Source organism: Sphingobium sp. L-44 (assembly GCF_056859495.1).
In genome coordinates this window covers 1-54,500 of record NZ_JBSXOQ010000119.1, presented here as the reverse complement: position 1 = coordinate 54,500, position 54,500 = coordinate 1, and the positions used below count along the sequence as shown (strand labels likewise).

60 protein-coding genes and 1 pseudogene (1 of these 61 running past the window's edge) are annotated in these 54,500 nt (G+C 66.1%); 23 read left to right on the top strand and 38 right to left on the bottom strand.

Going from position 1 to position 54,500, the window contains the following annotated elements:
* From AC13EK_RS22380 to pgeF, 7 genes are all read right to left on the bottom strand, one after another.
* Positions 1-335, bottom strand: the beginning of a protein-coding gene (locus tag AC13EK_RS22380) for a xanthine dehydrogenase family protein molybdopterin-binding subunit (RefSeq protein ID WP_277788455.1). The gene continues 2,383 nt to the left of window position 1, outside the view; 335 of the gene's 2,718 nt are visible here — the first part of the coding sequence; the start codon lies at positions 333-335; its stop codon lies off the left edge, out of view.
* Positions 332-811: a (2Fe-2S)-binding protein gene (locus tag AC13EK_RS22375; RefSeq protein ID WP_069336451.1), complete on the bottom strand. Its 480-nt coding sequence runs from the start codon at positions 809-811 to the stop codon at positions 332-334. The genes AC13EK_RS22380 and AC13EK_RS22375 overlap by 4 nt, the downstream gene beginning before the upstream one ends.
* Entirely contained in the window at positions 808-1,677 is an 870-nt protein-coding gene (locus AC13EK_RS22370) for an FAD binding domain-containing protein (protein WP_069336450.1), read from the bottom strand. The genes AC13EK_RS22375 and AC13EK_RS22370 overlap by 4 nt, the downstream gene beginning before the upstream one ends.
* Positions 1,674-2,345, bottom strand: a complete 672-nt coding sequence (locus tag AC13EK_RS22365) for an SRPBCC family protein (RefSeq protein WP_069336449.1) — start codon at positions 2,343-2,345, stop codon at positions 1,674-1,676. The genes AC13EK_RS22370 and AC13EK_RS22365 overlap by 4 nt, the downstream gene beginning before the upstream one ends.
* Positions 2,345-4,432, bottom strand: coding sequence for a PQQ-dependent dehydrogenase, methanol/ethanol family (locus tag AC13EK_RS22360; protein ID WP_483022389.1), 2,088 nt, complete (start codon positions 4,430-4,432; stop codon positions 2,345-2,347). The genes AC13EK_RS22365 and AC13EK_RS22360 overlap by 1 nt, the downstream gene beginning before the upstream one ends.
* 154 nt (positions 4,433-4,586) lie before the next feature.
* Positions 4,587-5,372 carry a FadR/GntR family transcriptional regulator gene (locus tag AC13EK_RS22355; protein ID WP_069336447.1) on the bottom strand — a complete coding sequence of 262 codons (786 nt, stop codon included), beginning with the start codon at positions 5,370-5,372 and terminating at the stop codon, positions 4,587-4,589.
* A 54-nt stretch (positions 5,373-5,426) separates the two neighbouring features.
* The gene (gene pgeF / locus AC13EK_RS22350) at positions 5,427-6,188 is read right to left on the bottom strand and encodes a peptidoglycan editing factor PgeF (protein ID WP_069336446.1); all 762 of its coding nucleotides are present in this window, start codon (positions 6,186-6,188) and stop codon (positions 5,427-5,429) included.
* A 152-nt stretch (positions 6,189-6,340) separates the two neighbouring features.
* Here pgeF and AC13EK_RS22345 point away from each other — a divergent pair, with 152 nt between their 5' ends.
* The 3 genes from AC13EK_RS22345 (at position 6,341) to AC13EK_RS22335 (ending at position 10,685) form a co-directional block, all read left to right on the top strand.
* Positions 6,341-7,903 carry an amino acid permease gene (locus AC13EK_RS22345; RefSeq protein ID WP_069336445.1) on the top strand — a complete coding sequence of 521 codons (1,563 nt, stop codon included), beginning with the start codon at positions 6,341-6,343 and terminating at the stop codon, positions 7,901-7,903.
* 128 nt (positions 7,904-8,031) lie between these two features.
* Positions 8,032-8,430 (top strand): DUF2946 family protein, encoded by a 399-nt coding sequence (locus tag AC13EK_RS22340; RefSeq protein WP_069336444.1) that lies wholly within the window; start codon positions 8,032-8,034, stop codon positions 8,428-8,430.
* An 86-nt stretch (positions 8,431-8,516) separates the two neighbouring features.
* Positions 8,517-10,685, top strand: coding sequence for a TonB-dependent receptor (locus AC13EK_RS22335; protein WP_277788454.1), 2,169 nt, complete (start codon positions 8,517-8,519; stop codon positions 10,683-10,685).
* 98 nt (positions 10,686-10,783) lie between these two features.
* Here AC13EK_RS22335 and AC13EK_RS22330 read toward each other — a convergent pair whose 3' ends face one another.
* Positions 10,784-12,055: a multidrug effflux MFS transporter gene (locus AC13EK_RS22330; protein ID WP_069336441.1), complete on the bottom strand. Its 1,272-nt coding sequence runs from the start codon at positions 12,053-12,055 to the stop codon at positions 10,784-10,786.
* Between the two features lie 237 nt (positions 12,056-12,292).
* On the opposite strand from AC13EK_RS22330, the gene AC13EK_RS22325 reads away from it, so the two are divergent.
* Positions 12,293-12,589, top strand: a complete 297-nt coding sequence (locus tag AC13EK_RS22325) for an SEL1-like repeat protein (RefSeq protein ID WP_029547874.1) — start codon at positions 12,293-12,295, stop codon at positions 12,587-12,589.
* Here the strand turns inward: AC13EK_RS22325 and AC13EK_RS22320 are convergent, their stop codons facing one another.
* The 5 genes from AC13EK_RS22320 to AC13EK_RS22300 are packed head-to-tail and all read right to left on the bottom strand — an operon-like array spanning position 12,590 to position 15,824.
* On the bottom strand, positions 12,590-13,723 hold the full coding sequence (locus tag AC13EK_RS22320) for a GNAT family N-acetyltransferase (protein WP_069336440.1): 1,134 nt from the start codon (positions 13,721-13,723) through the stop codon (positions 12,590-12,592).
* On the bottom strand, positions 13,720-14,376 hold the full coding sequence (locus AC13EK_RS22315) for a glycerophosphodiester phosphodiesterase family protein (RefSeq protein ID WP_268801832.1): 657 nt from the start codon (positions 14,374-14,376) through the stop codon (positions 13,720-13,722). The genes AC13EK_RS22320 and AC13EK_RS22315 overlap by 4 nt, the downstream gene beginning before the upstream one ends.
* A 43-nt stretch (positions 14,377-14,419) precedes the next feature.
* Positions 14,420-14,887, bottom strand: coding sequence for a RidA family protein (locus tag AC13EK_RS22310; RefSeq protein WP_007715324.1), 468 nt, complete (start codon positions 14,885-14,887; stop codon positions 14,420-14,422).
* Positions 14,884-15,540, bottom strand: a complete 657-nt coding sequence (locus AC13EK_RS22305) for a hypothetical protein (protein WP_069336438.1) — start codon at positions 15,538-15,540, stop codon at positions 14,884-14,886. Before AC13EK_RS22305 ends, AC13EK_RS22310 begins: the two co-directional genes overlap by 4 nt.
* Positions 15,537-15,824: a DUF3572 domain-containing protein gene (locus AC13EK_RS22300; protein ID WP_037509952.1), complete on the bottom strand. Its 288-nt coding sequence runs from the start codon at positions 15,822-15,824 to the stop codon at positions 15,537-15,539. The genes AC13EK_RS22305 and AC13EK_RS22300 overlap by 4 nt, the downstream gene beginning before the upstream one ends.
* 68 nt (positions 15,825-15,892) lie before the next feature.
* On the opposite strand from AC13EK_RS22300, the gene AC13EK_RS22295 reads away from it, so the two are divergent.
* Entirely contained in the window at positions 15,893-16,255 is a 363-nt protein-coding gene (locus AC13EK_RS22295) for a response regulator (RefSeq protein WP_004208955.1), read from the top strand.
* Between the two features lie 149 nt (positions 16,256-16,404).
* A complete protein-coding gene (locus AC13EK_RS22290; RefSeq protein WP_069336437.1) occupies positions 16,405-18,291 on the top strand; it encodes a PhoX family protein in 1,887 nt (628 codons plus the stop codon).
* Positions 18,292-18,426: 135 nt separating this feature from the next.
* Here the strand turns inward: AC13EK_RS22290 and rpmG are convergent, their stop codons facing one another.
* Positions 18,427-18,594, bottom strand: coding sequence for a 50S ribosomal protein L33 (gene rpmG / locus AC13EK_RS22285; RefSeq protein ID WP_004208953.1), 168 nt, complete (start codon positions 18,592-18,594; stop codon positions 18,427-18,429).
* 201 nt (positions 18,595-18,795) lie between these two features.
* On the opposite strand from rpmG, the gene AC13EK_RS22280 reads away from it, so the two are divergent.
* The 3 genes from AC13EK_RS22280 to AC13EK_RS22270 all read left to right on the top strand — a co-directional run bounded on the left by AC13EK_RS22280 (position 18,796) and on the right by AC13EK_RS22270 (position 20,311).
* A complete protein-coding gene (locus AC13EK_RS22280; RefSeq protein ID WP_069336436.1) occupies positions 18,796-19,119 on the top strand; it encodes a hypothetical protein in 324 nt (107 codons plus the stop codon).
* An 11-nt stretch (positions 19,120-19,130) separates the two neighbouring features.
* Entirely contained in the window at positions 19,131-19,697 is a 567-nt protein-coding gene (locus tag AC13EK_RS22275; protein WP_069336435.1) for a TMEM165/GDT1 family protein, read from the top strand.
* A 122-nt stretch (positions 19,698-19,819) separates the two neighbouring features.
* Positions 19,820-20,311, top strand: coding sequence for a Dps family protein (locus AC13EK_RS22270; protein ID WP_069336434.1), 492 nt, complete (start codon positions 19,820-19,822; stop codon positions 20,309-20,311).
* A gap of 88 nt (positions 20,312-20,399) precedes the next feature.
* Here the strand turns inward: AC13EK_RS22270 and AC13EK_RS22265 are convergent, their stop codons facing one another.
* From AC13EK_RS22265 to AC13EK_RS22230, 8 genes are all read right to left on the bottom strand, one after another.
* A complete protein-coding gene (locus AC13EK_RS22265) occupies positions 20,400-20,870 on the bottom strand; it encodes a GreA/GreB family elongation factor (RefSeq protein WP_069336433.1) in 471 nt (156 codons plus the stop codon).
* A 51-nt stretch (positions 20,871-20,921) separates the two neighbouring features.
* Positions 20,922-22,748, bottom strand: coding sequence for a cobaltochelatase subunit CobT (cobT, locus tag AC13EK_RS22260; protein WP_069336432.1), 1,827 nt, complete (start codon positions 22,746-22,748; stop codon positions 20,922-20,924).
* The gene (locus tag AC13EK_RS22255; protein ID WP_026109340.1) at positions 22,745-23,092 is read right to left on the bottom strand and encodes a HepT-like ribonuclease domain-containing protein; all 348 of its coding nucleotides are present in this window, start codon (positions 23,090-23,092) and stop codon (positions 22,745-22,747) included. The genes cobT and AC13EK_RS22255 overlap by 4 nt, the downstream gene beginning before the upstream one ends.
* Positions 23,082-23,378 (bottom strand): nucleotidyltransferase family protein, encoded by a 297-nt coding sequence (locus AC13EK_RS22250; protein WP_004208946.1) that lies wholly within the window; start codon positions 23,376-23,378, stop codon positions 23,082-23,084. Before AC13EK_RS22250 ends, AC13EK_RS22255 begins: the two co-directional genes overlap by 11 nt.
* Positions 23,379-23,417: 39 nt before the next feature.
* Complete coding sequence (locus AC13EK_RS22245; RefSeq protein WP_483022388.1) at positions 23,418-23,840, bottom strand: OsmC family protein; 423 nt, start codon at positions 23,838-23,840, stop codon at positions 23,418-23,420.
* A 36-nt stretch (positions 23,841-23,876) separates the two neighbouring features.
* A complete protein-coding gene (gene cobS / locus AC13EK_RS22240; protein WP_048938551.1) occupies positions 23,877-24,884 on the bottom strand; it encodes a cobaltochelatase subunit CobS in 1,008 nt (335 codons plus the stop codon).
* 86 nt (positions 24,885-24,970) lie between these two features.
* A complete protein-coding gene (locus tag AC13EK_RS22235; RefSeq protein WP_069336430.1) occupies positions 24,971-26,263 on the bottom strand; it encodes an Hsp70 family protein in 1,293 nt (430 codons plus the stop codon).
* A 121-nt stretch (positions 26,264-26,384) separates the two neighbouring features.
* Positions 26,385-27,002, bottom strand: a complete 618-nt coding sequence (locus tag AC13EK_RS22230; RefSeq protein ID WP_010338638.1) for a J domain-containing protein — start codon at positions 27,000-27,002, stop codon at positions 26,385-26,387.
* 45 nt (positions 27,003-27,047) lie between these two features.
* Between AC13EK_RS22230 and AC13EK_RS22225 the strand changes: the two genes are divergently transcribed.
* Together AC13EK_RS22225 and AC13EK_RS22220 are read left to right on the top strand one after the other, a co-directional pair.
* Entirely contained in the window at positions 27,048-27,335 is a 288-nt protein-coding gene (locus AC13EK_RS22225) for a BolA family protein (RefSeq protein ID WP_004208941.1), read from the top strand.
* Positions 27,336-27,357: 22 nt separating this feature from the next.
* The gene (locus tag AC13EK_RS22220; protein WP_277788453.1) at positions 27,358-28,263 is read left to right on the top strand and encodes a pirin family protein; all 906 of its coding nucleotides are present in this window, start codon (positions 27,358-27,360) and stop codon (positions 28,261-28,263) included.
* Between the two features lie 9 nt (positions 28,264-28,272).
* On the opposite strand, the gene AC13EK_RS22215 is transcribed toward AC13EK_RS22220, so the two are convergent.
* Complete coding sequence (locus tag AC13EK_RS22215; protein ID WP_277788452.1) at positions 28,273-29,127, bottom strand: MJ0042-type zinc finger domain-containing protein; 855 nt, start codon at positions 29,125-29,127, stop codon at positions 28,273-28,275.
* A 180-nt stretch (positions 29,128-29,307) separates the two neighbouring features.
* Between AC13EK_RS22215 and ftsE the strand changes: the two genes are divergently transcribed.
* The 4 genes from ftsE to AC13EK_RS22195 are packed head-to-tail and all read left to right on the top strand — an operon-like array spanning position 29,308 to position 32,143.
* On the top strand, positions 29,308-30,018 hold the full coding sequence (gene ftsE / locus AC13EK_RS22210) for a cell division ATP-binding protein FtsE (RefSeq protein ID WP_004208937.1): 711 nt from the start codon (positions 29,308-29,310) through the stop codon (positions 30,016-30,018).
* Positions 30,018-30,920 carry a cell division protein FtsX gene (locus AC13EK_RS22205; protein WP_017502748.1) on the top strand — a complete coding sequence of 301 codons (903 nt, stop codon included), beginning with the start codon at positions 30,018-30,020 and terminating at the stop codon, positions 30,918-30,920. Before ftsE ends, AC13EK_RS22205 begins: the two co-directional genes overlap by 1 nt.
* Positions 30,917-31,447 carry a YdcF family protein gene (locus AC13EK_RS22200; RefSeq protein WP_010338644.1) on the top strand — a complete coding sequence of 177 codons (531 nt, stop codon included), beginning with the start codon at positions 30,917-30,919 and terminating at the stop codon, positions 31,445-31,447. The genes AC13EK_RS22205 and AC13EK_RS22200 overlap by 4 nt, the downstream gene beginning before the upstream one ends.
* Before the next feature lie 3 nt (positions 31,448-31,450).
* The gene (locus AC13EK_RS22195; RefSeq protein ID WP_170828656.1) at positions 31,451-32,143 is read left to right on the top strand and encodes a lysophospholipid acyltransferase family protein; all 693 of its coding nucleotides are present in this window, start codon (positions 31,451-31,453) and stop codon (positions 32,141-32,143) included.
* Between the two features lie 94 nt (positions 32,144-32,237).
* On the opposite strand, the gene AC13EK_RS22190 is transcribed toward AC13EK_RS22195, so the two are convergent.
* The 4 genes from AC13EK_RS22190 to AC13EK_RS22175 form a co-directional block, all read right to left on the bottom strand.
* Positions 32,238-33,143, bottom strand: coding sequence for a prephenate/arogenate dehydrogenase family protein (locus tag AC13EK_RS22190; RefSeq protein WP_069336486.1), 906 nt, complete (start codon positions 33,141-33,143; stop codon positions 32,238-32,240).
* Between the two features lie 4 nt (positions 33,144-33,147).
* Positions 33,148-34,257: a histidinol-phosphate transaminase gene (gene hisC / locus AC13EK_RS22185; RefSeq protein ID WP_069336485.1), complete on the bottom strand. Its 1,110-nt coding sequence runs from the start codon at positions 34,255-34,257 to the stop codon at positions 33,148-33,150.
* Positions 34,258-34,303: 46 nt separating this feature from the next.
* A complete protein-coding gene (locus tag AC13EK_RS22180; RefSeq protein WP_136185738.1) occupies positions 34,304-35,095 on the bottom strand; it encodes an acid phosphatase in 792 nt (263 codons plus the stop codon).
* Positions 35,096-35,197: 102 nt separating this feature from the next.
* Positions 35,198-35,824: a TetR/AcrR family transcriptional regulator gene (locus AC13EK_RS22175; RefSeq protein ID WP_483022387.1), complete on the bottom strand. Its 627-nt coding sequence runs from the start codon at positions 35,822-35,824 to the stop codon at positions 35,198-35,200.
* A 174-nt stretch (positions 35,825-35,998) separates the two neighbouring features.
* On the opposite strand from AC13EK_RS22175, the gene AC13EK_RS22170 reads away from it, so the two are divergent.
* Together AC13EK_RS22170 and AC13EK_RS22165 are read left to right on the top strand one after the other, a co-directional pair.
* Positions 35,999-38,356, top strand: coding sequence for a TonB-dependent receptor (locus AC13EK_RS22170; RefSeq protein WP_069336096.1), 2,358 nt, complete (start codon positions 35,999-36,001; stop codon positions 38,354-38,356).
* 102 nt (positions 38,357-38,458) lie between these two features.
* The gene (locus AC13EK_RS22165; RefSeq protein WP_069336097.1) at positions 38,459-39,709 is read left to right on the top strand and encodes a spinster family MFS transporter; all 1,251 of its coding nucleotides are present in this window, start codon (positions 38,459-38,461) and stop codon (positions 39,707-39,709) included.
* 44 nt (positions 39,710-39,753) lie between these two features.
* On the opposite strand, the gene AC13EK_RS22160 is transcribed toward AC13EK_RS22165, so the two are convergent.
* Together AC13EK_RS22160 and AC13EK_RS22155 are read right to left on the bottom strand one after the other, a co-directional pair.
* Positions 39,754-41,331, bottom strand: coding sequence for a peptide chain release factor 3 (locus tag AC13EK_RS22160; RefSeq protein WP_017502740.1), 1,578 nt, complete (start codon positions 41,329-41,331; stop codon positions 39,754-39,756).
* Between the two features lie 145 nt (positions 41,332-41,476).
* On the bottom strand, positions 41,477-42,358 hold the full coding sequence (locus AC13EK_RS22155) for an aldose 1-epimerase family protein (protein WP_069336098.1): 882 nt from the start codon (positions 42,356-42,358) through the stop codon (positions 41,477-41,479).
* Positions 42,359-42,555: 197 nt separating this feature from the next.
* On the opposite strand from AC13EK_RS22155, the gene AC13EK_RS22150 reads away from it, so the two are divergent.
* A complete protein-coding gene (locus AC13EK_RS22150) occupies positions 42,556-43,050 on the top strand; it encodes a hypothetical protein (RefSeq protein ID WP_277788451.1) in 495 nt (164 codons plus the stop codon).
* Here the strand turns inward: AC13EK_RS22150 and AC13EK_RS22145 are convergent.
* The 7 genes from AC13EK_RS22145 to rpmI all read right to left on the bottom strand — a co-directional run bounded on the left by AC13EK_RS22145 (position 43,040) and on the right by rpmI (position 49,088).
* Positions 43,040-43,744: a DUF4386 domain-containing protein gene (locus AC13EK_RS22145; protein ID WP_010338653.1), complete on the bottom strand. Its 705-nt coding sequence runs from the start codon at positions 43,742-43,744 to the stop codon at positions 43,040-43,042. The genes AC13EK_RS22150 and AC13EK_RS22145 overlap by 11 nt on opposite strands.
* A 17-nt stretch (positions 43,745-43,761) precedes the next feature.
* Entirely contained in the window at positions 43,762-46,179 is a 2,418-nt protein-coding gene (pheT, locus tag AC13EK_RS22140) for a phenylalanine--tRNA ligase subunit beta (protein ID WP_069336100.1), read from the bottom strand.
* Positions 46,176-47,267 carry a phenylalanine--tRNA ligase subunit alpha gene (pheS, locus tag AC13EK_RS22135; RefSeq protein WP_069336106.1) on the bottom strand — a complete coding sequence of 364 codons (1,092 nt, stop codon included), beginning with the start codon at positions 47,265-47,267 and terminating at the stop codon, positions 46,176-46,178. Before pheS ends, pheT begins: the two co-directional genes overlap by 4 nt.
* A gap of 62 nt (positions 47,268-47,329) precedes the next feature.
* Complete coding sequence (locus tag AC13EK_RS22130) at positions 47,330-47,656, bottom strand: GIY-YIG nuclease family protein (RefSeq protein ID WP_069336101.1); 327 nt, start codon at positions 47,654-47,656, stop codon at positions 47,330-47,332.
* A gap of 52 nt (positions 47,657-47,708) precedes the next feature.
* Entirely contained in the window at positions 47,709-48,329 is a 621-nt protein-coding gene (locus AC13EK_RS22125) for a LysE family translocator (RefSeq protein ID WP_069336102.1), read from the bottom strand.
* 179 nt (positions 48,330-48,508) lie between these two features.
* Positions 48,509-48,871, bottom strand: a complete 363-nt coding sequence (rplT, locus tag AC13EK_RS22120) for a 50S ribosomal protein L20 (protein WP_004208917.1) — start codon at positions 48,869-48,871, stop codon at positions 48,509-48,511.
* A 13-nt stretch (positions 48,872-48,884) separates the two neighbouring features.
* Positions 48,885-49,088 carry a 50S ribosomal protein L35 gene (rpmI, locus tag AC13EK_RS22115; protein ID WP_004208916.1) on the bottom strand — a complete coding sequence of 68 codons (204 nt, stop codon included), beginning with the start codon at positions 49,086-49,088 and terminating at the stop codon, positions 48,885-48,887.
* Positions 49,089-49,247: 159 nt separating this feature from the next.
* Between rpmI and AC13EK_RS22110 the strand changes: the two genes are divergently transcribed.
* The 3 genes from AC13EK_RS22110 to AC13EK_RS22100 all read left to right on the top strand — a co-directional run bounded on the left by AC13EK_RS22110 (position 49,248) and on the right by AC13EK_RS22100 (position 52,433).
* Positions 49,248-51,410, top strand: coding sequence for an AsmA family protein (locus tag AC13EK_RS22110; protein WP_069336103.1), 2,163 nt, complete (start codon positions 49,248-49,250; stop codon positions 51,408-51,410).
* 68 nt (positions 51,411-51,478) lie between these two features.
* A complete protein-coding gene (locus tag AC13EK_RS22105; RefSeq protein WP_069336104.1) occupies positions 51,479-51,892 on the top strand; it encodes a VOC family protein in 414 nt (137 codons plus the stop codon).
* 4 nt (positions 51,893-51,896) lie between these two features.
* Positions 51,897-52,433, top strand: coding sequence for an O-acetyl-ADP-ribose deacetylase (locus AC13EK_RS22100; protein ID WP_069336105.1), 537 nt, complete (start codon positions 51,897-51,899; stop codon positions 52,431-52,433).
* A gap of 300 nt (positions 52,434-52,733) precedes the next feature.
* On the opposite strand, the gene AC13EK_RS22095 is transcribed toward AC13EK_RS22100, so the two are convergent.
* Positions 52,734-53,561 carry an inositol monophosphatase family protein gene (locus AC13EK_RS22095; protein ID WP_069336014.1) on the bottom strand — a complete coding sequence of 276 codons (828 nt, stop codon included), beginning with the start codon at positions 53,559-53,561 and terminating at the stop codon, positions 52,734-52,736.
* A 74-nt stretch (positions 53,562-53,635) separates the two neighbouring features.
* Between AC13EK_RS22095 and AC13EK_RS22090 the strand changes: the two genes are divergently transcribed.
* Positions 53,636-54,076, top strand: coding sequence for a VOC family protein (locus AC13EK_RS22090; RefSeq protein WP_069336013.1), 441 nt, complete (start codon positions 53,636-53,638; stop codon positions 54,074-54,076).
* Between the two features lie 49 nt (positions 54,077-54,125).
* A complete protein-coding gene (locus AC13EK_RS22085; protein WP_048938149.1) occupies positions 54,126-54,362 on the top strand; it encodes a hypothetical protein in 237 nt (78 codons plus the stop codon).
* A gap of 13 nt (positions 54,363-54,375) precedes the next feature.
* Here AC13EK_RS22085 and AC13EK_RS22080 read toward each other — a convergent pair.
* Positions 54,376-54,500 (bottom strand): annotated as a pseudogene (locus AC13EK_RS22080) (IS5/IS1182 family transposase); the annotation flags it as partial.

Genomic DNA, 54,500 nt, shown 5'->3' with positions numbered 1-54,500 from the left:
ACCGGCTGGCCGACATAGGCGACCCGCCCGTCCGCCAGCGGCGTCATCGCCACCTCCACCGGGCCAAGGAAGAAGCTCAGCATGGTGACGCCGAATGGCGCGAGATCCGCCTGGGTTAGCACCGCATGGATGCCGGGCTGGGCACGCGCGACATCGGTATCGATCGACCGGATCGTGCCGCGCGCGATCGGGCTGCGGACGAAGGCGGCGTGCAGCATGCCGGGCAGGATGATATCGTCGACGAAGCTGCCGCGCCCGGTCAGCAGCCGGCCATCCTCCTTGCGCGGCACGCGCTGGCCGATGAAGCGCTGCGCGGAAATCGGCGGCGCATTCATGGCGTGCCATCCTTCGCCGCCAGTTGCCGGATCGCGCGGCGTATCCCCTGATAGCCGGTGCAGCGGCACAGATGACCGGACATGGCCTCGGTCATCGCCGCTTCGTCGGGCCGGGCGCCGTCTGCCCGCAATGCGGCCAGGGTCATGACGATGCCGGGTGTGCAGAAACCGCATTGCAGGCCGTGGTTATCCTTGAGCGCCTGCTGCACCGGGTGGAGCGTGCCGTCGACCGCCGCCAGCCCCTCGACCGTGGTCAGGCTGCATCCATCGGCCTGCACCGCCAGCATCAGGCAGGATCGCACCGCGCGCCCGTCAACGATGATGGTGCAGGCGCCGCACACCCCCTGTTCGCAGCCGACATGCACGCCGGTATAGCCCGCCGCCTCGCGCAGCCAGTCGCTCAGCATCCGCCGCCCGTCCACCAGCCCGCTATGCTGCTGGCCGTTCACCGTCATCGAAATGCGGTGCTCGCTCATGCCGCCAGCCTCCGGTCGAGCGCCTGCGCCAGGCTGCTGGCGAAGATGCGCCGGCCGACGCTGCGCCGATAGGCGGCGCTGGCATGGCTGTCGTCAAACGGCGCGCTGTCGGCGATCGCCAGATCGGCAATGGCCTGCACATCGATCCGGTCGATCGCCTGGCCGATCAGCGCCTGCTCTGCCTGCCGCGCGCGCATCGGTGTCGGTCCCATGCCGAACCAGGCGATGCCCGCCCGCTCAATCCGTCCCTCCACGATCGCCAGCGCGCCGACTAGCCCGACCAGCGCGAAATCGCCGGGCCGCCGCGCCACTTCACGGAACAGCGGCACCGCATCCGCCGGCCAGGCGGGATAATCGATCGCCACCAGCATCTTGTCCGGCGCGATCGCGGTCGCATAGGGACCAAGATAGAGGTCGGCGGCGGCCATGGTCCGCGCGCCGCGCACCGACCGCAGGGTCATGGAGGCACCCAGCGCCACCGCCGTCGCCGGCATTTCCGCTGCCGGTTCACCCAGCGCGATCGACCCGCCGATCGTCCCGCGATTGCGGGTCTGGTGATGGCCGACATGGGCGAGCGCCGTGACGAAGACGGGCAAGGCCCGCGCCAGCAGCGGATTGGCCAGCGCGTCGGCCTGCCGCGTCGCCGCGCCGATCCGCAGGCCGCCGACATGGGGGGCGACGCCCTGCAATTCGGGCAGATGGCCGATGTCGATCAGGATGAAGGGCTGGCTCATGCGCAGCGCCAGCAACGGCATCAGCGTCTGGCCGCCCGCCAGCAATTGCGCGCCGCCGCCCGCTTCCGCCAGCAGCGCGCAGCCATGGTCGATGCTGGTGGCGCGGACATAGTCGAACGGCGCGGGCTTCATCGCCGCCCCCTGCGCCCGGCCTCGAACCCGGCCAGCGCCGTCACCGCCAGCAACAGGCCGATCGCTACCATGCCGGTGCCCGCCACGCCGCTGCGCTCCAGCAGCACCCCGGTCGCCAGCGCCAGCAATAGCGCGATGATCCAGCCCCAGGGATGGCCGCCCGTCGATGGCGGAGCCTGCACCGGCGCCGTCACCACCGCGACCGGACCATCCTCCGCCGGCACGGTGCCGCTGCTGACTACCGCATTGAAGTTGCGGAAAAATTGCCCCGCCAACTGCTTCGCCGTCGCGTCGATGATCGGCCCACCCAGTTGCGCCAGCCGGCCGCCGACCTCGGCCTCGACCGCATAGGACAGGCGCGTGGCCAGGCCATCGGCGGCCAGCGTCACCTTCGCGCCGCCCCTGGCATGCCCCACCGTGCCGCCCTGGCCTTCGCCGCTGATGCGATAACCATTGGGGGCGTCGATCTCCGACAGGGTGACGGTGCCGGCAAAGCGCGCGCCGATCGGCCCGATCTTCACCGCGATTTCGGCCCGCAGCCGGTCTTCGCCGTCGCGTTCCAGCGACTGGCAGCCGGGAATGCACTGGCGCAGCACCGCCGGATCATTGAGCGCCTGCCATACCGCGTCGCGCGGCGCGGCGATCCGCTCCTCGCCGGTCATCCGCATCAGAAGCGCGCCGCCGTCGGTGTGTCGGTGTCGGGCTTGCGCGTGCCCAGCGCCTCGCGCGCGGTGGCGCGCAGATAGGACCAGATATTGTGGATCTGCGCCTTGCCCAGCGGGAAGCGCGGCATGCCCCGTTCGGCCAGCGCGCCTTCCTGCACCACCTGGTAGAAATTCTCCTCCGACAGCGACAGGGCGGATTCGCGCAGGTCCGGCCCCGGTGCGCCGGCGCCCTTGAACGCCATGCCGTGGCAGGCGCCGCAGATGAAACCCATCTCCTTGCCCGCGGCCACCGCCTTTTCGTCCAGCACGATGCCGGGATCGTCGAGCGCATGGACCGCCATGTCGCGCGGGGGCGATGGCGCCAGCCGCGCCTTGCCGCCGATCGCGAAGCTCAGCAGCCGGCGGGGCTGGGCGCCATATTTCCAGCCGACATTCAATATCTCGCTCGCCGCCGCCGTGGTGCCGCCCCAGCCGGCCAGCAGCGACACATATTGGGTGTCGCCGATGGCATAGCTCATCGGCGCGCCGATGATCCCCAGCCCCGCGTTGAAGCGCCACATTTCCTTGCCGCTCGCTGCGTCATGGGCGCGGACATAGCCGTCGGCGGTCCCCTGGAACACCAGCCCGCCGGCCGTCGCCAGCGTCCCGCCATTCCACAGATGGGGTCGCGCCATGCGCCAGCGCGCCTTCTGCGCCACCGGATCCCACGCCAGCAACGCACCGGTCAGGTCATCCTTGTCGCGCTTTTGCGTGATGAAGCTGGCGCTGGCCCCGGTGATGCTGGCCAGGAATCCCTTGTCCGCCTTTGCGTAGCGGGCGCCGGCCTGCATATAGGGGATATAGGCCAGCCCCGTCTGCGGGCTGTAGCTCATCGCCTGCCAGTTATGGCTGCCCAATGTGCTGGGATAGATGTCGACCGGCCCTTCCTGATAATGGGCGTTGGCGGTTTCCACCGGGCGTCCCGTGGTCATGTCGATATGGCTGGCCCAGCTCACCTTGCCGACCTTCTCGGCGGAGATGAGTTTTCCGGTCTCGCGGTCCAGCACATAGAAGAAGCCGTTGGTCGGCTGCTGCATCAGCACTTTGCGCGGCCGGCCGTCGATCGTCACCGTCGCGGCGATCATGTTGGCCGTCGCCTTGTAATCCCAGCTTTCGCGGGGGTTCTGCTGATAATGCCAGATATATTGGCCGCTATCGGCGTCCAGCGCGACGATCGAGGCGACGAACAGATTGTCGCCGCCGCCCGGACTGCGCTTTTCCGGATCATAGGGGCCGGCATTGCCGACGCCCAGATAGATGCGGTTGAGATCCGGGTCGAAGGTCATGCCGTTCCACACCGTACCGCCGGTGCCGGTCTTCCAATAGGAACCGTTCCAGCTCCTGGCTGCCTTTTCCATCACCGGGTCGCCGGCATTCTGCTCCGGGCTGCCCGGCACCGTCCAGAAGCGCCAGACCTGCGCCCCCGTTTTCTGGTCATAGGCGGTGACGAAGCCGCGCTGGCCGATGTCGGCGCCGCCATTGCCGATGATGACCTTGCCGTTGAAGGTGCGCGGCGCGCCGGTCAGGCTGTGCATGGTGCCGGGCGGCAGCGTGTTGACGCTCCAGGCGACCGCGCCGGTCCTGGCATCCAGCGCGATCAGCCGGCCGTCGAGCACGCCGATGAAGATGCGGCCATTGTCGTAAGCGACACCGCGATTGACGCCCATGCCCATCGCCTGTCGGGTCGGATTGACCTTCCAGATTTCCGGATCATATTTCCAGATCAGCCTGCCGCTCGCCCCGTCGACGGCATAGACCGCGCCATAGCTGCCACTGAAATAGAGGATGCCGTTCACCGCCAGCGGGGTCGCCTCCAGCGATACCTCGCCCTCCAGGTCGAGCGACCAGGCCAGGCCCAGCTTGCGGATATTGGCGGTGTTGATCGCGCTCAGCTGGCTATAGCCGCTCTCGTCGGCGCTGCCGCCGACGCCCGGCCAGTCGGCCCCCGTGCCGGTCTGCATCGCCTGCTGCGCCACCAGCCCCGCGGCAGACGCCGCCAGCGCCAGTCCCGCCACCGTCCGCACCAGAAACAGCCCGCGCGTCCCCCGCATCCGCTCTCTCCCGTCCTGCCCGCTTGCCGCGAAGCCTGTTTGACTGAACAGGTGTTTAGTTTTTGTCGATCAGCCGGTCAAGCAGGCGCAAGTCATCGCCCGCGGGCATCGCCCCGGTGCTGTCATCATCGCTGTCAATTTTGCCCTGTCGGGATCAATCCGCGCTGGGGGCAAAGCGGGCGCGGGTCGATTGCGCCGCCTTGCGCGCTTCCTCGACCGCGGCCTCCTCGGTCGCGAACAGCAGATGGTCGATCACCGCCGCCAGATGGCCGCGCATCGCCGCCCGCGCCGCCGCCGGATCGCGCGCCCGGATCGCCTGGGCGATGACGCGATGCTCCTCGACCACCGGCGTCACCTTGGCGGCACGGGCCTTGGCGAGCAGCAGCCGCGATTCCGGCGCGCTCGCCCGCATTTCCCACAGCCGCGCGACACTGTCGACCAGCGCCGCGTTGCGCGTCGCCTGCGCGATCAGCATGTGAAACTGCTGGTCGACGGCATAGGCATCGCCATCGCGCAGATTCTCGCTGGCGATCTGTTCGACCAGCCGGTCCAGCTCGTCCAGCTCGTCCGGCCGGGCATGGAGCGCCGCCAGCGCTGCCGCCTCGCCTTCGATCGCCAGTCGCGCCTCCATCAGTTCGAAGGCGGTGATGCTGAACCGGGGCGCCTCGGCCGCCTGGCGATCGGCGCCGGGAATCCGCACCACATAGGCGCCCGATCCGACCCGCACCTCGACCAGTCCCTGCACCTCCAGCGCGATGATCGCTTCGCGCACGGTCGGGCGGCTGACGTCATGCTCGATCGCCAGCTCGCGCTCGGGCGGCAGCCGGTCGCCCACGGCATAGCGGCCACCCGCCAGGTCCGCGAGCAACCGCCGGGCGAGTTGCTGATAAAGGCGGCTGCCATCGCCGACGTCCGGCAGGGTCTGGGAAGAACTGGTCATGTCAGCCCCTCTCATGCGCTACTCCGTCACGCTTTTGAAGCCCCTCAGCCGGGTTCAGCTGGGTAAGGCGATCATCGATATCTGCCGGCCATAATCACCTTCCTGCGCATGGCAGGACCGGCGATAGCTGAAGAAGCGAGAGGCCTGGCTATAGGTGTCCTCGTCCAGCAGGCTGATCCGCCCGATCCCCGCCGCCTGCAGCCGCGACGCGACATAGGCGGCGATGTCGAACTGGCAGTGGCCCGCCCGCCCGGCGCTGAAGAATCGCGCATTGTCCGCGTCGTCCCGCTCGAACCGCTCGGCAAAGTCCAGCGTCACCTCGTAGGAAGCGCGCCCGATGCAGGGGCCGATGGCGCAGGCAATGCCCGCACGCGTCGCGCCCAGCATCTCCATCGCCGCGATCGTCCGGTCGGTGACGCCGCTGATCGCGCCCTTCCAGCCGGCATGGGCCGCTCCGATCACGCCGGCTTCCCGGTCGGCGAACAGCACCGGCACGCAGTCGGCGGTCAATATGCCCAGAATCAGCCCTGGCGTGCGGGTGACCATAGCATCCGCCTCGGGCCGTTCATCCTCGGCGATCGGCGCGGTCACGGTCACCACATCGGGCGAATGGACCTGTCGCACCGTCACCAGCGTCGCGCCGGGCAGCAGCGCGTCACGCGCCAGATCGCGGTTGCGCAGGATCGCCAGCCGGTCATCCTCAGACCCCAGCCCGACATTCAAACCGGCGCACACCCCGGTCGATACGCCCCCCTGTCGTCCGGCAAAGCCATGCGGGACATCGCCCAGCGCGGGCGCCCGCAGCAACTCGATCATAAAATTTCCTTCGCGCGTTCAGTGAAGAAGCATGTCTCAGAAGCGCAACATACTTGCGCATGGCGGATTAGGCGATAGTCTCCCGTCCCACAGAAAAGGGGGGGCGGCTTGCGCGTCGCCCGGGCAGAAGACTCCAATAAAGGGTTTCATTGATGATTTTCGGGCGCGTTAAGCCTCTCGACGCCATATTGGCGACGGCAGAGAAAAAATCACTGCATCGCTCACTGGGCGCATTCCAACTCACCATGCTGGGCATCGGCGCCGTCATCGGCACCGGCATTTTCGTGCTGACGGCCGAAGCCGCGCAAAAGGCGGGGCCGGGCATGATGCTCTCCTTCGTCATTGCCGGCTTCGTCTGCGCGGTCGCCGCGCTCTGCTATGCCGAAATGGCCGCCATGGTCCCGGTCTCGGGTTCGGCCTATACCTACAGCTATGCGGTGATGGGCGAACTCATCGCCTGGATGGTCGGCTGGGCTCTGATCCTCGAATATGCGGTCGCTGCCGGCGCCGTGTCGGTGGGCTGGTCCGGCTATGTGGTCGGCCTCATTGAACATACCTTCCATCTCGACATACCCGATCTGCTGACGCGCGGGCCGTTCGATGGCGGCATGGTCAACCTGCCGGCGATGCTGATCGCGTCGCTCGTCACCTGGCTGCTGGTCATCGGCACCAAGGAAAGCGCCACCGTCAACGCGGTGCTGGTCGCGATCAAGGTGTCGGCGCTGACCCTGTTCATCGTCCTGTCGGTGCCGGTCATGAACATGAAGGGCTTCACCCCGTTCATGCCGCTCGGCTTCTCGGGCGTGTCGGCCGCTGCCGCCTCGATCTTCTTTGCCTATGTCGGCTTCGACGCGGTTTCGACCGCAGCGGAGGAAACCAAGAATCCGCAGCGCAACATGCCGATCGGTCTGATTGGCTCGCTCGCCATCTGCACCATCTTCTACATGCTGGTGGCCGCCGGCGTGATCGGCACCGTCGGCGCACAGCCGGTCTATGGCCCGGCCGGCGAAGTCCTCGCCCCCGGTTCGACCGCCCTGTCGCAGCAGTGCGCCGCGCTGGCCGCTGCCGGCACCGAAGCCGTCACCTGCTCGAAGGAAGCGCTGGCCTGGACCCTGCGTGAAATCGGCTGGCCGCAGATCGGCAACCTGCTCGGCCTCGCCGCCGGCCTGGCCCTGCCTTCGGTCATCCTGATGATGATGTTCGGCCAGACCCGCATCTTCTTCGTCATGAGCCGCGACGGTCTGCTGCCGGAACTCTTCTCGAAGGTGCATCCGACCTACAAGACGCCACACGTCATCACCATCCTGACCGGCATCTTCGTGGCGCTGTTCGCCGCCTTCTTCCCGGTCGGCATTCTGGCGGACATCTCCAACTCGGGTACGCTCTTCGCCTTCGCCGCCGTGTCGATCGCGGTGATGCGCTTGCGCAAGACCGATGCGGACCGCAAGCGTCCGTTCCGCACCCCGGCCATCTATATCACCGCGCCGATCGCCATCGCTGGCTGCGCCTATCTCTTCTGGAGCCTGGGCGTCGAAACCAAGCTGATGTTCGTCGGCTGGGCGACGCTCGGCCTGATCGTCTATTTCGCCTATAGCCGCAGCCGCAGCCATGTCGGCCGCGGGATTGTCGATGTGGCGGAGGCTGGCGCGGGCATCCCGCCCCAGCCGGTGCCGCCGCTGCCGGGCGCGCACACGCCGGGCGGTCAGGACGCCTGATCGGCCTGACGATCGATGGAAGGAAGGGGCGGGCGACCGCCCCTTTTTTCTTGGGTGCCGCTGCCGGCTCGACCCCTGCGACCTTTTGTCTTGGTGACAGGGGCCAGGGGCCGGGCTAGGCCGTCCCCATGGGGAGCCTGCGCGCCTATCTTCAGCAGCATCGGGGGCAAGCGCTGGCGCTTGTCCTGCTGGCGCTGTGCATGAAGGCCTTGCTGCCCGGCGGCTTCATGCTGGCGCAGCAGCAGCGCCATTTGGTGATCCAGTTCTGCCATGACGCCGCGATCGGCAGCACCGCCTCGCAGCTGATCGTGCCCTTGCAGGCCGATCCCGATCATCAGCCGGCCGATGCCGCCAAGCGCACATGCCCCTATGGCGCGCTGTCGATGGCCTCGCTCGGCGGCGCCGATCCGCTGATAGTGGCGCTGGCGATCGCCTTCGCCCTGCTGCTCGGCTTCGCGCCGGTGCGGCCGCCTGCGCTCGTGCGCATCGGCCATCTGCGCCCCCCTTTGCGCGGACCACCCGCCTGATCTGACCATGGCCGTGCAGCCGCGCGGCCTTTTCTCAGATCAAGCGCCCCTGCCGCGAAGGCAGGCGCGCGCAAACAGGGTTTCCGATGAAGACATCTCTCGTCGCAATCGCCGCATCGCTGGCATTGCTCCCCACCCATGTCGCCGCGCAGGACAGCCTGCCGGCCGATACCCCCACCACCGATGACGCGGCCCCGCCGCTCCAGACCCGCTTCGACGGGGCGGCGCTCGATATCGGCAGCGCGCCGCTCAACGGCGCCCGGCTCGGCAGCGGCACATTGCGCCGCCGCGCCCTGTCGAGCAGCGACACCGCCGCCATCCTCGCCAGCCTGCCCGGCGTCGCGGCCAATGGCGGAGGCGGCTTTTCCTCCATGCCGGCGCTGCGTGGCCTGACCGAACAGCGGATCCGCATCACGCTTGACGGCATCCCGGTCGACATTGCCTGTCCCAACGACATGAACACGCCGCTTTCCTATACCGATCCGCAGACGGTCGGCAGCATCGCGGTGGTGCCGGGCGTCTCGCCGGTCAGCATGGGCGGTGACAATATTGCCGGTATCATCGCCGTCGAAAGCGCGATGCCGCGCTTCGCCGTCGATGGCGGCACCCTGGTTACGGGGGAAGCATCCAGCTTCTATCGCAGCAATGGCGACGCCTTTGGCGGCGGCGTCACGCTGACGGTCGCGGGCAAGCGGATCAGCGCTACCTATAGCGGCTCCTACACCCAGTCCGACAATTATGACGGCGGCGGCAATCGGGGCGTGGTGCGCTCGACCGAATATGCCAAGACCGACCATCAACTGGCGCTCGCCGCCCAGACCCGCCTTGGCCTGTTCGAACTGAAGGGCGGCTATCATTTCTCGCCCTATGAGGGCTTCCCGAACCAATATATGGACATGACCTCGAACAAGTCCTGGTTCCTCAACGGCCGCTATCGCGGCACCTTCGCCTGGGGCGACGTCGATGCCAGCGTCGGCTATCGCGACACCGCCCATCGGATGGACTTCCTCGCCGACAAGCAGCCCGGCTCCATGCCGATGAACACGCAAATCCACAGCTTCACCTCGGCGGTGAAGCTGAGCCTGCCGGTCGGTCCGCACGATACGCTGCGTGTGGGCGGCGATTATCAGCATCAGGGCATGGACGACTGGTGGCCGCCGGTCGCCGGGTCGATGATGATGGGGCCCAATCCCTATATCAACATCAACAATGGCCGGCGCGACCGGCTGGGCCTGTTCGGCGAATGGGAATCGCACTGGACCGATCGGCTCTCCACCTCGATCGGCGCGCGCTTCGATCGGGTGCGGATGAATACGGGCGACGTCCAGCCCTATGGCACCGGCATGATGAACATGGCCGACGCCATGGCGGCCGAAGCCTTCAATGCGCGCAGCCATCGCCGCACCGACAACAACTGGAGCGCGACCGCGCTGGCCAGCTGGCAGGCGTCCGACCTACTCGCCTTTGAACTGGGCTATGCGCACAAGAGCCGAGCCCCCAATCTCTACGAACGCTATGCCTGGGGCCGGGGTGCGATGGCCAGCCAGATGATCGGCTGGTATGGCGACGGCAATGGCTATGTCGGCAATCTCGACCTCAAGTCGGAACAGGCCGACACCGTCAGCGCGGCGCTGCGCCTGACCGCGAAGGGCGGGGCGACGCTGAAGATCTCGCCCTATTATACCCGCGTGAACGAATATATCGACGCGGTCCATCTCCAGGATCTGACCGACATGATGGGCATGCCCAGCGGCTTCGCGCAGCTGCAATTCGCCAATCAGGATGCCGAATTTTACGGCGTCGATGTCAGCGCCAGCGTGCCGCTCCAGCGCAGCGCCCATGTCGAAACCAGCTTCACCGCCAGCGCTGCTTACGTCCATGGCCGCAATCTGTCGGATGGCGGCCCGCTCTATCGCCAGATGCCGCTGGACCTGAAGATGGGCCTCGCCCATCGCATCGACGCGCTCGAACTGGGCGCCGATGTCGAATTTGTCGCCGACAAGAACCGCGTCGACGCCACCCGCAACGAACCGCGCACGCGCGGCTATGCGCTGGTCGACTTGCGCGCCGGCTATACGCTGCCGCTCTGGGCCAAGGGAGTGAAGCTGACGGTCGAGGCGAAGAATCTTTTCGACGCCGGCTATGACCTGCCGCTCGGCGGCATGTCGCTGGGCGATTATGGCGCGACCGGCGTGCTGCGTCCGGTGCCGGGCATGGGCCGCTCGATCAATCTGGGCCTCAGCACGCGCTTCTGACGAACCGGCCCACACCCCCACCCGACCTCCCAATCAGGATACACTTTGTGGGCGGTCGGGTGGGGGCGTGGGCTGGTGCGGACTTTCCAACCAGAAAATCAGTGCATCGCCTCATATTCCTCGCGCAGCGCGTTGAGGTGCGGCCGGGTGAACAGCTTGCCGCGCTCCGCCCAGAAGACGATCAGCAGCGATCCCGATCCGAACACCAGCAGCCCCAGTGTGAAGGGCAGGGTGGTCCCGTCGAAGGCGCGGCCGACCAGGCTGCCCAGCGCGCTCGACACCGCGGTCGTCAGGAACGCCTGGAAGGAGGAGGCGACGCCCGCTCCCTTGGAGAAGGGCTCCATCGAGATCGCGCTGAAATTGGACGCGGTGAACGCCACCGTCATCATCGTCATCGCCTGCAGGACCATGAAGGTGACGATCGTTTCCTGCCCGGCCAGGATCACCGCCAGATGCACCGCCGCGATCAGGATGAAGGCGATCAGCGCGCTCTGGCTCAGCCGCCGCGCGCCGAAGCGCGAGACCAGCCGGCTGTTGACCAGGCTGCCGATCCCCATGCTGCCGGCGATCGTCGCAAAGGCGAGCGGGAAGATCTTCTGCGCATGGAACACATCGAAGAAGATCTGCTGCACCGACAGGATGAAGCCGATCAGGCCGCTCATCACCACGCCGCTCGCCAGCATGTAACCGATCGAGCTGCGCGTGCGAAAGATCGTGCCGACCGTCTGGAGGATAGTGCGCGGGTTGATGCGAATGCGATTGTCGGGATGCAGCGTCTCGGGCAGGCGGATCGCCATCCAGCCCAGGATTCCGGTCGCCAGGATCGCCAGCACCCAGAAGATCCAGCGCCACGGCGCGATCCACAATATCGCCTGGCCGAAACTGGGCGCCATCACCGGGATCAGCATGAACACCGCGAAGATCAGCGACATGACCCGTGCCATCGCGTCGCCCTTGAACCGGTCGCGGATGATGCCGACGGTGATGACGCGGCTCGCCCCGGCAAAGAAGCCGGCGCTGGTGCGCGCGATCAGCAACATGGTGAAGCTGTGCGCCCCGGCACAGGCGATCGAGGACAGGATGAACAATATCATCGCCCCACCCAGCACCTTCTTGCGCCCGAACTGGTCGGACAGCACGCCGAACAGCAAGGAACCCACGCCCAGCCCCATGAAATAGAAGCTGATGATCAACTGCCGGTCATTGGGGTTGGCGATATGCAGGTCGCGGCCGATATCGGGCAGGGCCGGCAGCATCGGGTCGATCGACAGCGCATTCATCGCCATCAGGCACGCACACAGCAGCACGAACTCGCGGAAATGAATATCCTTTGCGGCAGGCTGCGCGCCCATGGGGGAATTTTCGGCCATCACTGGCCTATGCGGACAATCGCCCGGCGGCGCCAGCCCCAACGCGCTTATTTCCGCCCCTCATCGCCCACCTGTCATCGCCCGCCGGGCATTAACCCTGCCGTATCCAGCAGCTTCGGGCAAACTGCGCAAATATGCCGATTTTGCCGTTAACCATTTTTTACGGCCTGCCGGGCATTCTGCCCCCAATCGCAAACCAAAGGTTGGAACATTGGGTTAGGGATACAGGGGAAGATCATGGCAAATAGTCTCAAAAGTGCGCAGTTCTTGATGGATAGTCGTATGGCCGGTGCGGCCCACGGCTCGGCAGAGGCCTGTTTCGAACTGGGCGTCGCCTATAGCTGCGGCACCGGGGGCATGCCGATCGACCTGGTCGAGGCGCATAAATGGTTCAACCTTGCGGCCCGTGGCGGCAGCGAAGCCGGCCAGAGCATGCGCGCCGAGATCGCCGAGGAAATGACTGCGCGCGAGATTGCCGAGGCTCAGCGCCAGGCCCGCGCCTGGATCGTCGCGACCGAAGTTCGCGCCGCCTGATCAGCCTTCCTTGCGGAAGGGCGTTCTTTCATTGAGCCAGACACGGTCGCGCTGCACTTCCTCCCGTTCGGCGTCGAGGAAGCCCGCCACCGCCCGGCGAAAGCTCGCATTGGGAATATGATGCGCCGAATAGGTGGGCTGCGGCGCATAGCCGCGCGCCAGCTTGTGGCCGCCCTGCGCGCCCGCCTCGACCCGGTCGAGCCCGCGCGCGATCGCCGCATCGATCGCCTGATAATAGCATAGCTCGAAATGCAGGTTGGGCACGTCCTCGCGGCATCCCCAATAGCGGCCATAGAGCGTGTCTTCGCCGATCAGGTTCAGCGCCCCGGCAATCGCCTGGCCCTCGCGCAGAGCCAGCATCAACAATATCTTGTCCGCCATCGTCTCGCCCAGGATCGAGAAGAAGGACCGGGTCAGATAGGGCCTGCCCCATTTGCGCGCGCCGGTATCCTGATAGAAATCCCAGAATATGTCCCAATGCGCCTCGGTCAGGTCGCGTCCGGAAAGGTGGACGATCTCCAACCCCTCGACCGCACGCCGCCTTTCCTTGCGGATATTCTTGCGCTTCTCGCTCGACAGCTCGGCCAGGAAATCCTCGAACCCGGCATAGCCCTTGTTATGCCAGTGAAACTGGCTGTCCTCGCGAATCAGCCAGCCTGCCGCCTCGAACAGGGCGATCTGGTCGGGATCGACGAAGGTCGCATGCGCCGATGACAGGTCGTTGCGCTCGACCAAAGTCTCGATTCCCGCGATCAGCGCCGGCCCCAGCGTCGAATCGCGCAGTAGCAATCGGGGGCCGGGCACGGGCGAGAAGGGCGCGGCGATCTGTATTTTCGGATAATATTGGCCGCCCGCCCGTTCCCAGGCATCGGCCCAGCCATGGTCGAACACATATTCGCCCTGGCTGTGGGTCTTGGCATAGAGCGGCGCAGCGGCCGCAATCGTCCCGTCCGGTCCATCGATGACGATCGGCAAGGGCTGCCAGCCGGTGCCCGGCCCGACGCTTTCGGACCGCTCCAGCGCGGTCAGGAAATCCCAGCTGACGAACGGATTGGCGCTGCCGGCACAGGCATCCCACTGCGCCCTGGGCAGGTCGGCGACGCCACCGGCGATGCGCGCGACAAATTCGCTCATGCCATCTCCTCGAAGATGATCTGGTCGACATGGGCAGCGGCGATCGCCCGCTGCGCCGCGCCGCGTACCGTCCAGCTCAACACCGGCAGCCCCCGGCGACGGGCGGCATCGGCGAAGCGGAAGGGCAAGTCACGGATATCACAGGCCAGAAAATCGGGATTGGCCAGCCAAAGTGCAAGGGTGCGGTCGAAAAGCGCGCGCAGCCGCCCCTTGTTCTGGCTGCTGCTCACCAGTCCGCGAATAATGTCCGGCCGGTGCCGCGCAAACCAGCGCATCGCCAGCGGGTTGAACGACATCACCGCCACCGGCTGGTCGCGGCCGTCGAGCGCCCTTGCCACCGCGGCGCAGGTCGGTGCGACATCGCGTCCCTCGACCTTTATCTCGATCAGCAGCGGCGTCGCGATACAGGCATCCAGCAGTACGGCGAGGCGCGGGATCGCGCCGCCATCGGGCAGGCGCAGCGCGTCCAGTTCTGTCGCATCGCGATCCGCCACGGCACCTGGCTGCCCGGTCATCCGCATCAGGCTGGCGTCATGAAAGACGAAGGGCAGGCCGTCGCGGCTCAGCCGGACATCACATTCGATGCCCAGCCCCTTGGCAATGGCGGCATCGAACGCCGCCATGCCATTTTCGCTGATGCCCGCCCGATGCAGCCCGCGATGGGCGAAGGGGCGGGCGGTCAGCCAGTCGGGGCGCTTATGCAGCGGGGCGAACCTGCACGATCGCGTCGATCTCGACGGCCGCGCCCAGCGGCAGCACCGGCACGCCGACGGCGCTGCGGGCATGCTTGCCGGCTTCGCCGAACACCGCGACCATCAGTTCCGACGCGCCATTGGCGACCTTGGGCTGGTCGGTGAAGCCGGGCGCGCTGGCGATGAAGGCGCCCAGCTTGACGATCCGCTCGACCCGGTCGAGATCGCCGCCCAGCGCCGCCTTCATCTGGGCGATGAGGTTCAGGCCACAGGCACGCGCCGCCTCGACGCCATAATCGAGGTCGCGGTCCTCGCCCAGGCGGCCGGTCATCAGCTGTCCGTCCTTCAGTGCGATCTGGCCGGAAATATGCAGCAGGCCATTGACCTCGACCGCCGGCACATAGGCGGCGACCGGCGCGGCGGCGGCGGGCAGGGTGATGCCGAGTTCGGCAAGGCGGGCGTCGATGCTCATGCAATGGCTCCATTCAGGGGCGTTGAAAGTGCGGGTGCCGGCCCTTCGGCCAGGCGGGCGATGATCCATTTTTCGGCGTTGGCCCAATCGTCGATCCGGGCATGGGCCTTGTCCGCGACCGGGATGTCGCCGGCGATCTCGGGCTCGCCGACCATGTGCAGCCGCCATACGCCGGGCGCATGACGCGCGACCGACGCATGATGCTCGCCCAGATCGTCGATGAACAGGGCGCAGCTTGGCTGGCGTTCGGCCAGGATATTGGCCAGCTTGCGCCCCTTGCCGCCATGGTTCCAGTGGACCGGCAGGTGCAGGCCATGGCTCGCTAGTTGCTCGATGCGCAGCTGGTGGTGGCGCTCGCCGATATTGGTCAGCACTTCGATGTCGGCGATCTGTGCCAGCCGATGCAGCGCCTCGACCGCGCCGCTGATCGGGGTCTGGCGCGCCATTTCGGTATCGAAAAAGGCGATCAGCAACTCCCACACCAGTTCGCGTTCCAGCGGGACGCCACTGTCCTTGTGGCGCAGTGCCTCGGCAAACCCCTGTTCGCGCATGTCGAAATGCACATCATGCGTCTCGTCCAGCCAGTGGCGGAACGGCACGACCATGTGCAGCAATACCTCGTCGCAGTCGGTGATGATCAGCGGGCGGCTCATCGGCTCAGATTCTCCTTCGCGGCGATCAGGGCCGCCGGGCTGCTGTCGATCGCCTCGGCACAGGCAACCAGATCGGGTTCATGGTCGGCCAGGAAGGCCAGCACGGCGCCCAGGATCGCACGATTGCCGACGCCTGCGCGCAGCGCATCGGCATCCAGACCGGTCAGCGCCAGCAGTCGATCGGCCCGGCGACCATCGCTCAGCGTCCATCCCATTGCCATCAATGCCAAAATTTCGGCATCGGCGGCGCTATCCGGCTTGCCATTCTGGGTCTCGGGTCGCATGATTGGCTCTCGCGGAATGGGCGGCTATAGGCGCGCACCAAGGGGCTTCTCTGGAACGCGGGTGACTCGTGGCAAAGCGCGTGCTCGTTGTCGAGGACAACGAACTCAATCTGAAACTTTTTTGCGACCTGCTGCGCGCGCACGGGCATGACGTGCTGCCGCTGCGCGATGGCCGCGACGTGCTGGCGCAGGCGCGCGAATTCGCGCCGGACCTGGTGATCACCGACATCCATCTGCCCCATGTCAGCGGCTATGACCTGATCGTGTCGCTCAAGGGCGATGACAGCCTGTCGGCGGTGCCGATCATGGCGGTCACCGCCTATGCCGGGAAGGGCGATGAGGATCGTATCCGCGCGGCTGGGGCCGACGCCTATGTGTCCAAGCCGATCTCGGTGCTGCGATTCGTCGAGCAGGTGAACGCACTGCTGTAACCGGTCGGCAACAGCGTCACTTATGCGTCATCATTCGGTCGCTGCTCTGACATCATAGCGCAGTTTGCGCGTCATCCTCCTCTGTCACGTCATGCGCGCCAAGGGCGCGGCGGTCATGCCGACGCTCGGATGCACAGGGGTATTTTATCATGTCTCATCTGACCGACGAGGCGCGCGCGGCCTTCCGCGATGCGCAGCCCAAGATTGTTTCGGGCGAAGATAGCCTGGAAGCCATCGTCGCGGCCAATCCTGGCCGCCGCTCCGTCCTGAAGAACGGCCTGCTGGGCCTGTCCGTGCTGCCGATGCTGGGCGCGCTCGCCGCCTGCGACGATGATGACGACGACAGCACGCCGGCACCCACGCCGACGCCGACCCCCACCCCCACGCCGACTCCCACGCCCAGCTATGGCATCAACTTCACCTCGGTCGCGATCAACACCAACGACACCGTGACCGTGCCGTCGGGCTATACCGTCGATGTGCTGCTGAAGGCCGGCGATCTGGTCGAAGCCGGCACCGCCTTTGCCAACGGCACCTTCCCGACCAGCGTCAGCCAGACCGCGGCCTGGGCCGGCGGCAATCATGACGGCATGGAATATTTCGAACTGACCGGCACCGACGCCAACAGCGGCGGCCTGCTTGCGATCAACTTCGAACTGCCCGACTATAATATCCTCTTCTCCAGCGGCAGCTACAACGCGTCGACCGCCACCGCCGATCAGAAGGCGATCGCACTCTCGGCCGTCGGCATCGCCGTGGTCGAAGTGACCAAGGGCACGGACGGCAAGTTCGCGGTCAAGGCCGGCTCGAAATATAACAAGCGCTACAGCGGCAACACCGACTATCGCGTCGGCGGCCCTGCTGCGGGCGTCCTGCCCGGCACGATCCGCGGCATGCTCAACAACTGCTCGTCGGGTCGCACCCCCTGGGGCACCTACCTCACCTGCGAGGAAACGACGAACAACTATCTCGACCCGACCCAGCCCAACACCAGCTATGGCTGGGTGGTCGAGATTGATCCGTTCCAGGAACTGGCGCCCGCGACCAAGCGCACCGCGCTCGGCCGTTTCAGCCATGAAAATGTCGCCCACATGACCGACGCCAACAACCGCGTCGCCTTCTATATGGGGGACGATTCGACGCCGGGCTGCGTCTACAAGTTCGTGCCGGACCGAGCCTTCAGCAGCAGCAACCGCGCCGCCAACACCGACCTGCTCGATTATGGCACCCTCTATGTCGCGCGCTTCAATGCCGACGGCACGGGCGAATGGCGTCCGCTGGTCCAGGGCCAGAATGGTCTGGTCGCGGGTGCCCAGGATCCGGGCAATGTCAGCCAGTCGACCACGCCGCCGACCCCGACGACGGTCAATTTCACCAACCAGGCCGATGTGCTGGTCAACACCCAGTCGGCCGCCCGCGTCGCTGGCGGCACCATCATGGACCGTCCGGAATGGATCACGGTTGCGCCCAACAAGCAGGCGATCTTCGTCACGCTGACCAACAATAGTGGCCGCCGCGTCACCGACGCTGCCGATCCGCGCGTGACCAACCTGCATGGCCATATCCTCAAGTTCCGCGAAAATGGCGACTCGCCGCTGGCGACCGCCTTCACCTGGGAAATCTTCCTGCTGGCGGGCAATCCCTCGCTTGCGGAGGATAATCTCAAGGGCAATATCAGCGGCGACTATTTCTCCAGCCCCGATGGCATCCGCATCGATCCCCAGGGCCGCCTGTGGGTCCAGACCGACCATAATCTGACCGGCAATGCCGGCACGCTGAACGGCGCTGCCACCAACATGACCGGCGCCTTCGGCAATAATTCGATGTATTATATCGACCAGACCAGCAAGCAGTCGAAGCGCTTCCTGGTCGGCCCTGCGGGCTGCGAGATCACCGGCATTGCCTATACGCCGGACCTCAAGAACTTCTTCATCAACATCCAGCATCCGACCGGCAACTGGCCGGTGGCGGGGCAGCAGCCGCGCTCCTCGACCATCGTGGTGCGTCGTACCGACGGCCAGCCGGTCGGCAACTGACGACATCGGGCTCCCGATCTTCGGATCGGGGGCCTAGCCGGCTCGAATGCCAACAGGAAAAGGCCCGCTCCCAACAGGGACGGGCCTTTTTCGGTGCCGAAAGATCAGGCGCGCGGGCGCGAAGCCCGCGGCGGCTTACTTGATCTTGGCTTCCTTGAACTCGACATGCTTGCGCACGACCGGGTCATACTTGCTGAAGCTCAGCTTTTCGGTCGTGGTGCGCGGGTTCTTCTTGGTGACGTAGAAGAAGCCAGTGTCAGCCGTGCTGACGAGGCGGATCTTGACAGTTGCCGGCTTGGCCATGGCTTGGTCCCTGGTCTTGAAATAGCGTAAAAAGAAAAGCGGCCCTGTCGGACCGCCCCGTTTCAGCGGTGCCCCTTGGGGCAGATTCGCCCCGATGTCAAGGCTCGCGCGGCCAATGGAGGCTGCGCAACAGGCTTTACGGCCCTTTAACCCTATGCGCGCATGCTGCCAGGCGGGGCACGGATGAAGGGAGATGGCTCCATGCGACATGATCCGAAACTGGCGATTCTGGCGGACCTGCTGCGGCGGGTCGACGGACTCGCCGCCCAGCGCGGCCATGTGTCGGTGCCGCGCCTGCATGACGAGGTCGACCAGATCCGCCATATCGCACGCGCCTTCCGCGTCGACAGCGTCGGCGACCTGGCCGCCAAGCTCAAGTCGGTCCTCTCGCTCGACGGGCTCGATTCGGTCGTCCTCTCCTATCTCGACCGGATGCGGGACGCGATGGCCGACGAACTGCCGCCGCTCGACAATATTTTGCCGCCGGCCGCTGCGCCCGCTACGGTGCATCGCCTGCACGCCTGACGGGATTTGGAATGGACGCCTTGTTGATCGCCCTGCTGGGCTGCCTGTTCGGGGAAATTGGCGACAAGGGGCAGTTGCTTGTGCTCGCGCTCGCCCATCGTTACCAGCGCGACGGGGCGATCATTGCCGGCGTCGCCGTTGCCGCCATCGCCAATGCCGCGCTTTCCGCGGCAGCGGGCGCCTGGATCGGGCCGATGCTCGGCCATGACGCACGGCTGCTGTTCATGGCGCTGTCGCTGCTGTTCCTGGGCGTCGGCCTGTTCTGGCCGGTGAAGATGCCCGACACGCTCGACGACTGGCGCATCGGGCCGTTCCTCACCACGGCGCTCGGCGTTTTCATCCTGGGCTTTGGCGACGGCCCGCAATTCCTGATCCTGGGCATCGCCACCCGCACGGCCGACCCGGCGCTGGCCGCGATCGGCGGCGCGATCGGCGTGATCGCCGCCAGCGTGCCGGTGATACTGATGCGCGACCGGTTCCTCTCCGTGCTGCCGGTGCGCGCGATTCGCCTGGTCGGCGGCGGCATCGCCATATTGGCGGGCGCAGGCATGGCGATGAGCGCGATCGGCCGGCTCTGATCGATTCCCTTCATCAGCCTGACCGATAAATTGCCCAAAGATTTCCGACTTGCGGGGGCACCTTATTGACGGACAATCATTATATGTCCGAAATCAATTCCGCCCCAACAGGAGGACAGTGCATGACCGCCCCCGATCTCAAGACGCCCACCGACCTCAAGAGCAACGCCACCAAGTCGGTCGCAGAGGCCCTGAACGGTGCCCTGGCCGACAGCTTTGCCCTCTATCTCAAGACCAAGAATTTCCACTGGCACGTCTCCGGCCCGCATTTCCGCGACTATCATCTGATGTTCGACGAGCAGGCGACCGAGATTCTGGGCGTGACCGACCTGATCGCCGAGCGCGTCCGCAAGACCGGCAACACCACGCTGCGCTCGATCGGCGACGTCGCCCGTCATCAGACCGTCAAGGACAATGACGCCGATTTCGTCAATCCGGCCGACATGCTCAAGGAACTGCGCGACGACAATCTGGCGCTGGTCGAAACCTTCCGCGCGGTGAAGGCCGCCGCCACCGAAGCAGGCGACAATGCGACCGAAGGCATTGTCGACGACTGGACCGACCAGGCCGAACAGCGCGCCTGGTTCCTGTTCGAAGCCGCCCGCGGCGCCTGAATCTGAAAATGGCCTCCCGGCAAGTCACCGGGAGGCCATTTTCGATCCAAGGTCCGTTCGCTTCGAGCCTGTCGAGAAGCGTAAAGCGCTACGCCTCGTCCACCACCCCGATCGCCACGATCTCGATCGCGCCGTCCTTGCCGGCAAAATCGACCGCCTCGCCCATCTCTGCGTCCATCATCGCGCGGGCCAGCGGCGCGGAAAAGCTGATCCGCCCCTCATGCGGATCGGCCTCGTCATCGCCGACGATCGCCACGATCTTTTCCTGGCGGTTCAGCCGATAGGTCACCCGCGTCCCGAACGCGACCGCTTCGCCATCGGCCGCCGGGCGCAGTTCCGCCGTCGCCAGCCGCGTGCGCCAGTAGCGCAGCACCCGCTTGTGCTTCTTGGCGGCTTCCTCGTCCATCGCCGCGGTGTCGATCGCTTCGAGCGCTGCAACCTGTTCCTGCGTCAGCCGCAATCCGCGCGCCGTGACCCAATTGGGGCCGGGCGGGATCGGCAGCTCGAACTTGGGTTCCATATGCTCATCGTCGCTCTCGCGACGAAAGGCGACACTCATCTTGCCCCTCCAGAATTTCAGTAATGCGGGACGATGGGCCGAGGTGGCCGGTCAATCCTCGTCGAACAGGCCCGCAAGCTGTTCAACCATCGTGCCGCCCAATTGTTCGGCGTCCATGATGGTCACGGCGCGGCGATAGTAACGGGTGACGTCATGGCCGATGCCGATCGCCACCAGCTGCACCGGCGACCTGTTCTCGATCCAGTCGATCACCTGGCGCAGATGCCGTTCCAGATAGGTGCCGCTATTGACCGACAGGGTGCTGTCGTCGACCGGCGCACCGTCGGAAATCACCATCAATATGCGCCGCTCCTCGGGCCGCGCGATCAACCGCGCATGCGCCCATAGCAGCGCCTCGCCGTCGATATTTTCCTTCAGCAGCCCTTCGCGCATCATCAGGCCCAGATTCCTGCGTGCCCGGCGCCAGGGTTCGTCGGCCTTCTTGTAGATGATGTGGCGCAGGTCGTTGAGCCGCCCCGGCATCGGCGGACGCCCCGCCGCCAGCCAGTCCTCGCGGCTCTGCCCGCCCTTCCAGGCGCGCGTGGTGAAGCCAAGGATTTCGGTCTTCACGCCGCAGCGTTCCAGGGTGCGGGCCATGATGTCGGCGCTGATCGCGGCGATGCTGATCGGCCGGCCGCGCATCGAGCCACTATTGTCGATCAACAGGGTGACGACAGTGTCGCGAAACTCGGTATCGCGCTCGATCTTGTAGGTCAGCGACCGGGTCGGATCGATCACGATCCGCGCCAGCCGCGCCGCGTCCAGAATCCCCTCCTCCTGGTCGAAATCCCACGAGCGAAGCTGCTGCGCCATCAACCGGCGTTGCAACCGGTTGGCAAGCTTGGTGACGGCCCCCTGCAACGACACAAGCTGCTGGTCCAGGAAGCCGCGCAGGCGATTGAGCTCATCCTCGTCACACAGGTCGTCGGCGGTGACGACCTCGTCATGCTTTTGGGTATAGGATTTATAGTCGAAACCGGGGGGCAGGTCGGATGTCGGGCGATTGGGCCGCACCGGCATCATGCCTTCCTCGCCCATATCGTCGGCGCCGTCTTCCGCGTCGGCGTCGAACTCCTCGCTATAGTCGGTGTCGCCCTCTTCGGTCTCGCCGCCCTGATCCTCGGAGCGGGCTTCGGCGTTCATGTCGCTGTCGCCCGATTCCTCCTGGCCGGAATCGCCTTCTTCCTGCTCTTCCTCCTTGTCCTCGCCCTCATCCTCGGGCTCGGGATCGTCGGTTTCCGGCGGCACGTCGGCATCGACCAGTTGCAGATGCTCCAGCATCGCCTGGGTCAGCTTCTGGAAAGCGCGCTGGTCGTCGATCGCCAGGCCCAGCGCGTCGAGATCGCTGCCGGCCTTGTCCTCGATCCACTGGTCGACCAGCTTCATCGCCGGCTGCAATTCCTCGGGCACCGCCTGGCCGGTCAGCCGCTCGCGCACCTTGAGCGCCAATGCGGTCGACAGCGGCACCTCGTCCGCCGCCCGCGCCCGGCGGATCGGATCGGACTTCAGGCGCATCGCCAGCGCCTCGTTCAGGTTCGCGCGCACGCCGTCCAGCGCCCGCGATCCGATCGCCTCGACCCGAGCCTGCTCGACCGCGTCGAACACCGCGCGCGCCACCGCTTCGCCCGGCGCCATCGCATTGTGCAGCTTGGCATTATGGTGGCGCAGCTTCAGCGCATTGGCGTCGGCAAAGCCGCGCGCCAGTGCCACCTGATCGGCGGGCAAAGCGCGGCTGGGCGTCGGCACCTTGATCGCCTTGCCCACCATGTGCGGCGTGTCGGCGGTGAAGCTCACCTCCACCTCCATGTCGCGCGTCATCGCCCGCGCAGTACCGGCCAGCACATCCTTGAAGGCGTCGAGGGGGGAACGTTCGGTCATGGCAAGTCCTTCAGCGCGGCGATGCAGGCCGCACGCAGCGGCGGCAGGTCACGCTGGATCGTGATGAGAATGTAACGGAGGTCGATCGAGTCATATTCATGCCGCAGGACATTGCCCAGGCCGCGAATGGCCCTGGCGGGGATTGCAGGCGCAATCTCCTCCATCCGGTCCTCGCCGATCTTGATCACCGCTTCGGTTATCCGTTGCAGGCAGCGTTCGCAGGCATCCACCGTCTTGCGATCGGCGATGAAGGCCTCGATCGCCATGTCGCCGACATAGGAACGGGCCGCGTCGATATTCTCGACAATATCCTGCAACCTCTGGGCTTCGCGGCTAGAAGACACAGACGCGATCCCGATCGATCTCGTGTTGCAGTCGTGCCTTGCGGGCCGGTTCGGTGACCATGTCGACGGCGACGCCCAGCGCCTCGCGCACCGCTTCGCCGATCGCGGCCACCTCGAACAGGCCGATCCGGCCATCATCGACCAGCTTGGCCGCGACATCGACATCGGAATCCGGCCGCTGTTCGCCCCGCGCGGTCGATCCGAACAAGGACAGGCTCACCACACCCATGGCCCGCAACTGGGCTTCATGGGCTTTCAGGCGATCGATGGCGGTGTTCCTGTCCATATATCCATCATAATGCCAAGCGCGGGCGCGGGCCAGCGTTCACCGGCCCTCCGGATCGTTCACGCGCGGCACGGCGACGGTCTCGATCTGCGTCTCGACCTCGCTCATCAGCTTGTGGACCGGGCATTTGGCCGCGACCGCGATCAGCTTTTCATGCTGCTCGTCGCTCATCGGGCCGGTCACGGCGATGCGGGTGGTCAGCTTGTAGACCCCGGCCCGCTGCTGGCTCGCATCGCGCACCACGCCGACATGGATATTCTCGACCGGAATGCCGTTGCGCTGCGCATACCAGAGCATGGTCATCGCCTTGCAGGCGCCCAGCGCCGAATCATACAGATCATGCGGGTCCGGTCCCGCGTCATGGCCGTCCGGCGCCGACATGTCGGCGACGATCTCATGGCCCCGGATGCTGATCCGGTGCGCACTGCCGCCATTGGGGTCGATCCGTTCGACGACGATCATGGGTCTGCCCTTTCGTTCAAGGGGCCGTGCGAAGGTTCAGTTCGCCCGGCTCGCCACGCTCTCGGGCAGATCCTTGCCAAAGACGCGCTGATAATATTCCGCCACCAGCGGCCGTTCCGCCTCATCGCACTTGTTGAGGAAGGACAGGCGGAAAGAGAAGCCGACATCCTTGAAGATCAGCGCATTCTGCGCCCAGCTGATCACGGTGCGGGGCGACATCACGGTCGAGATATCGCCGTTGATGAAGCCCTGGCGGGTCAGTTCCGCCACCTTGATCATGCTCTCGACCTCCTTGCGGCCGCCCTCATGATCATATTCGCCCGACTTCGCCAGCACCACCTGCGCCTCGGTCGCGGCGGGCAGGTAATTCAATGCCACCACCAGGTTCCAGCGGTCCATCTGGCCCTGGTTGATCTGCTGCGTGCCATGATAGAGGCCGGTCGTGTCGCCCAGGCCCACCGTGTTGGCGGTTGCGAACAGGCGGAAATGCGGGTTCGGCCGGATAACGCGATTCTGGTCGAGCAAGGTCATCTTGCCGTCGGTTTCCAGCACGCGCTGGATCACGAACATCACGTCCGGGCGGCCGGCATCATATTCGTCGAACACCAGGGCGACCGGGCGCTGCAGCGACCAGGGCAGCAGGCCTTCCTTGAATTCGGTGACCTGCTGGCCGTCCTTCAGCACGATCGCGTCGCGCCCGACCAGGTCGATACGGCTGATATGCGCGTCCAGGTTGATGCGGATGCACGGCCATTTCAGGCGCGCGGCGATCTGCTCGATATGGCTCGACTTGCCGGTGCCATGATAGCCCTGCACCATGACGCGGCGGTTGAAGGCGAAACCGGCCAGGATCGCCAGCGTGGTGTCCGGGTCGAACACATAGGCGGGGTCGAGATCGGGCACGCGCTCATCGGCCTGGGAAAAGGCCGGAACCTTCATGTCGATGTCGATGCCGAACATCTCGCGCACATCGACCTCCCGGTCGGGCGCCTCCATCAGCGTCTCGGAACGGGCATCGGGCTGGATGTTGGAAATGTCGGTCATGTCGTCATCATCTTCCTGCGAGTCACTCTCGCCCTAAACGATCGGGCAAGGGTGTGTCGAGACAGTGGGGGCTCATCATTCGGGGATCAAGCGGCCCATTCGGTCAGATTGGCCTCCTGTCCGACCAATGCCAGCCCATGGGCGATCGATGTCAGCTCGCCGCCGGTGGCGATCCGGTCATGGCCGAAGCGGCGGAAGAAGATGTCGCGGATCGCGGGGATCAGCGACGATCCGCCGGTCAGGAACACCCGGTCGATGCTTTCCGGGGCGACATTGGCCTTGGCCAGCGCCTTGTCGACGGTCGCCTCGATCGCGGCGATGTCGGTCGCGATCCAGCGCTCGAAATCGGCGCGTGCAACCTCGGTCTCGATTCTGATGCCGCCCCCTTCGAAGCGGAAGGTGGCATTGTCGGCGTCCGACAGGGCCCGCTTCAGCGCGCCGACCGCATCATAGAGCGGATAGCCCAGTTCCTTCTCGATCACCGTGATCATCCGGCCGATCGCGGCGGGATCGCGCGCCGCCTTCTGCAACTTGGCCAGTTCGTCCATCGTCCGCCGGTTGCGCATCAGCGCCAGTCGCGACCAGTCGGCGAAATCGGCGAAATAGCTGCGCGGTATCTCCAGCTCCTTGCCGAAGGAGGTATAGGCGCCGCCCTTGCCCAGCATCGGCAGCACCAACTGGTCCATGATGCGATAATCGAACCGGTCGCCGGCCAGGCCAATGCCCGCCGATCCCAGCGGCACGCAGCGGCGCGCCGCGCCCGGCGCCTCGACCCGTACCAGCGAAAAGTCACTGGTGCCGCCGCCGAAATCCGCGACCAGGATGGTCGCCGCGCTATCGAGCCGGCTGGCATAGCTGAACGCCGCGCCCAGCGGCTCATAGACATAATGGATCTCGCTGCCGAAGCCGGCGAACATCGCGTCATAACGCTGCCGCGCCAGCGCCTCGTCGGGCCGCGCGCCGGCATATTCGACCGGCCGGCCGACAACGATCCGCTCGGGGCGCTTGTCCAGCGTGCCGCCAGCATGGCCGATCATCTTCCCCAGGAACATCTGCCCCAGTTCCTCGAAGCGATAGCGTTTCTCGAAGATACTGGCGCTCTCGAAGATCGGACTGGCCGCCACCGACTTGAAGGATTGCAGGAACCGGCTGTCCTCGGGAAATTCCAGATATTCGCTGATCGCCCACGGGCCGGCCTCATGCGCCATGCCGCCCTTCACATGGCTGTCATGCCAGAAGCACAGGGCAGACCGGAACACCGCGCCGGTCGCCTGCGCGCCGGCAAATTCGACCAGCTCCGACTGGCCGGCATCGGCGATGGCGGCGACGCTGTTGGTCGTGCCGAAATCAAGGCCCAGCGCGCGGGGCTGATCCTGCATGGGGTCTCTCCGGGAAAATCGAGGGCCGGGCGCTATGGCAGCGTCATTCCGGCGCGGCAAGGCCATCCTGTCCTACATCTGGGCGGGATGCCAGACCGGAATGGTGTGCAAATATGCGAAGTCAGGCGAACACCGGCGCCTTGCGCAGATGGCCATAGGCCTCGATCACATTCTGCAACTGCCCCTCCTTGGTGCGGTCGCCGCCATTATGGTCGGGATGATAGCGGCGCAGCAATTCGGTATAGCGGGTGCGCAGCGCTTTGCGGTCGGCGTCGATCGGCAGGCCCATCACCGACAGCGCCTTGCGATCCTCGGATGACAGGAACTGGCCGTCCTGCCGCACCTGCGCATCGGCCCGTGCCTTGGCCACCCGCTCCTTGAACTTGGCGCCGATCGCGTCGAGCGGATCCTGGAAGTCCGACCATTTGGGCGGCGGGCTGGCGGCATTGCTGGAAAAGGCGCGGGTCTCCCGCTCCCAGCCGGCATAGGGGCGCTGGGCCGCGGCAATTTCCTCCGGGCTCATGCCGGTGAAGAAATTATAGCCCTGGTTGAAGGCGCGGACATGGTCCAGGCACAGCCAGCGCCATTGCGGCCCCTCGTGATGCGACCGGTGGCCTTCCTGCAATGGCGCGCGAAATTCGCCCGGTTCCGGGCAACCGGGCACGGCGCAGGGGCGGTCGCTTTCCACGCGGCCGTGAAAACGGTTGAAACGACGGGTCGAGAAGGGATCGCTGCTCAAGATTGTCCTGATGGAATGGCTGGCAAAGCAGCCTATATAGGGCGCATGACCACCGACCTCAAAGGCCCTGTCGCCACCGAAATCGAGGCGCGGCTGCGCGCCGCCCTGACTCCTGCCCATCTCGCCGTCATCGACGACAGCGAAAAGCATCGCGGCCATGCCGGCCATGACGGCTCGGGCGAAAGCCATTTCACCGTGGAGATCGTCGCCGAACGGTTCGTCGGCCAGAGCCGCGTCGCCCGGCAGCGCCTGGTCAATGCCGCCCTCGCCGACCTGCTGCGCGACAAGGTCCATGCCCTCGCGATCAAGGCCCGCGCACCCGGAGAAGCCTGACCCCAACGACAGGAGCCGTCCCATGTCGAGCGACAATGTGCTGCTGCAGACGATCACGCCAACGACCCATGATCTGGGCGATTTCAAGGTGCATCGCGCGCTCCCGGCGAAGGAGCAGACCATGGTCGGCCCCTTCATCTTCTTCGACCAGGCGGGGCCGGCGCTGTTGCCGACGGGGCAGGGGGTGGACGTCCGCCCCCATCCCCACATCAACCTCGCCACCGTCACCTACATGCTGGAAGGGACGTTCCTCCACCGCGATTCGCTCGGCACGCAGCAGTTGATCGGCCCCGGCGCGGTCAATCTGATGACCGCGGGCAAGGGCATCGTCCATTCGGAACGCACCCCGCCCGCCGATCGCGGCCATGACAAGAAATTGCTGGCGATCCAGACCTGGCTCGCCTTGCCGGACCGTGACGAGGAATGCGACCCCGCCTTCGAGCATGTCGAGGGCGGTGGCCTGCCGGTGCTGGAGGATCATGCCTCCTGGGCGCGGGTCATCATGGGCACGCTCTGGGGCGAGACGGCACAGGTCTCGACCTATGCCGACACCATCTACGCCGATATCCAGCTGCGTCCCGGCGGCTCGATCCCGGTCGATGCCATTGCCGAGGAGCGGGCGCTCTATCTCTGGCAGGGATCGGCGACGCTCGATGGCGTCGAACTGGCGCCCCAGACCCTCTATGTGCTGCGTCCCGGCGTGCCGGCGACGCTGCACAGCGATCAGGGCGCCAATCTGGTCCTGTGCGGCGGCGAGGCATTCGCGACCCCGCGCCATGTCTGGTGGAATTTCGTGTCCTCGACCAAGGACCGGCTGATGCAGGCGCGCGAGGATTGGGAAGCGATGCGCTTCCCGCTCATTCCGGGCGACGATCAGGAATTTATCCCGATCCCGCAGGGCCGGCCCAAGACCGTCAGCTACCCCTGACGGTCAGGCTTATTCGACGAAGGTCAGCGACAGATTCTCGGCATTCTTCGGAATGTCGATCCGGCTTTCGTTGATCGACGCTTCCTCGCCGGGCTTCAGCCGGGCCTTGTCCGCCTTGGTGGTCCAGCTGAACACCAGTCGGTTCTGCCGGTCGCGCAACTGCACCAGCACCGGCGGCACCGGCAGCGCCTGCTTGCCGCTGTTCACGATCCGCGCGCCAAAGGCGAAATATTCCTCGCCGGTCGGCAGCTTGCGTCGCTCGGCAGGCTTGGAGAGATAGAAGAGCAGGTCCGGATCGCCCTCTTCAGCGACCAGCCCCATATTCACCGCCCAGGCCGGCGGCCCGAAATAATGGAGCGCAGCGCCGGCGGCCGCGACCAGCAGGAAGAAGAGGACGGCGGCCCAGGTCAGCAGCTTGGCGCCATTGCGCCGACGCTTGGCCGGCAGCGACGGCGGCGGTGGCACCTCTTCGGCTGGTTGCGACACGCCGGCATAAATGTCGTCGAACCGGTAATCGGGGGCGATCGCGGGCGTCGGCTCGGCCGCGGGTTCGACCGGCGGCGGGGCAGCGGCCTCCGGCTGCACGGGGGCGACCGGTTCCGGCTCGGGCGCCGGCGTGAATCGCATCGGCGCTTCGGCGGGCGCCGCTTCCACGGGGGGAGGCGGTGGCGGAGGAGCGGGCGGCGGCGGCGCGACCGGCGCGGGAGCGACCGTTTCGGGCGCCTCTTCGCGCGGCGCTGGGGCGGGGCCTTCCTGGAACCAGCTATGCTTGCAGGCGGCGCACCGCACCTGGCGTCCGTCCGGGCCGACGGCGGTGTCGGGCACGATGTAGCGCGTCGCGCAATTGGGGCACACCAGGATCATTCTGCTTCATAGGCATGGCAGGGACTCTAGGGCAAGAGTCTGAAACACAGACCCGCTCATGGGCGCGACTCGCGGCATTGCGCGGGATAGTTTGTCGGCCTGCCCTTTACGCGTCCCCGCCGCCTGTGCCATGGCAGGGCTTCGGGGAAGCAGGGAGCGCATCGGCGCCACACGTCACTTATGTCGGCCATCGTCCAGTTCGAAAATGTCGGCCTGCGCTATGGTCTGGACAGCGAGACCCTGTCCGACGTCAGCTTCTCGCTCAACAGCGGCGATTTTTATTTCCTCACCGGCAGCTCGGGCGCGGGCAAGACATCCCTGCTGAAGCTCCTTTATCTCGCCCAGCGGCCCAGTCGCGGCGTGATCCGCCTGTTCGGCGAGGATGTGGTGACGCTCCCCCGCAAGCGTCTGCCCGGCTTTCGCCGCCGCATCGGCGTCGTGTTCCAGGATTTCCGGCTGGTCCCGCATCTGTCCGCCTATGACAATATCGCCCTGCCGCTCCGGGTCGCGGGCATGGAGGAAAGCGAGATCGACGCACCGGTCAGCGAAATGCTGAACTGGGTGGGGCTGGGCGATCGCGGCCAGGCGCGGCCCGCGACCCTGTCGGGCGGGGAGCAGCAGCGTGTCGCCATCGCCCGCGCGGTGATCGGCCGGCCGGAGATTCTGGTCGCCGACGAACCGACCGGTAACGTCGATGCGGACATGGCCCGCCGCCTGATGACCCTGTTCGAAGCGCTCAATCGCCTCGGCACCACCATCGTCGTCGCCACCCATGACCTGCCGCTGATGGCCCAGGTGGCGAGCGCGCAGATGATGCGGCTGGACAAGGGCCGGCTGGCCGATCCGACCGGCGCGCTGCGCTATCCGCCCCGACCGCAGGGCGGCGCCTGATGGCCGGGGGCAATCGTCGCAGCGCCGCCGCCGCGCGCCATCGCCTGCTGCCCGCCGGTCGGGTGGCGGGGCCGATGCCCTGGATCATCGCGATCATGATGTTCCTGACCGTGCTGGCCGCCGCGGCGGGCCTGGGCCTTGGCACCGCCGTCCGCGCGATGAGCGCCGATCTTGCCGGCCGCGCCACGGTTCAGGTGGTGGAGGCCGATGCGCAGCAGCGCGATCGTCTCTCCGCCCGCGTGCAACAGGCGCTGCGCGGCAATCGCGATGTGCGCCAGGTCGCACCGGTCCCGGCCGCGACGCTGGCGCAGCAACTGCGTCCCTGGCTCGGCGCAGACGTGACCAGCGGCGACCTGCCGATCCCGGCGCTGATCGACGTCAGCCTCACGCCGGGCAATGCGGCGGCCAAGGTCGACCGGTTGCGCCGGTCGCTCGCCACCCTGTCGCCCAGCCTGCGGGTCGAACCCCATGCCGCCTTCCTTGCGCCGCTCGCCGGCCTGCTCACCGCGTTGGGCTGGCTGTCGGGCGGGCTGGTGCTGCTGATGGGGCTCGCCACCGGCGCCGTCGTCGTGCTGGCGGCGCGCGGCGCCCATGACAGCCATCGCACCACGATCGAGGTGCTGCACCTGATGGGCGCGACCGATGTACAGATCGCCCGCCTGTTCCAGCGTCGGATCGCGCTCGACGCCACCATGGGCGGCGCATTGGGCTTTTCCTTCGCCGTGCTGGTGATCCTGCTGATCGGCGCACGCCTGTCGGCCACCGGATCGCAGCTGATGGGCGCCGTCGCCCTGCCCTGGACCAGCTGGGCGCTGCTCGCGGCACTACCGATTGCCGGCATTCTCCTGTCGACGCTCACCGGCCGCTGGACCGTGCTGCGCGCACTCGGGCGCTCGTTATGATCGTCCGCCTGATCGCCGTTACGCTGCTCGGCTGGATGCTGGGATTCGCCTGGTTCGCGATGTTCCTGCCCCAGCCGCTCGACGGGCGACAGACCGACGCGATCGTCGTGCTGACCGGCGGCGCCGGCCGGATCGATCGCGGGCTGGCCCTGCTGGAGGAAGGCGCGGCCAAGCGCATGCTGATTTCGGGCGTCGACCGGTCGGTCCGTCCGGTCGAACTGGCGGCTGAATATAAGACCCGGCTGTCGCTCTTCACCTGCTGCATCACCCTGGGACGCGAGGCGATCGACACCCGTTCCAACGCGATCGAGACGGCCCGCTGGCTGGAACGGCGCGATTATAAGAGCGTCCGCCTCATCACCACCGACTGGCATATGCGTCGTTCCGCGCTCGAACTGCGTCAGGCGCTTCCGGGCCGCATCAACCTTGTCTATGACGCGGTGCCCAGCCGTCCCAGCCTCACCATATTGGTGCGGGAATATAATAAATATCTCGCGCGCCGCGTGGCCGCGCTCTTTGGTATCTGATCCATGCCCCTGTTCACTGCCCTTCGCTCGCTCGTCTTCATGCTGACCTTCTATGTCGGCACCGCGTTCTTCGTGCTGGCGGCCGTCATCGGCGGGATGTTCAAGCCCGCGCATGTCCAGTCGGCGGCGACCGGCTGGAGCCGCTTTCATCGCCTCTGCGTGCGCTGGATTTTGGGACAGCGGATCGTGGTCGATGGCGACCTGCCGATCGGTCCCTATCTCTATATCGTCAAACATGAATCGATGTTCGAGACGATCGACCTGCTCTGTCTGTTCGACCGGCCGGTGATCGGCGCGAAGCGCGAACTGCTCGACATTCCCTTCTGGGGCGGCATCGCCCGGCGCTATGGCCTGATCCCGATCGAGCGGACCGCTGGCGCCAGTGCGCTGCGAACCTTGCGTGCCTCCGCCAAGGACGCCGTGGCGCAGGGGCGGGCAGTCTGCCTGTTCCCCGAAGGGACGCGCGTTCCCCATGGCGAAGCGCCGCCGCTCAAGTCCGGCTTTGCCGGCCTCTACAGCCTGCTCGGCCTGCCGGTGGTGCCGATCGCAATCGACAGCGGCGTCGTCTCGCCGCGCGGCAAGTTCCTGAAGCGCCCCGGCACCATCACCTACAAGGTTGGCGAAATCGTCCCCACCGGCCTCGACCGCAAGGAGGCCGAGATCCGCGTCCACGCCGCGATCAACGCGCTCAATTGAACAGATTCGCAAAGCGCCCTTGGCGCTTTGCCAAGCCCGCGCGGCGCCTGAGCGTTTCAAGCTGCTGATGCGTAAGCATCATGGCAGCTTGCTATCAATGCGACCGGCCGAAGTCGGGCTTGGCGTCGTCCTGGCCCTGTTCGATGATCGACCGGCGGATCGCGCGGGTGCGGGTGAACAGGTTGAACAGGGTGTCGCCGTCATTCCAGCGGATCGCCCGCTGCAGCGTCGACAGATCCTCCGAGAAGCGCTGCAGCATTTCCAGCACCGCTTCCTTGTTCGCCAGGAACACGTCACGCCACATGGTCGGGTCCGACGCGGCGATGCGGGTGAAGTCGCGGAAGCCGCCGGCCGAATATTTGATCACCTCGCTCTGGGTGACATTCTCCATGTCGCTGGCGGTGCCGACGATCGTATAGGCGATCAGGTGCGGCAAATGGCTGGTCACCGCCAGCACCAGATCATGATGCGCCGGGTCCATCGTCTCGACATCGGCGCCGACCCGGCGCCACAGTTCCGACACCCGCTCGACGGCGGCGGGATCGGCATCGGCGGGCGGGGTGACGATCGACCAGCGCCCCTTGAACAGGGTGGCAAAGCCCGCTTCCGGCCCGCTATTCTCGGTGCCGGCCACCGGATGCGCCGGAATGATGATGCGGCCGGGCAGGGCCGTATTGAGCTGCGCCAGCACGTCCGCCTTGCACGAACCCACGTCGCTGATGATCGCGTCGGCCGGCAACTCGTCGGCAATCTCCGCCGCCGCCGCGCCCATCGCGCGGACCGGCACGCACAATATCACCAGTTCGGCGTCGGTGACGGATGCGCCGGCCGTATCGGTGATGTCGTCGCACAGGTCGATGCGCCGCGCGGTCTCGCGCACGTCCGGATCGGCATCATGGCCGGTGACGCGGACGGTCGGCATATATTCGCGGATCGCCCGCGCCAGCGAGGATCCGATCAGGCCAAGGCCGATGATGGTGACACGGGAAAAGGGCAGCATCGCGTCAGGCCGCCTCCGCCATGGCGCGCAGCTTGGCAGCGACGGCGCGGGTCTGTTCCTCGGTGCCGATGGTGATGCGCAACCCGTTGGGCAGGCCCTGGCCGGGCAGCCAGCGTGTGGCATAGCCCTCGTCCCACAGCCCCTTCATCGCCGCCTCGGCGGTCAGCTTGCCGTCGAACAGGATCAGCAGGAAATTGGTGCGGCTGGGCACCGCGCGCAGGCCGTGGTTGGAGAGGGATGCGATCTCGCCCGCCAGCCATTCGCGCCATTGCGCATTATGGGCGCGGCTCGCCTCGACCCATTCATGGTCGTGGATCGCGGCGACCGCAGCGGCCTGGCCGGCGGTGGTCACGTTGAACGGCGCGCGGATGCGGTGAAGGATGTCGATCACATCCTGACTGGCATAGCCCCAGCCGATCCGCTCGGCCGCCAGGCCATAGATTTTCGAGAAGGTGCGGGTGACGAACACGTTGGACGCGGTCTTGGCCAGTTCCAGCCCCGCATCATCCTCGTCCGCGTCCAGATATTCGGCATAGGCCTGGTCCAGCACGAACAAGATGTCGGGGCGCAGCCCGGCATGCAGTCGCGCAATCTCCTCCCGGCTGGTCATGGTGCCGGTGGGATTGTTGGGATTGGCAAGGAAGACGACCTTGGTCTTCTCCGTCACCGCCGCCAGCAGCGCGTCGACATCGGTCGCATAATCGGCGTCGGGCGCCTCGATCGGCGTCGCGCCGACGCGGCGGGCGGCGATGTCATAGACGGAGAAGCCGTAGCGGACATACAGCACTTCGTCGCCCGGCCCGGCATAGGCGCTGGCGGCGATATGCAGCAGTTCGTCCGACCCGGTGCCATAGATGATGCGCGCCGGATCAAGGCCATGGACCGCGCCGATCGCCTCGCGCAGCCTGGCCGCGCCCGGATCGGGATAGGTGGCCAGGTCCGCCGTCGCCGCCACCAGTGCCGCGCGGGCGGCCGCACCGGTGCCGAGCGGGTTCTCGTTGGCGGACAGCTTGATCAGCGGCCGGCCGTCATCGGCGGCGGACTTGCCCGGCACATAGGCATGAATGCCGAGAATCCAGTCCTTGGGGGCGGGTTTTGCTGCAGCGTCGCTCATGGAGCGCGGCTTTAGCGGCTTCCGCGCCAAAGGCAAAGCGGCTGGATCAGCGCGGCGCTGCCAATTCCTGCCGCGCCAGTTCGCGCTGGGCACGGAACACCGGATCGGACTGCAACCGCGCATAGGTGGCCGATGCCACGACCCGCCCGGCCAGCGTGTCGCTCAGCCAATGGGCGCGGCAGATGACCCGGCTCTCGCCAAATTCATAACCGCGCTTGAGCAGCGCATCCTGCTTGTCGGGCATGACGTCGGTCAGGACCAGCGCCAGCATCCAGCCGATCGCAGTATGGCCCGACGGATAGGAGCCGTCCTTGCGCAGCATCGGCTCGTCCTGCGGGCGGCAGGTATTGCCGTCATGCTCCACGAACGGGCGCACCCGCTGATAATGGCCCTTGGCGCGCGAGGTGGAGAAGGCGGCGTCGGCAGCCGCGCGGCGCAGCAACATGGTGAGGTGCGGGTGGGTGCCGTCCGACAGCGACAGGCCGGCGATCGGCTCGAACGACTGGACCATGTGCGGCCAGCCCAGGTCCGCATCCGACGCGGCCAGCGCCTGGCGATCGGCCGGCGCGGCGAGCGCGGCGCGATAGGCTTCCTCGTCGGCCGCCTTGGCGGCGGTGCCGGGGGCGGGCGGGGGCGGCAGCAGGGTCAGGCTGTTGGGCAGCGCGGCGGGGTCGAGATAGCCGCGCGGGAAGGGGATGGCCTTGGTCAGCTGTCCGACCGCCTCGATCGTGGTCGGCGGCACCGGGGCGCTGGCCGACGGCGACGTGGCGGTGGTTGCACAGCCGCTGACCAGCAGGATCGATGCCAGAAGGAATGTCTGTTTATGGAGTGTGCGCATCGCCTGTCCGCCTTTTGCTTTGGGGCCTGACGCCCGGCCCTATCAGCAGGGGCAGGGCGCGACCATCGGTGCTTGTCCCGATAGGCGGCGGCGGTGCAACCCTCAATCGCGCTTGCCGATCCCCTTCTCGATCAACGCGTTGGCGATGTCGGCAATCTCTTGCGCGGGGCGGCTGTCGTCCCACACGCCATAGCGCAGCCCCAGGAACACATTCATCCCCATGATCGCCCAGGCATGGACCTCTTCCACGTCCGCGCGCACGTCGCCCTGCTGCGCGGCCTTTTTCAGGCGCGCGGCCATGCGGGTGGCGGTATTCTCATAATGGGCGCGATAGGCGGCCTGGTCGACGAACTCTGCCTCGTCGATGATGCGGTAGATTTCCTTGTGAGCGCGGGCGAACTCCAGAAAGCTCAAGAGGCCGATCCGCTCTGCCTCGATCCCGTTACGCGCATCGGCGATGCGGGGCGAGACATAGTCGCGCACCTGGCCCGACATGTCGTTGACCAGCGCGCGGAAAATGTCGTCCTTGCTGTCGAAATAGGTGTAGAAACTGCCCAGCGCACAGCCCGCCCGGCGGGTGATGCCGCTGATCGACCCGTCGTGAAATCCCTTTTCGCCAAATTCCTCGGCCGCCGCCGACAGCAGCGCGCGAAGCGTGCGTTCGCCCCGCGCGGTGCGTGGCGCCTTGTCATCGCGTCTCTCATCCCGTCGGGAAGCCGGATCGGTCATGCTCTCTCCCTCCGCCTGCCAATACGCGCCTTTTCAATCATTTTAGGACGTCTGGTGGCCTTGTTCGCCGTCCCTCATATTTGAAGTTGAAAGCTGGTTCAACTTTCATTATTCAATGGGCAAGCAGATTGGCTACCCGGATGACCGGGGGCCGCTTCAGGAGAGGAAACGCCGATGAAGGCCCATCACAGCATTCGTGCCCTTGCCCTCGCATCCGCCGCCTGGACCGGCGCGATGGCATTCCCCGCCTTCGCGCAGGACGCGTCGGTGCCCGCCGCCGACACCGAAGAAGCCGGCATCATCGTCACTGCCCGCCGGCGTGAGGAAACGCTGGTGTCGGTGCCGATCGCGGTCAGCGCCTTCTCCGGCGCCGATCTGGAACGGGGCGGGGCGATCGACATCAGCGACCTCGCCAATGTCACCCCCAACACCACGCTGGAGGCGTCGCGCGGCACCAATTCGACGCTGACCGCCTTCATCCGCGGTGTCGGCCAGCAGGATCCGGTTTCCGGCTTCGAGCAGGGTGTCGGCATCTATCTCGACGATGTCTATCTCAACCGGCCGCAGGGGGCACTGCTCGACATCTATGATGTCGAACGGATCGAGGTGCTGCGCGGGCCGCAGGGCACGCTCTATGGCCGCAACACGATCGGCGGCGCGGTCAAATATGTCACGAAGATGCTGCCGCAGGACTTCTCGCTCAAGCTCAAGGGCAGCTATGGCAGCTATGATCAGGCCGATGGCATCATCAGCGTGTCGGCGCCGATCGGCGACCTGATGCGCTTGGGTGGTGCCTTTGCCCGCCTGTCGCGCGGCGGCTTCGGCAAGAATCTCACCACCGGGCAGGACAATTATAACAAGGATATCTGGGCCGGCCGCGCCACCTTCGAAATGGGCGGCTATGGCGCGCCGGTGCTGATGCGCATCACCGGCGACTATACCAAGGATAACAGCAACCCGCGTGGCGGCCATCGCCTGATTCCGGGGCAGGCATCGGGCGCGCCGGTGCTGGACGATGTGTTCGACACCCGTGGCGGGCTGGTCGATCCCAAGCAATATGTGAAGTCCTACGGCCTGTCGATGAACCTGACGGCCGAACTCAATGACGCGGTGACGCTGCGCTCGATCAGCGCCTGGCGCAAGGATGACAGTGCCTCGCCGATCGACTTCGATGCGCTGCCCGCTGTCGATGTCGACGTGCCGGCCTATTACAAGAACGAACAGCTCAGCCAGGAATTCCAGCTTCTCTATGACAAGGGCCGGCTGCACGGCATGGTCGGCTTCTATTATCTCGATGCCAGCGCCGACACCCAGTTCGACACCCGTATCTTCACCACTGTGGCCGGGCTGACCGCCTTCACCCAGGCCGATGTCGACACAGAAACCTATGCCGTGTTCGGCGACATGAGCTTCGACCTGACCGATCAGCTCAGCCTGTCGGCCGGTGGCCGCTATACCTGGGATACGCGCCGGGCCAATATTCTGCGGCAAAGCTATCTGGGCGGCGGCTCGCCGGTGTTCGACGGGGCGGGCATTCCCTTCGGTGCGCCCAGCACCAACTTCCGTGGCGAGCGCGAGTTCAAGAAGTTCACGCCGCGCTTCTCGGTCAGCTACAAGCCGACCGCCGATCACAATATCTATGCCAGCTATTCCAAGGGCTTCAAGGGCGGCGGCTTCGACCCGCGCGGGGTCGGCACCAACGCGCCCGACCTTAATGGCGACGGCATCCGCCAGGACAGCGAAATTGCCTCCTTCCTCAGCTTCGCGCCCGAACAGGTCGACAGCTATGAAGTCGGCTACAAGGGCAATCTGATGGACGGCGCCCTCTATGTCGCGGTCGCCGGCTTCTATGCCGATTACAAGGATGTGCAGATCCCCGGCTCGGTCGCCTGCACCGTCAATGTCGGCGGCGTGGCGACGCCCTCCTTCTGCGGTGTCGTGTCGAATGCCGGCAAGGCGCGCTTCAAGGGGCTGGAGTTCGAAAGCAATGCCCGCCTTGGCCGCGACATCTTCAGCGGCGGCGACCGTCTGAACCTCCAGACCGCGATCGGCTTCATCGATGCCGACTATCGCGAATATATCGCCAATATCGCCAGCGTGCCGACCGATGTCGCCGACTATCGCAAGGTGCAGAATACGCCGAAATGGACCGCCAGCGGCACGCTCAGCTACAATGTGCCGGTGGGCGATGGCAGCGTCTATTTCGGCACCACCGTCTCGTGGCGCTCCAAGACCTATCAGTTCGAGATTCCCAACCCCTATATCGACCAGAAGGGTTATGCGCTGTGGGACGCCAGCCTGGTCTATACCGCGCCCAGCGATCTCTGGAGCATCGGCGTCCATGGCAAGAACCTGCTCGACAAGGAATATAAGACCTCGGGCTATACCTTCGTCGCGGCCAATCCGGTGACCGGCGCGATCATCAACAATGCGGCCGGCTATCCCACCCCCTCGCTGGGCAAGGAAGGCACGCTCACCGCCTTCTACGGCAACCCGCGCCAGGTGTTCGTGACCGGGTCGGTCAAGTTCTAAGCTGCGTTTCCCATCCGTTCGGTTCGAGCCTGTCGAGAACCATTGCATAACCGGCTTCTCGGCTAGGCTCGAAGCGAACGGAAAATTTGGTATCAGGCCCGCATGACCGACCGAACCTCTTCCCCCGCCTATCGTGGCGTCGTGCTGGCGATGCTGCTGCTGGTCTATACCTTCAACTTCCTCGACCGGCAGATCCTCGGCATCCTCGCCGGGCCGATCAAGGCGGAGCTGGGGCTGACCGATACCCAGCTTGGCGCGCTGGGCGGCATCGCCTTTGCGCTCCTCTATTCGACGCTGGCGATCCCGCTGGCGCTGCTGGCCGACCGGACCAGCCGCACCTGGGTCATCACCGTCAGTCTGGCGGTATGGAGCGGCTTCACCGCGCTCTGCGGCATGGCCGGCAATTTCATGCAGATGTTCCTGTTCCGCATCGGCGTCGGCGTGGGTGAGGCGGGCGGCGTCGCCCCCTCCTATGCCGTCATCTCCGACTATTTCCCGCAGCATCAGCGGGCCCGCGCCCTCTCCATCTATTCGCTCGGCATTCCGCTCGGCTCGGCCGGGGGCGTGCTGCTGGGCGGCTATATCGCCCAGACCGTCGAATGGCGCACCGCCTTCATCGCGGTCGGCATCATGGGCATCCTCATCGCGCCGCTCTTCCGCCTGGTGGTGCGCGAACCCGCCCGCCCGGTGCAGGCCGGCGCGCCCGTGCCCGTCAGCGCCGTGTTCGGCATCCTCGCGGCCAAGCGCAGCTTCTGGTTCCTGGCGCTGGGCGCGGCGTGCAGCTCGATGTGCGGCTATGGCGTCGCCTTCTGGCTGCCCAGCCTGCTGATGCGCAGCTTCGGCCTCGACCTGCTGGGCGCGGGCCAGTTCCTGGGCGGGCTGCTGCTACTTGGCGGGGTCGCGGGCGTGCTGCTCGGCGGTTTCCTGGGCGACGCCATGGGCAATAGGGACAAGGCCTGGTTCGCCTGGGTGCCCGCGATCAGCTATGTGATCGGCATGCCTTTGTTCGTGGTCGGCGTGCTGTCATCCAGTGTCGGCTTCGCCTTCGCTTTGTTCCTCATCCCGCAGGCTTTGGTCTATGTCTGGCTCGGCCCGGTGCTGACCGCCGTGCAGCATCTGGTGCCGCCGCATATGCGCGCCAGCGCCTCGGCGACCTTCCTGCTCATCAACAATCTGGTCGGCCTCGGCCTTGGCAGCTGGAGCGTCGGCGCCCTGTCCGACGCGCTGACGCCGACCTATGGCCAGGAAGCGCTGCGCTATGCCATCGTCGCGGCGCTTGGCTTCTACCTGCTTGCGGGCCTGTTCATGGCGCTCGCCGGCAAGGCGCTGCGCAAGGATTGGGTGACGGCCTGACCCATGAAGTGACAGGGCGCTGCCCTGTCACTTTCGCTGTCGGCTTAGCGCTCCTTGGTGGCGCTGAACTTCACCTTGGGATGGCGCTCCTGCTGATAGCCGATGTCCCAGGCGCTGCGCGCCATGAACACCAGATTGCCGTCGCGGTCCTTGGCCATGTTGGCGCCATTATAGGCGACCAGATCCTTGATCGCCTGATCGTCGCCGCTGATCCAGCGGGCGGTGTCGAACGGCGAGGGTTCCAGCACCGCTGCAACCTTATATTCCGCCTCCAGCCGGCTGATCAGCACTTCCAGCTGCAGCTGGCCGACGACGCCGACGATCCAGTTGCTGCCGATTTCGGGATAGAAGACCTGGATCACGCCCTCTTCGGACAGGTCGTCCAGCGCCTTGCGCAGCTGCTTGGTCTTGGTCGGGTCTTTCAGCTGGACGCGGCGCAGGATTTCCGGCGCAAAATTGGGCAGGCCGGTGAAGCGCAGGCCGGGCTTCTCGCTCAGCGTGTCGCCGACGCGCAGCGCGCCATGATTGGGGATGCCGATGATGTCGCCGGGGAAGGCCTCGTCCGCCAGCTCGCGGTCCTGGGCGAAGAACAGGATCGGCGAATGGACGGCCAGCGCCTTGCCGCTACCACTTGGGGTCAGCTTCATGCCGCGGCGGAACTTGCCCGACACCAGCCGCATGAAGGCGATGCGGTCGCGGTGCATCGGGTCCATGTTCGCCTGCACCTTGAAGATGAAGCCGGTGACTTCGCTGCCCTCGGGCTCGACCGGGGCTGGCTCGGCCGGCTGGGCGCGCGGCGGCGGCGCATGCGCCGACAGCGCGTCGATCAGCTCGGTCACGCCGAACAGCTTGAGCGCCGACCCGAAATAGACCGGGGTCAGGTCGCCATGGCGATAGCGTTCCAGGTCGAACTCGGCATAGCCGCCCTGGGCCAGTTCGGCTTCTTCGCGCAACTTTTCCAGGCCTCGCTCGGACAGATAATCGGCGAGCTTCGGGTCATCTAGACCGCTGAACTGGTGGCGGGTGCCGTCAAATTCCTTGGACGGACCAGTGGGCTGCATCAGCCGGTTGGTGGCGAAATCATAGATACCCTCGAACTCGCCGCCCATGCCGACCGGCCAGCTCATCGGGCAGACGTCGAGCTGCAACTGGTCCGCCACCTCGTCGAGCAGGCCGAACAGCTCGCGGCCCTCGCGGTCGACCTTGTTGACGAAGGTGATGATCGGCACGTTGCGCAGGCGGCAGACCTCGAACAGCTTGCGCGTCTGCGGCTCGATGCCCTTGGCCGCGTCGATCACCATCACGGCGGAGTCCACCGCGGTCAGGGTGCGATAGGTATCCTCGCTGAAATCCTCGTGGCCCGGCGTGTCCAGCAGGTTGAAGGTGATGGTCTCGCCATCGCGCGTCCGCTCGAACGTCATGACCGAGGAGGTGACGGAGATGCCGCGCTGCTGCTCGATCTTCATCCAGTCCGATCGCGCGCGCCGGTTCGCGCCACGCGCCTTGACCTCGCCGGCCAGATGGATCGCGCCGCCTTCCAGCAGCAGCTTTTCGGTCAGCGTGGTCTTACCGGCGTCCGGGTGGGAAATGATCGCGAAGGTGCGGCGGGATGGGATGCTCATGATGCTGTTTTCTGGGGTCCGAGTTAAATAACCCGTTCGCCCTGAGCGGAGTCGAAGGGCCTTGCCGAGCGGAGGCGAGGCACTTCGCTGCGCTCAGTGGAGGGCTTCGACTTCGCTCAGCCTGAACGGAACTTGGGAAAGCCCGTTACACGTCGACCAGCGTCACGTCCATGCGGAAGGATCGGCTATCGCCCGGCAGCAGGGTCATGACACCCTGCTTGTCCCAGACATCGCCGGTGAAGCCGACCGGGTCGGCCATGCCGGCCCAGGGCTCGACGCACAGATAATGGGCGCCCGGCTTCTGCCACAGGCCGAGCCAGGGCGTATCGGGGAAATCGATCTTCAGGTGCGGCTTGCCGGGCACGCCCCAGCTCAGCGATCGACTGGCGAGATCGTCCCAGATGAGGGCATCGCCGGCGAACATGGCATGGGTCGGCGCCAGTTCCTTCCCCTCGACCGGCGAGGGCACGCTTTCCAGCGCGATCAGCCCCGGCTCGCTGCCCACCTTGCGGATCGGCGCGGCTTCGGCCTGCTCGAAGCGGATGCGGTGGTCCTCGACGCTGCCGCCATAGGGCAAAGGCCAGGCGAAGGCGGGGTGATAGCCAAAGCAGAAGGGCATCGCCGTCTCGCCCCGATTCATGACGGTCGCCGTCATGCGCAGGCTCGGCCCCTCCAGCACGAACCCCATGTCGAGCCGGAAGTCGAACGGATAGACGGTGCGCGTCTCCCGATCCGCTTCCAGCCGGAACAGCACGGCTTCCTCATTGCGATGGACCAGGGTGAAGGGGCTGGTCCGGGCAAAGCCATGCTGGCCGATCGGATAGTCGACATCGTTCAGCCGATAGACGTCGCCGCGCGACCGGCCGACGAACGGGAAGAGCAGGGGGGCATGGCCGGTCCACCATTGCGGGTCGGCATCGGTCATCAGTTCGCGGCCCTGCGCATCGGTCAGCGACCAGAGTTCGGCGCCCAGCGGCGATATGCTGGCGGACAGATTGTCGGAGGCGATGGCGATGCGGTCGTTCATGGCGAAACACTCCTGTTTGCCCAGCGACATAGAGCCGGATCGTCATCTGTGGAAGCGCCTTGGGCTTCCACAGATGACGTGAAACAGGCTCTATTCCAAGGTCCGATGCGGCAAATCCCGACTGTCTCGCCCGCCGCGCAATCGTTACGTTGCGGAACCGACATGGGGGCTGGCGGGTTGAGCCAGCGGGAGGACCAATGATGAAAATTGCCGTATCGACCGCCACCATCCTGCTGCTGTTCGGCACGTCGGCGCTCGCCCAGGAAGAGGGCAAGAAGAGGGACGACACGCTCGATAAGGCGGGCGAAATCGCGTCCCAGCCGGCCCGCGATGTCGGCATCGAAAAGACGCAGGTGCCGCCGATCCTCGTCGCGGCCGAGGAAAAACCCTATGCCGCGCCATCGGGCAAGACCTGCAAGGCGCTGAATGGTGACATGGCGGCGCTCAACAAGGTGCTTGGTCCCGATTTCACCATCGGCCGCGAAGCCAATGAGGATCGCACCAGCAAGATCGCCGAGGGTGTCGGCAAGTCGCTGGTCAATTCGCTGATCCCGTTCCGCGGCGTGGTGCGGGAAATCAGCGGCGCCGCCCCGGCCGAACGTCGCCTGCGCGCCGCCATCGCCGCCGGTCTCGCCCGGCGTGGTTATCTGCGCGGCATGGCATCGGCCAAGGGCTGCAAGATTACGGGCTGACCTCCGGCGCCGCCGGGCGCGGCGCCCCGAACAGCAGCAGCCAGATGGCGAAGGCGCCTTCGCCCAGCAGCGGCACGAAATCGAGCTGACCGGGGATCGCCTCGCCGATTGCTGGCGACAGCAGCGCCAGGCTGCGCGCGACCAGATGGACCGCGCCGCCCGCCATCAGCAGCGCACCGACTGCCACCGGCAATCGGCGTGATCGGATCGCCAGCCATCCGATTAGCAGGCAATAGATGCCGAAGAAGATCAGGCTGATGCCGTAGAGATCATTGTGGAGGCTGAGGCTGATCCGCACCAGCGACTGCACCTCCGCCATCGGGATGCCGGGATGCGGCGCACCATCGATCAGCGCAAGCGGCAGCAGATGGAGCAGGCTGTTGCCCGCCAGCACGGCAATGCCGGTCAGGCTGAACAGCGCGGCTATGCGCGCCAGCACCCGCCCGGTCGGCGCGAACAGGCCATAGAGCAGGGCGGTGACCGCCAGATAGCAGCAGAGCATGGCGACATCGCTCGCCCCGCCGGCGCGATAGAGCCAGGGATAGTCGGCGATGTTGCGCATCGTCTCGCGCCCGTTGCCCGGCACGATCAGGGCGGCGCGCACCACCGCTTCGGCAAACATGCCGCAGCCGATGGTGCCGATGTAGAAGAGGCCGGCGAGGCGGGCCTGAAATCGTTCAGCCTTCCCGTCCATCGCCGGCCTTTCCTGTCTTAGCCGCGCAGGCTCGCGCCCAGCTTCTGGGCGGCCTTGACCACCGCCGCGCTGATCGCGTCCAGCTCTTCCTGGGCGAAGCTCTTTTCGCCCGGCTGCAGCGTGATCTCCACCGCCAGCGACTTGTGGCCTTCATCCACGCCGGGGCCGGTGAAGACGTCGAACAGGCGCGCGTCGACGATCGCCTTCTTGTCCGCGCCCTTGACCGCGCGCACCAGCGCATCGGCCTCGACCGTCTCCGGCACCAGGAAGGCGAAATCGCGCTTCACCGCCTGCAGCGCCGGCGGGGCGTAAGGCGCGCGCATGAAGCCGCTCTTGCGCTTGGCCGGGATCGCATCGAGGAAGATCTCGCCTGCGACCACCGTGCCGGACAGGCCGAACTGCTTGGCGAGGCTCGGGTGCAGCACGCCATATTCAGCCAGCACCACCTTGGGGCCAAGGCGCAGCGTGCCCGACTGGCCGGGATGATAGGCTGCCGATGCCTCGCCCATGCTCTGCAGATTGCCGACCGGCGCACCGGCGGCCGCCAGCAGCGCGATCACTTCACCCTTGGCGTCGAACGCGTCGAAGGGCTGGGCCTTGCCGCTCTGCCAGCTGCGCGCGGTCTTCTCACCGGCCAGCACGAAGCCGACCGTGGCGCGCTCGCCCTGCTTGAAATAGCGCCGGCCGAGTTCGAACAGCCGGATCGACGTCGCGCTGCGATCGACATTGCGCTTGGTCGCCGACAGCAGGCCGGGCAACAGCGAGGGCCGCATGACCTTCAGGTCTTCGGAGATCGGATTGGCCAGCGTCCAGTCGCCACCGCCAACGCTCGCGGCTTCCTTCTCGGAAATGAAGGACCAGTTGATCGCTTCGGCGAGGCCGCGGGCGGCGGCGGTGCGGCGCACGCGGCGCTCGACCAGCTGCTCGGCCGTGGCGGTCGGGCGGGCGACGCCCGGCACGCGCGGCAACGGGGTGGACGGCACATGGTCCAGACCGACGATGCGCACCACTTCCTCGACAATGTCGGGCCAGCCATCGACGTCACGGCGCCAGGTCGGCACGCTGATGGTCCAGTGGCCCGGCACGCTCACCGGCACGCCATCCTGATATTCGATGCTGGCGCCTTCGCCGCTGACGCCGAAGCCCAGGCTTTCCAGAATGCGCTTCTGCACGTCATGCGGCACATCGACGCCGGCCAGCGCCAGGCACTGGTCGGGCGCGTAGGCGACCGTCTTGGGCGTCGCGGGCGGAGTGCCGGCGCGCGTGGCTTCCGACGCGGTGCCACCGCACAGGGTCATGACCAGGCTGGTCGCGATCGACAGGCCATCGTCCAGGAAGGCGGGATCGACGCCACGCTCGAACCGGCCGCGCGCATCTGAGGTCAGCGCCAGCTTCTGGCCGGTCACCGCGATCCGCTCGGGCGTGAAATAGGCGCATTCGATCAGCACGTCGGTGGTGCCGTGCTGCGCGCCCGAATGTTCGCCGCCCATGATGCCGCCAATGTCATGCACGGCTTCGTCGTCGGCGATCACGGTCATCGTCTCGTCGATGGCATAGGTCTTGCCGTTCAGGGCTAGCACTTCCTCGCCGGCCTTGCCCTTGCGCGCAACCAGACCGCCCTTGAGCGTCGCCATGTCATAGACATGCAGCGGCCGGCCGAGGTCGATCATGATGTAGTTGGTGATGTCCACCAGCGCGCTGATCGGCTTCTGGCCGATCGCCTTGAGCCGACGCGCCATCCATTCGGGCGAGGCGCCGTTGGTCACGCCCTTGACCGAGCGGGCGAAGAAGGCGGGGCAGCCGTCGATATCGTCGGTGCGCACGTCCGGTCCCGGACCCACGCCGGCAATCTCCGGCACGATGATGGCGTTGAGCGTGCCGAGGCCCGCCGCCGCCAGATCGCGGGCGATGCCGCGCACGCCCATGCAGTCCTGACGGTTCGGCGTGATCGACACGTCGATGACCGGATCGTTGAGGCCGGCCCAGTTCGCATAGACCTCACCCACCGGCGCGTCGCCGGCCAGTTCGATGATGCCGTCATGGTCGTCGCCCAGCCCCAGTTCGCGGGTGGAGCACATCATGCCGTTGGATTCGACGCCACGGATCGCGGTCTTCTTGAGCACCATGCCGTTGACCGGCACCACCGCGCCCTCGACCCCGAAGACGCCGATCAGGCCGGCGCGGGCGTTGGGTGCGCCGCACACGACCTGCAGCGGATTGCCGTCGCCATGGTCGACGCTCAGCACCTGCAGCTTGTCGGCCTGGGGGTGACGCTCGGCGGTCAGCACCTTGGCGATCTTGAACGCGCCCAGCTTCTCCGCCGGATTTTCCACATCCTCGACTTCCAGCCCGATGGCGTTCAGCGTCTTGAGGATGGTGGCCAGGTCCGCGTCGGTCTTGAGGTGCGTCTTGAGCCAGCTCAGGGTGAACTTCATGCGCCGACTCCTCCCGACAGCGTGGGCACGTCGAGTGCCGAGAATCCATAATGTTTCAGCCAGCGCAGATCGCCGTCGAAGAAGGCGCGCAGGTCGTTCATGCCATATTTCAGCATGGCGAGCCGATCGACGCCGGTGCCGAAGGCAAAGCCCTGCCATTCGTCGGGATCAAGCCCGCATGCCTCGATCACGCGGCGGTTGACCATGCCGCTGCCCAGCACTTCCAGCCAGCCGCCACCGGGTGCATCGCCGTCGCCGCCGATGACGCGCTGGCCATTGGTCAGCGTGTAGCCGACATCGACTTCCACCGAGGGTTCGGTGAAGGGGAAATAGCTCGGGCGCAGGCGCAGGACGATATCCTCGCGCTCGAAAAAGGCCTTGAGGAAGGTCTCCAGCGTCCACTTCAAATGACCAAGCGTGATGCCCTTGTCGATCACCAGACCCTCGATCTGGTGGAACATCGGCGTGTGGGTCGCGTCGGAGTCGCTGCGATAGACGCGGCCGGGCGCGATGATGCGGATCGGCGGCTCCTGCGTCATCATGGTGCGGATCTGCACCGGCGAGGTGTGGGTGCGCAGCAGCATCTTCTTCTGCCCTTCCTCGTCCGGGAAGTAGAAGGTGTCGTGCATCGCGCGTGCCGGGTGCGTCTCCGGGATATTGAGCGCGGTGAAATTATGCCAGTCGTCCTCGATCTCCGGGCCGGTCGCGACCGAGAAGCCGAGGTCGGCGAAGATTTCCGCCAGTTCGTCCATGACCTGCGAAACGGCGTGGACGCTGCCCTGCGGCCCCAGATCGGCGGGCAGGGTCATGTCGACCTTTTCCGAGGCAAGGCGGGCGTCGAGCGCGGCCTGCTCCAGCGCGGCCTTGCGGTCGGCGATCGCGGCGGTCACGCTTTCGCGCAGATCCTGGATCGGCGGGCCTTTCTCCAGACGCTCCTCGGGCGACATGCCGCCCAGCGTCTTGAGCAGGCCGGTGACGACCCCATTCTTGCCCAGCGCGCCCACGCGCAGCCCTTCCAGCGTGTCCAGCGTGTCGGCAGCCTCGATATCGGCGATCAGGCCGGCTTTCAGTGCGCTAATTTCGGTCATATCATTCGTCATTCCCGCGAAGGCGGGAATCCATCTCCCGCGCTAACCAATCATCCTGACGCTCAATCGATGCGCCGACTGTCCAATGGCTCAAAGCCCAAATCGATAGCCAGATCGCGCCAATCGGGATTGCTCCGTTCGATCAGGTCGATCTTCCATTGCCTGTTCCACTTCTTGATCTGCTTCTCGCGCCGGATTGCTTCCTCCATGGATGCGCCGCATTCGAACCAGACCAGTCGCTTGACCCCGTAGTCGCTGGTGAAGCCTTCGATCAAGCCAGAACGGTGCTGATACAGGCGTTGCACGAGGTTTGATGTGACGCCGATGTAGAGCGTGCCATTTTTTTGGCTGGCCAATATGTAGACTGTCGGATCGAAGTCTCGCTGCATTGGCCTTGTCCGGAAATGGATTCCCGCTTTCGCGGGAATGACGGAGATAGGGTTAGGCGCGCGCGCCCAGCAGCGCGCCGCCAAAGCCGATGAACATCAGGCCGGTGCCGCGGTTGAACAGTTTCTGCCGGTTGGCCGGCGCCAGCCAGCGGGCCAGGCGCAGGCCGCCGAGCGCATAGACCGAGTACCAGAAGCTCTCGATCACCACGAAACTGATGATCAGGATCGCCAGTTGCAGCCAGAAGGGGCGGGCCAGGTCGATGAACTGGGGGAAGAGCGCAGCGGCGAAGATGATGAGCTTCGGGTTGGACAGGCCGGTCAGCAGGCCGGTCGCATACAGCGCGCGGGCGGAGCGGACCGGGCCGGCATCGCCGCCGTCGGCAGTGCCGACCGGCGCGCGCCAGGCCTTGATCCCCAGCCAGAGGAGATAGGCGACACCGGCATAGCGCAATATGTCGAACAGGCGCGGCGAGGCTTTCAGCAGCGCGCCAAGGCCCAGCGCCGACGCGATCAGGCACAGCAGCACGGCGCTCATCAGCCCCGCCATCGTCACCAGCGCCTTGCGCGGCCCATGGGCGATGCTCTGCGTCATCACATGCAGCATGTTGGGGCCGGGCGTGGCCGAGATCAGGAAGACCGCCGTGACATATAACCACCAGAGATGCAGCGACATGGGATCACTTCTCCAAGGCGCTCCCTTCACCGTTCGCTTCGAGCGAAGTCGAGAAGCGGCAAGCGCAGTGCGGGCATTTCTCGACACGCTCGAAACGAACGGAGGTCGAGGAAAAACAAAAAGGGCGCCGAAGGCATCTGCCCCGGCGCCCCTTTGACGATCTTTACGATCGATCAGCTTCAGGCTGCGGGCAGCGCAGCCTTGGCCTGGGCGATGATGGCGCTGAACGCCTCGCCTTCGTGCATCGCGATGTCGGCCAGGACCTTGCGGTCCAGCTCGACGCCGGCCAGCTTCAGGCCGTGCATGAACTGCGAATAGGTCAGGCCTTCAGCGCGGACACCCGCGTTGATGCGCTGGATCCACAGGCCACGGAAGGTGCGCTTCTTGACCTTGCGGTCGCGATAAGCGTACTGGCCGGCCTTTTCGACAGCCTGGCGAGCGACGCGGATCGTGTTCTTGCGACGGCCATAATAGCCCTTCGCCTGAACCAAAATCCTCTTATGCTTCGCCTTGGTGGTTACACCACGTTTTACGCGTGCCATTGTCCTCTACTCCTTACTTCAGGCCGTAGGGTGCCCAGAGGCGGACGTGAGCCACGTCGGCATCGGACAGCACGGAAGTGCCACGGTTCTGGCGAATATACTTGGCGTTGTGCGAGATCAGGCGGTGACGCTTGCCAGCGACGCCGTGCTTGACCTTGCCGGAAGCGGTGAACTTGAAGCGCTTCTTCACACCGCTCTTGGTCTTGAGCTTGGGCATTTTCGTCTCCTTGTTTGGCGCGACGATTACAGACAGCCACGGCAGCCCTAGTTAGCCGGGCGGTCTCACTGAATATCGCGAAGGGCGGCCCATAGTCGGCCGCGCCCGCAAAAGCAAGCGATTCGGACCCAAAGGCGGCATGCCCGCGTTGACCCCGCCATGGCCGATGTCGAACCCAAGCCGCATGACGCGCCCTTGACCGCCCAACCCGGCGGCGCGGCTGTCCATCTGCGCCGCGCGCGCGACCGCTGGCGCGCCCTGCCGCTGCCGGCGCGCGTCATATTGTGGATCGTCGGCATAATCTTCGCCGTCTGGCTGATCCTCTTCGTCACCAAGGGGCGGTTCCTGAAAGGGCCGTTCGAGCGCATCCTGTCCGCCCGGCTGGCGCGGCAGGTAGAGGTCGGCGGCGGCTTCCAGCTCTATTTCGCCCCGATCGCGATCAAGTTCCGGGCGGAGGGGATGCGCGTCGCCAACCTGCCCTGGGCCAGCCGGCCCGACCTGTTTCGCGCCGACCTGATCGACGCACGGATCGCGCCCTTGAGCCTGATCTTCGGCAGCAGATATCGCATCCCCTGGCTGGAACTGCGGGGGGCCGCCGCCGATCTCGAATGGTCGCGCGACCGGCAGCATAATACATGGACGCTGGGCGACCCCGACCGGAAGGGTGAGCCGATGACCCTGCCGCTCGTCCGCCGCGCGCTGCTCGCCGGCACGACCATGCGCTATCGCGATCCGGTGCTGATGCTCTCGACCGATATCGGCTTCGAGACGGTGAAGGCGCAGGACACCCGCTTTGCCAGCGATGTTCGCCTGTCGGGCACGGGCACGATGCGCGGCAAGCCCTTTACCCTCAAGGGCGGCCTGCTGTCGCCCAACGCCACCGTCACCGGCGGCAAGAACAGCCTCGCGCTGCGGGCACAGGCGGGCGCGACCGTGCTGGAGGTGACCGGCACACTGCCCGGCGCGACCGAACTGGAGGGCAGCGACCTGCGCGTCGTGGCGCAGGGCCCCAATCTCAGCCATTTGTTCGATTTCCTGGGCGTCGCCATTCCCGGCACCCGCCAGTATCGCTTCACCTCGGCCCTGACCAAGGCGGGCGAGGAGTGGCGCTTCACGCATTTGCAGGGCCGGTTCGGCGCGTCCGACCTGGCTGGCCGTTTCACCGTGTCGTTGCCCAACAACCGCCTGCTGCTCGACGCCGATCTGGCGACCCAGCGGCTCGACGTCATCGATGTCGGCCCCTTCATCGGCTATGATCCGCAACGGCTGGATGCGCAGGGCGGGGCGGGCGCGATCACGACCGTGCAGGGCACGCCGCGCCTGCTGCCCGACGCGCCGCTGCGGATCGAGGCGATCCGCAATTTCGATGCCAATGTCCGCTACAGCGTGAAGACGATCCGCGCGCCCAATGTGCCGATCGCCAATGCCGCCGTGACGGTGAAGCTCGACCATAGCCTGCTGACGCTCTCGCCTTTGACCTTCGACATGGCGGGCGGCCATGTCGCGTCGGATATCGAGATCAATGCCCGCAACCAGCCGGTGCGCACAAGCTATGACGTCCGCCTGGCGCCGACGCCGATGGGCACGCTGCTCGCCCGTTGGGGTGTCGAGCAATCGGGCACGACCGGCATGGTGAAGGGACGGATGCAGATGACGGGGCTGGGCGATACCGTCCATGATTCACTCGCCACCGCCAATGGCCGCATCGCCGTCATCCTGCCGGCGGGCAGCATGTGGGCGCGCAATGTCCAGCTTTCCGAAATCGATGTCGGCACCTTCATCACCAAGATGTTCGAAAAGAAGCTGAAGGATCCGGTGCAGATCAATTGCGGCCTCATTGCCTTCACCGTGCGCGACGGCGTGGCGGCGGCCGACCCGATCCTGATCGACACGCGCAAGAATGTGATGATCGGCCGGGGCGGCTTCTCGTTCAGGAATGAGAGTCTCGACCTCGCCTTCCGCGCCGACGGCAAGAAGATCAGCCTCTTCTCCGGCCAGTCGCCGGTCGGCATTGGCGGCTATTTCGCCCGGCCGTCGATCAATGTCATCAGCCCCGACCTGATCGCGCGCGGCGGCGCTGCGGCGGCGCTGGGCATCGTCGCCACGCCGATCGCCGCGACACTGGCCTTTGTCGATGTCGGCGATGCCAAGGCAGCGGCCTGCGGCCCGGTGCTGGCCGGCGCCGATGCCGCAGCCCAGCGCACCCGTGGCGGCAAGCCGCGCGACGATGTCAGCCGCGGCACCACCGCGAAGGATGAGGCCGGCAAGGGCAGCAAGGCCGAGAAGAAGGCGCAGGACAAGAAGTTCCTCGGCATCTTCTGAAGGTCATGCGTCGGGCCTATCCTGCGGCCCTGCCGACTCGATCAGGGGTCGGACCGAAGGAGAGGATCATGAGCGACACGCCGTTCGTCCTGCCGGGGGTCACGCCCCATCTGACCATCGCCGACGGCAAGGCCGCCGACGCCATCGCCTTTTACAGCGCGGCTTTCGGAGCGACCGAACAGAGCCGCCATCTGGAAGAGGATGGCACGCGGATCATGCACGCCCATCTGACGATCAATGATGGCGGGCTGATGCTGAACGATCATTTTCCCGAAATGTGCGGCGGCGCCCCGGCGGAAAAGCCGGCCTCGGTCACGCTGCATCTGGAAGTGGACGATGCCGATCGCTGGTGGGATCGCGCGCTGGCCGCCGGCGCGGCGATCCGCTTCCCGATCGATAACCAGTTCTGGGGCGCCCGCTATGGCCAGCTCACCGATCCCTTCGGCCATGTCTGGTCGATCGGCGGGCCGATCAGGGACTGATGCGATGATGGTCGGGACGACGCGCTGGGACGTGGTGACGGGCGACATCACCCGTTGCGCGGTCGACGCGATCGTCAACGCCGCCAATAACAGCCTGCTCGGCGGCGGCGGGGTCGATGGCGCGATCCACCGCGCCGCCGGGCCAGACTTGCTGGAGGAATGCCGGGGCATTGGCTGCTGCCCGACCGGGGAGGCGCGGATCACGCGCGGCTACCGGTTGCCGGCCCGCTACGTCATCCACAGCGTCGGCCCGGTCTGGCAGGGCGGCAATCAGGGCGAGCGCGACCTGCTCGCCAGCTGCTATAGCCACAGCCTGTCGCTCGCCCGCCATCACGGCCTGCGCGCGGTCGCCTTCCCGGCGATCTCGACCGGCGTCTATGGCTATCCCAGGGCCCAGGCCGCCAAGGTCGCCGCCCGCGCCGTGGTCGAGGTGCTGCACCGCGATACCGACACCTTCGACCAAATCCTCTTCGTCTGCTTCGACGAAGACAATCGCGCCCTCTACGACGCGGCCGTCAGGGATGCGTTGTCGGGGGATTAGGGGCGGACGAATGTCTCGTTCGCCGTCATCCCCGCGAAGGCGGGGATCCATCTCCCGCACCTTCCATTTGGGTGAGGCCGTTGGAGATGGGTTCCCGCTTTCGCGGGAATGACGAAAAGGGTGGTTTTCCGCTATTCCCCTCCCGCACGCGGGAGGGGCTGCGAGACTAATGCGCGAAGCGCATTAGTCTCGCAGCGGGGTGGGCTTGTGCGACGTCCAGCCCACCCCCTTACCCCCTCCCGCCTGCGGGAGGGGGAACAGGTCTGGAATTGGTCGCTAGCAGACTACCCAACACCACCCTCAATGATCGTGATGATGCCCATGGTCATGCGCATCGCCCGCGCCATGGATCGCCTCCAGCACATCCTCCAGCCGCGCCGGATCGCCCAGCGCCAGCACATGGCCTTCGCTGTCCGCGGTCAGCGGTTCGCCATTCCAGTCGCACATCAGCCCGCCCGCGCCCTCGACCACCGGCACCAGCGCAGCAAAGTCATAGCTTTGCAGCCCGGATTCGATGACGATGTCGAGGAAGCCCGACGCCAGCAGACCGTAATTATAGCAGTCGCCGCCATAGACCGGCCCCTGGCGCGGCGATCTGCCCGACACGGCGCCGACCAGCGCCATATAATGGGGCACATCGCCTTCGGCGAACAGATGCGGGCTGGTGGTGGCTATCCCTGCTCCCTCCAGCGCCTTGCAGGCGCGGGTGCGCACCGGCTTGCCGTTGAAGGTGGTGGGCTGGCCGCTCATCCCGGCCCAGCGTTCCTGCGCGATCGGCTGGTCGATGATGCCGATCGTCGGCCAGCTGCCTTGCGTCAGCGCGATCAGCGTGCCGAAGATCGGCCGCCCGGCGATGAAGCTGCGCGTGCCGTCGATCGGATCCAATATCCACACCCGCTCGGCATCGGTGCGGACCGATCCATATTCCTCGCCGATGATGCCGTCGTTCGGCCGTTCCTTTTCCAGGATCGCGCGGATCGCGGCTTCGGCGGCGCGGTCGGCCTCCGTCACCGGCGACTTGTCGGCCTTGATCTCCAGATCGTAGCGCGCGCGGAAAAAGGGACGGATGGCGGCGCCGGCGGCGTCGGCAAGGCGGTTGGCAAGGGCCAGGTCATCGCGGGTCGTCATGCCCCTTCGCCTAGCCGGTCGGCGCGCGCTAGGCTAGACTGCGCCATCCTGATTCACCGAAGGGGAGAGGAAAGATGCCCGGTTCACCCGTCATCCCGTGCCTGCGCTATGCCGACGCACCCGCCGCCATCGATTTCCTGTGCGCCGCCTTCGGCTTCGAGCGACACGCCGTCTATCCCGATGATCTCGACAACAGCATCATCCACCATGCCCAGCTTGTCCTGGGCGAGGGCATGGTGATGCTGGGCAGCGTCAAGGATATGGAGGGCGAATCGCTCTACACCTGGTCGACAGTGCGCGACCTGGGCGGCATCACCGCCTGCGTCTATATGGTCGTGCCCGATGTCGATGCCCATTGCCTCCATGCCCGCAACGAAGGCGCGGTGGTGGTCGACGAGCCGCATGACAATCCGGGCTATCCGGGGCGCGGCTATACCGCGCTCGACCCTGAAGGAAATGTCTGGAGCTTCGGCAGCTATGACCCCTGGGTGCCGATCCCCGAGGACGCCGATTAAGCTTTTGGAAACCGTGCCGTTCTAGCCTCCCAAGGGAAAGGGGGCCGTCATGGCGCTGGTTGGCTGGATCTTGAGCTTCATCTGCCTGTTCGCGGGCCTCGCGCTGCGGCAGGACATGCCGATCGGCGGATCGGTGACGATCTCCAACATCCTCGTCGTCTTCGCCCTGCTCGCCTGCCCGATGGTATGGCGCGAACTGCCGCTGGGCGTCTCGCGCGGCCAGCGCATCGTCTCCGGCCTGGCGCTGGTCTTCGCCCTGCCGATCATCCTGTTCCCGACGCATTAAGGCCTGTGGGGATTCATCGAGAGTTGATGACGGCTGCGGCGAGGTAGATGATGGCCTCGAAGCTGCTGTCGGTTTTGCAGGCGCGCATGGCGATGCGTTTGAACTCTTTGAGTTTGCAGAAAAAGTTCTCGATCAGGT

Coding starts and splice junctions, on each gene's coding strand:
- AC13EK_RS22375 (WP_069336451.1), bottom strand. CDS start 811: ATGAGCGAGCACCGCATTTCGATGACGGTGAACGGCCAGCAGCATAGC.
- AC13EK_RS22370 (WP_069336450.1), bottom strand. CDS start 1,677: ATGAAGCCCGCGCCGTTCGACTATGTCCGCGCCACCAGCATCGACCAT.
- AC13EK_RS22365 (WP_069336449.1), bottom strand. CDS start 2,345: ATGCGGATGACCGGCGAGGAGCGGATCGCCGCGCCGCGCGACGCGGTA.
- AC13EK_RS22360 (WP_483022389.1), bottom strand. CDS start 4,432: ATGCGGGGGACGCGCGGGCTGTTTCTGGTGCGGACGGTGGCGGGACTG.
- AC13EK_RS22355 (WP_069336447.1), bottom strand. CDS start 5,372: ATGACCAGTTCTTCCCAGACCCTGCCGGACGTCGGCGATGGCAGCCGC.
- pgeF (WP_069336446.1), bottom strand. CDS start 6,188: ATGATCGAGTTGCTGCGGGCGCCCGCGCTGGGCGATGTCCCGCATGGC.
- AC13EK_RS22345 (WP_069336445.1), top strand. CDS start 6,341: ATGATTTTCGGGCGCGTTAAGCCTCTCGACGCCATATTGGCGACGGCA.
- AC13EK_RS22340 (WP_069336444.1), top strand. CDS start 8,032: ATGGGGAGCCTGCGCGCCTATCTTCAGCAGCATCGGGGGCAAGCGCTG.
- AC13EK_RS22335 (WP_277788454.1), top strand. CDS start 8,517: ATGAAGACATCTCTCGTCGCAATCGCCGCATCGCTGGCATTGCTCCCC.
- AC13EK_RS22330 (WP_069336441.1), bottom strand. CDS start 12,055: ATGGCCGAAAATTCCCCCATGGGCGCGCAGCCTGCCGCAAAGGATATT.
- AC13EK_RS22325 (WP_029547874.1), top strand. CDS start 12,293: ATGGCAAATAGTCTCAAAAGTGCGCAGTTCTTGATGGATAGTCGTATG.
- AC13EK_RS22320 (WP_069336440.1), bottom strand. CDS start 13,723: ATGAGCGAATTTGTCGCGCGCATCGCCGGTGGCGTCGCCGACCTGCCC.
- AC13EK_RS22310 (WP_007715324.1), bottom strand. CDS start 14,887: ATGAGCATCGACGCCCGCCTTGCCGAACTCGGCATCACCCTGCCCGCC.
- AC13EK_RS22305 (WP_069336438.1), bottom strand. CDS start 15,540: ATGAGCCGCCCGCTGATCATCACCGACTGCGACGAGGTATTGCTGCAC.
- AC13EK_RS22300 (WP_037509952.1), bottom strand. CDS start 15,824: ATGCGACCCGAGACCCAGAATGGCAAGCCGGATAGCGCCGCCGATGCC.
- AC13EK_RS22290 (WP_069336437.1), top strand. CDS start 16,405: ATGTCTCATCTGACCGACGAGGCGCGCGCGGCCTTCCGCGATGCGCAG.
- rpmG (WP_004208953.1), bottom strand. CDS start 18,594: ATGGCCAAGCCGGCAACTGTCAAGATCCGCCTCGTCAGCACGGCTGAC.
- AC13EK_RS22280 (WP_069336436.1), top strand. CDS start 18,796: ATGCGACATGATCCGAAACTGGCGATTCTGGCGGACCTGCTGCGGCGG.
- AC13EK_RS22275 (WP_069336435.1), top strand. CDS start 19,131: ATGGACGCCTTGTTGATCGCCCTGCTGGGCTGCCTGTTCGGGGAAATT.
- AC13EK_RS22270 (WP_069336434.1), top strand. CDS start 19,820: ATGACCGCCCCCGATCTCAAGACGCCCACCGACCTCAAGAGCAACGCC.
- AC13EK_RS22265 (WP_069336433.1), bottom strand. CDS start 20,870: ATGAGTGTCGCCTTTCGTCGCGAGAGCGACGATGAGCATATGGAACCC.
- cobT (WP_069336432.1), bottom strand. CDS start 22,748: ATGACCGAACGTTCCCCCCTCGACGCCTTCAAGGATGTGCTGGCCGGT.
- AC13EK_RS22250 (WP_004208946.1), bottom strand. CDS start 23,378: ATGGACAGGAACACCGCCATCGATCGCCTGAAAGCCCATGAAGCCCAG.
- AC13EK_RS22245 (WP_483022388.1), bottom strand. CDS start 23,840: ATGATCGTCGTCGAACGGATCGACCCCAATGGCGGCAGTGCGCACCGG.
- cobS (WP_048938551.1), bottom strand. CDS start 24,884: ATGACCGACATTTCCAACATCCAGCCCGATGCCCGTTCCGAGACGCTG.
- AC13EK_RS22235 (WP_069336430.1), bottom strand. CDS start 26,263: ATGCAGGATCAGCCCCGCGCGCTGGGCCTTGATTTCGGCACGACCAAC.
- AC13EK_RS22225 (WP_004208941.1), top strand. CDS start 27,048: ATGACCACCGACCTCAAAGGCCCTGTCGCCACCGAAATCGAGGCGCGG.
- AC13EK_RS22220 (WP_277788453.1), top strand. CDS start 27,358: ATGTCGAGCGACAATGTGCTGCTGCAGACGATCACGCCAACGACCCAT.
- AC13EK_RS22215 (WP_277788452.1), bottom strand. CDS start 29,127: ATGATCCTGGTGTGCCCCAATTGCGCGACGCGCTACATCGTGCCCGAC.
- ftsE (WP_004208937.1), top strand. CDS start 29,308: ATGTCGGCCATCGTCCAGTTCGAAAATGTCGGCCTGCGCTATGGTCTG.
- AC13EK_RS22205 (WP_017502748.1), top strand. CDS start 30,018: ATGGCCGGGGGCAATCGTCGCAGCGCCGCCGCCGCGCGCCATCGCCTG.
- AC13EK_RS22200 (WP_010338644.1), top strand. CDS start 30,917: ATGATCGTCCGCCTGATCGCCGTTACGCTGCTCGGCTGGATGCTGGGA.
- AC13EK_RS22195 (WP_170828656.1), top strand. CDS start 31,451: ATGCCCCTGTTCACTGCCCTTCGCTCGCTCGTCTTCATGCTGACCTTC.
- AC13EK_RS22190 (WP_069336486.1), bottom strand. CDS start 33,143: ATGCTGCCCTTTTCCCGTGTCACCATCATCGGCCTTGGCCTGATCGGA.
- hisC (WP_069336485.1), bottom strand. CDS start 34,257: ATGAGCGACGCTGCAGCAAAACCCGCCCCCAAGGACTGGATTCTCGGC.
- AC13EK_RS22180 (WP_136185738.1), bottom strand. CDS start 35,095: ATGCGCACACTCCATAAACAGACATTCCTTCTGGCATCGATCCTGCTG.
- AC13EK_RS22175 (WP_483022387.1), bottom strand. CDS start 35,824: ATGACCGATCCGGCTTCCCGACGGGATGAGAGACGCGATGACAAGGCG.
- AC13EK_RS22170 (WP_069336096.1), top strand. CDS start 35,999: ATGAAGGCCCATCACAGCATTCGTGCCCTTGCCCTCGCATCCGCCGCC.
- AC13EK_RS22165 (WP_069336097.1), top strand. CDS start 38,459: ATGACCGACCGAACCTCTTCCCCCGCCTATCGTGGCGTCGTGCTGGCG.
- AC13EK_RS22160 (WP_017502740.1), bottom strand. CDS start 41,331: ATGAGCATCCCATCCCGCCGCACCTTCGCGATCATTTCCCACCCGGAC.
- AC13EK_RS22155 (WP_069336098.1), bottom strand. CDS start 42,358: ATGAACGACCGCATCGCCATCGCCTCCGACAATCTGTCCGCCAGCATA.
- AC13EK_RS22150 (WP_277788451.1), top strand. CDS start 42,556: ATGATGAAAATTGCCGTATCGACCGCCACCATCCTGCTGCTGTTCGGC.
- AC13EK_RS22145 (WP_010338653.1), bottom strand. CDS start 43,744: ATGGACGGGAAGGCTGAACGATTTCAGGCCCGCCTCGCCGGCCTCTTC.
- pheT (WP_069336100.1), bottom strand. CDS start 46,179: ATGAAGTTCACCCTGAGCTGGCTCAAGACGCACCTCAAGACCGACGCG.
- pheS (WP_069336106.1), bottom strand. CDS start 47,267: ATGACCGAAATTAGCGCACTGAAAGCCGGCCTGATCGCCGATATCGAG.
- AC13EK_RS22130 (WP_069336101.1), bottom strand. CDS start 47,656: ATGCAGCGAGACTTCGATCCGACAGTCTACATATTGGCCAGCCAAAAA.
- AC13EK_RS22125 (WP_069336102.1), bottom strand. CDS start 48,329: ATGTCGCTGCATCTCTGGTGGTTATATGTCACGGCGGTCTTCCTGATC.
- rplT (WP_004208917.1), bottom strand. CDS start 48,871: ATGGCACGCGTAAAACGTGGTGTAACCACCAAGGCGAAGCATAAGAGG.
- rpmI (WP_004208916.1), bottom strand. CDS start 49,088: ATGCCCAAGCTCAAGACCAAGAGCGGTGTGAAGAAGCGCTTCAAGTTC.
- AC13EK_RS22110 (WP_069336103.1), top strand. CDS start 49,248: ATGGCCGATGTCGAACCCAAGCCGCATGACGCGCCCTTGACCGCCCAA.
- AC13EK_RS22105 (WP_069336104.1), top strand. CDS start 51,479: ATGAGCGACACGCCGTTCGTCCTGCCGGGGGTCACGCCCCATCTGACC.
- AC13EK_RS22100 (WP_069336105.1), top strand. CDS start 51,897: ATGATGGTCGGGACGACGCGCTGGGACGTGGTGACGGGCGACATCACC.
- AC13EK_RS22095 (WP_069336014.1), bottom strand. CDS start 53,561: ATGACGACCCGCGATGACCTGGCCCTTGCCAACCGCCTTGCCGACGCC.
- AC13EK_RS22090 (WP_069336013.1), top strand. CDS start 53,636: ATGCCCGGTTCACCCGTCATCCCGTGCCTGCGCTATGCCGACGCACCC.
- AC13EK_RS22085 (WP_048938149.1), top strand. CDS start 54,126: ATGGCGCTGGTTGGCTGGATCTTGAGCTTCATCTGCCTGTTCGCGGGC.